49 protein-coding genes (2 of these 49 only partly in view) are annotated in these 56,376 nt (G+C 64.4%); 17 read left to right on the forward strand and 32 right to left on the reverse strand.

The annotated features are described in order from the left end of the window. The 3 genes in view from mpl to MRBLPB4O_RS02795 are tightly spaced (each overlapping or abutting the next) and all read left to right on the forward strand, a layout consistent with a single transcriptional unit that may run on beyond the window. On the forward strand, positions 1–20 hold the 3' end of the coding sequence (gene mpl / locus MRBLPB4O_RS02785) for a UDP-N-acetylmuramate:L-alanyl-gamma-D-glutamyl-meso-diaminopimelate ligase (RefSeq protein ID WP_234229288.1). Its footprint begins 1,330 nt before the window's first position; only the last 20 of its 1,350 coding nucleotides appear in the window; its start codon lies off the left edge, out of view; the stop codon is at positions 18–20. Continuing rightward, positions 17–646: a flavin prenyltransferase UbiX gene (gene ubiX / locus MRBLPB4O_RS02790; protein ID WP_019472370.1), complete on the forward strand. Its 630-nt coding sequence runs from the start codon at positions 17–19 to the stop codon at positions 644–646. The genes mpl and ubiX overlap by 4 nt, the downstream gene beginning before the upstream one ends. Continuing rightward, positions 643–930 carry a YceK/YidQ family lipoprotein gene (locus MRBLPB4O_RS02795; protein WP_049277555.1) on the forward strand — a complete coding sequence of 96 codons (288 nt, stop codon included), beginning with the start codon at positions 643–645 and terminating at the stop codon, positions 928–930. The genes ubiX and MRBLPB4O_RS02795 overlap by 4 nt, the downstream gene beginning before the upstream one ends. A gap of 107 nt (positions 931–1,037) precedes the next feature. Here the strand turns inward: MRBLPB4O_RS02795 and MRBLPB4O_RS02800 are convergent, their stop codons facing one another. The 6 genes from MRBLPB4O_RS02800 to MRBLPB4O_RS02825 all read right to left on the reverse strand — a co-directional run bounded on the left by MRBLPB4O_RS02800 (position 1,038) and on the right by MRBLPB4O_RS02825 (position 8,094). Further along, the gene (locus MRBLPB4O_RS02800; RefSeq protein WP_341797460.1) at positions 1,038–1,682 is read right to left on the reverse strand and encodes an oxidoreductase; all 645 of its coding nucleotides are present in this window, start codon (positions 1,680–1,682) and stop codon (positions 1,038–1,040) included. Between the two features lie 27 nt (positions 1,683–1,709). Next, entirely contained in the window at positions 1,710–3,443 is a 1,734-nt protein-coding gene (locus MRBLPB4O_RS02805; RefSeq protein WP_341797461.1) for a C13 family peptidase, read from the reverse strand. A gap of 436 nt (positions 3,444–3,879) precedes the next feature. Next, positions 3,880–4,986: an acetoin dehydrogenase dihydrolipoyllysine-residue acetyltransferase subunit gene (locus MRBLPB4O_RS02810; protein ID WP_341797462.1), complete on the reverse strand. Its 1,107-nt coding sequence runs from the start codon at positions 4,984–4,986 to the stop codon at positions 3,880–3,882. After that, entirely contained in the window at positions 4,983–6,005 is a 1,023-nt protein-coding gene (locus tag MRBLPB4O_RS02815; RefSeq protein WP_043199305.1) for an alpha-ketoacid dehydrogenase subunit beta, read from the reverse strand. Before MRBLPB4O_RS02815 ends, MRBLPB4O_RS02810 begins: the two co-directional genes overlap by 4 nt. Before the next feature lie 33 nt (positions 6,006–6,038). Beyond that, positions 6,039–7,016, reverse strand: coding sequence for a thiamine pyrophosphate-dependent dehydrogenase E1 component subunit alpha (locus tag MRBLPB4O_RS02820; protein ID WP_016497852.1), 978 nt, complete (start codon positions 7,014–7,016; stop codon positions 6,039–6,041). A 22-nt stretch (positions 7,017–7,038) separates the two neighbouring features. Continuing rightward, positions 7,039–8,094 carry an NAD(+)/NADH kinase gene (locus MRBLPB4O_RS02825; protein WP_341797463.1) on the reverse strand — a complete coding sequence of 352 codons (1,056 nt, stop codon included), beginning with the start codon at positions 8,092–8,094 and terminating at the stop codon, positions 7,039–7,041. 283 nt (positions 8,095–8,377) lie between these two features. On the opposite strand from MRBLPB4O_RS02825, the gene MRBLPB4O_RS02830 reads away from it, so the two are divergent. After that, positions 8,378–10,231 carry a sigma-54-dependent Fis family transcriptional regulator gene (locus MRBLPB4O_RS02830; RefSeq protein WP_341797464.1) on the forward strand — a complete coding sequence of 618 codons (1,854 nt, stop codon included), beginning with the start codon at positions 8,378–8,380 and terminating at the stop codon, positions 10,229–10,231. Positions 10,232–10,415: 184 nt separating this feature from the next. Here the strand turns inward: MRBLPB4O_RS02830 and accC are convergent, their stop codons facing one another. From accC to MRBLPB4O_RS02860, 6 genes are all read right to left on the reverse strand, one after another. Then, positions 10,416–11,771, reverse strand: a complete 1,356-nt coding sequence (accC, locus tag MRBLPB4O_RS02835; protein WP_012270325.1) for an acetyl-CoA carboxylase biotin carboxylase subunit — start codon at positions 11,769–11,771, stop codon at positions 10,416–10,418. A 17-nt stretch (positions 11,772–11,788) separates the two neighbouring features. Next, positions 11,789–12,253 carry an acetyl-CoA carboxylase biotin carboxyl carrier protein gene (gene accB, locus MRBLPB4O_RS02840; protein WP_341797465.1) on the reverse strand — a complete coding sequence of 155 codons (465 nt, stop codon included), beginning with the start codon at positions 12,251–12,253 and terminating at the stop codon, positions 11,789–11,791. 100 nt (positions 12,254–12,353) lie between these two features. Then, positions 12,354–12,809, reverse strand: a complete 456-nt coding sequence (gene aroQ, locus MRBLPB4O_RS02845; RefSeq protein ID WP_003255330.1) for a type II 3-dehydroquinate dehydratase — start codon at positions 12,807–12,809, stop codon at positions 12,354–12,356. A gap of 179 nt (positions 12,810–12,988) precedes the next feature. Further along, positions 12,989–14,761, reverse strand: a complete 1,773-nt coding sequence (locus tag MRBLPB4O_RS02850) for a protein-disulfide reductase DsbD (protein ID WP_341797466.1) — start codon at positions 14,759–14,761, stop codon at positions 12,989–12,991. 138 nt (positions 14,762–14,899) lie between these two features. After that, entirely contained in the window at positions 14,900–16,861 is a 1,962-nt protein-coding gene (locus MRBLPB4O_RS02855) for a methyl-accepting chemotaxis protein (RefSeq protein WP_341797467.1), read from the reverse strand. A gap of 224 nt (positions 16,862–17,085) precedes the next feature. Continuing rightward, complete coding sequence (locus tag MRBLPB4O_RS02860) at positions 17,086–18,441, reverse strand: diguanylate cyclase (protein ID WP_341797468.1); 1,356 nt, start codon at positions 18,439–18,441, stop codon at positions 17,086–17,088. Between the two features lie 248 nt (positions 18,442–18,689). Between MRBLPB4O_RS02860 and MRBLPB4O_RS02865 the strand changes: the two genes are divergently transcribed. From MRBLPB4O_RS02865 to speA, 4 genes are all read left to right on the forward strand, one after another. Then, on the forward strand, positions 18,690–19,757 hold the full coding sequence (locus MRBLPB4O_RS02865) for a DUF2333 family protein (RefSeq protein ID WP_016497859.1): 1,068 nt from the start codon (positions 18,690–18,692) through the stop codon (positions 19,755–19,757). 2 nt (positions 19,758–19,759) lie between these two features. After that, positions 19,760–20,296: an NUDIX hydrolase gene (locus MRBLPB4O_RS02870; protein ID WP_016497860.1), complete on the forward strand. Its 537-nt coding sequence runs from the start codon at positions 19,760–19,762 to the stop codon at positions 20,294–20,296. Between the two features lie 284 nt (positions 20,297–20,580). Beyond that, on the forward strand, positions 20,581–20,952 hold the full coding sequence (locus MRBLPB4O_RS02875; RefSeq protein WP_016497861.1) for a translation initiation factor Sui1: 372 nt from the start codon (positions 20,581–20,583) through the stop codon (positions 20,950–20,952). 151 nt (positions 20,953–21,103) lie between these two features. After that, a complete protein-coding gene (speA, locus tag MRBLPB4O_RS02880; RefSeq protein WP_016497862.1) occupies positions 21,104–23,017 on the forward strand; it encodes an arginine decarboxylase in 1,914 nt (637 codons plus the stop codon). 85 nt (positions 23,018–23,102) lie between these two features. Here the strand turns inward: speA and MRBLPB4O_RS02885 are convergent, their stop codons facing one another. After that, complete coding sequence (locus tag MRBLPB4O_RS02885; RefSeq protein ID WP_341797469.1) at positions 23,103–24,440, reverse strand: MATE family efflux transporter; 1,338 nt, start codon at positions 24,438–24,440, stop codon at positions 23,103–23,105. A 179-nt stretch (positions 24,441–24,619) separates the two neighbouring features. Here MRBLPB4O_RS02885 and MRBLPB4O_RS02890 point away from each other — a divergent pair, with 179 nt between their 5' ends. Continuing rightward, positions 24,620–29,521: an alpha-2-macroglobulin gene (locus MRBLPB4O_RS02890; RefSeq protein WP_341797470.1), complete on the forward strand. Its 4,902-nt coding sequence runs from the start codon at positions 24,620–24,622 to the stop codon at positions 29,519–29,521. Positions 29,522–29,685: 164 nt separating this feature from the next. On the opposite strand, the gene MRBLPB4O_RS02895 is transcribed toward MRBLPB4O_RS02890, so the two are convergent. Continuing rightward, a complete protein-coding gene (locus MRBLPB4O_RS02895; protein ID WP_341797471.1) occupies positions 29,686–29,979 on the reverse strand; it encodes a hypothetical protein in 294 nt (97 codons plus the stop codon). A 77-nt stretch (positions 29,980–30,056) separates the two neighbouring features. On the opposite strand from MRBLPB4O_RS02895, the gene pbpC reads away from it, so the two are divergent. Continuing rightward, complete coding sequence (gene pbpC / locus MRBLPB4O_RS02900; protein ID WP_341797472.1) at positions 30,057–32,399, forward strand: peptidoglycan glycosyltransferase PbpC; 2,343 nt, start codon at positions 30,057–30,059, stop codon at positions 32,397–32,399. 92 nt (positions 32,400–32,491) lie between these two features. After that, complete coding sequence (locus MRBLPB4O_RS02905; protein ID WP_341797473.1) at positions 32,492–34,156, forward strand: POTRA domain-containing protein; 1,665 nt, start codon at positions 32,492–32,494, stop codon at positions 34,154–34,156. A gap of 40 nt (positions 34,157–34,196) precedes the next feature. Here MRBLPB4O_RS02905 and MRBLPB4O_RS02910 read toward each other — a convergent pair whose 3' ends face one another. The 8 genes from MRBLPB4O_RS02910 to MRBLPB4O_RS02945 all read right to left on the reverse strand — a co-directional run bounded on the left by MRBLPB4O_RS02910 (position 34,197) and on the right by MRBLPB4O_RS02945 (position 40,452). Then, a complete protein-coding gene (locus MRBLPB4O_RS02910; protein ID WP_341797474.1) occupies positions 34,197–34,970 on the reverse strand; it encodes a response regulator transcription factor in 774 nt (257 codons plus the stop codon). Positions 34,971–35,096: 126 nt separating this feature from the next. Further along, complete coding sequence (locus MRBLPB4O_RS02915) at positions 35,097–35,567, reverse strand: A24 family peptidase (RefSeq protein ID WP_341797475.1); 471 nt, start codon at positions 35,565–35,567, stop codon at positions 35,097–35,099. Positions 35,568–35,883: 316 nt separating this feature from the next. Continuing rightward, entirely contained in the window at positions 35,884–36,453 is a 570-nt protein-coding gene (locus tag MRBLPB4O_RS02920) for a DUF4136 domain-containing protein (protein WP_341797476.1), read from the reverse strand. A 19-nt stretch (positions 36,454–36,472) separates the two neighbouring features. Beyond that, complete coding sequence (locus MRBLPB4O_RS02925; RefSeq protein WP_341797477.1) at positions 36,473–37,108, reverse strand: DUF4136 domain-containing protein; 636 nt, start codon at positions 37,106–37,108, stop codon at positions 36,473–36,475. A 21-nt stretch (positions 37,109–37,129) separates the two neighbouring features. Beyond that, positions 37,130–37,879, reverse strand: coding sequence for a methyltransferase domain-containing protein (locus MRBLPB4O_RS02930; RefSeq protein ID WP_258654998.1), 750 nt, complete (start codon positions 37,877–37,879; stop codon positions 37,130–37,132). Next, positions 37,876–38,181 carry a MazG-like family protein gene (locus tag MRBLPB4O_RS02935; RefSeq protein WP_019470373.1) on the reverse strand — a complete coding sequence of 102 codons (306 nt, stop codon included), beginning with the start codon at positions 38,179–38,181 and terminating at the stop codon, positions 37,876–37,878. The genes MRBLPB4O_RS02930 and MRBLPB4O_RS02935 overlap by 4 nt, the downstream gene beginning before the upstream one ends. A 64-nt stretch (positions 38,182–38,245) precedes the next feature. Continuing rightward, positions 38,246–39,097 carry a MaoC/PaaZ C-terminal domain-containing protein gene (locus tag MRBLPB4O_RS02940; protein WP_341797478.1) on the reverse strand — a complete coding sequence of 284 codons (852 nt, stop codon included), beginning with the start codon at positions 39,095–39,097 and terminating at the stop codon, positions 38,246–38,248. Positions 39,098–39,099: 2 nt separating this feature from the next. Continuing rightward, positions 39,100–40,452, reverse strand: a complete 1,353-nt coding sequence (locus MRBLPB4O_RS02945) for a 3-oxoacyl-ACP reductase (RefSeq protein ID WP_341797479.1) — start codon at positions 40,450–40,452, stop codon at positions 39,100–39,102. Between the two features lie 119 nt (positions 40,453–40,571). On the opposite strand from MRBLPB4O_RS02945, the gene MRBLPB4O_RS02950 reads away from it, so the two are divergent. Beyond that, positions 40,572–41,849, forward strand: coding sequence for an acetyl-CoA C-acetyltransferase (locus tag MRBLPB4O_RS02950; protein ID WP_341797480.1), 1,278 nt, complete (start codon positions 40,572–40,574; stop codon positions 41,847–41,849). A 120-nt stretch (positions 41,850–41,969) separates the two neighbouring features. After that, on the forward strand, positions 41,970–42,749 hold the full coding sequence (locus MRBLPB4O_RS02955; protein WP_096425548.1) for a helix-turn-helix transcriptional regulator: 780 nt from the start codon (positions 41,970–41,972) through the stop codon (positions 42,747–42,749). A gap of 65 nt (positions 42,750–42,814) precedes the next feature. Here the strand turns inward: MRBLPB4O_RS02955 and MRBLPB4O_RS02960 are convergent, their stop codons facing one another. The 4 genes from MRBLPB4O_RS02960 to MRBLPB4O_RS02975 form a co-directional block, all read right to left on the reverse strand. Continuing rightward, positions 42,815–44,758 carry a methyl-accepting chemotaxis protein gene (locus MRBLPB4O_RS02960; protein WP_341797481.1) on the reverse strand — a complete coding sequence of 648 codons (1,944 nt, stop codon included), beginning with the start codon at positions 44,756–44,758 and terminating at the stop codon, positions 42,815–42,817. Positions 44,759–44,925: 167 nt separating this feature from the next. Beyond that, the gene (gene cueR, locus MRBLPB4O_RS02965) at positions 44,926–45,336 is read right to left on the reverse strand and encodes a Cu(I)-responsive transcriptional regulator (RefSeq protein WP_016497881.1); all 411 of its coding nucleotides are present in this window, start codon (positions 45,334–45,336) and stop codon (positions 44,926–44,928) included. Next, positions 45,333–47,732 (reverse strand): heavy metal translocating P-type ATPase, encoded by a 2,400-nt coding sequence (locus tag MRBLPB4O_RS02970; RefSeq protein WP_341797482.1) that lies wholly within the window; start codon positions 47,730–47,732, stop codon positions 45,333–45,335. Before MRBLPB4O_RS02970 ends, cueR begins: the two co-directional genes overlap by 4 nt. 52 nt (positions 47,733–47,784) lie before the next feature. Further along, positions 47,785–48,171, reverse strand: coding sequence for a hypothetical protein (locus tag MRBLPB4O_RS02975; RefSeq protein WP_049274448.1), 387 nt, complete (start codon positions 48,169–48,171; stop codon positions 47,785–47,787). A gap of 145 nt (positions 48,172–48,316) precedes the next feature. Here MRBLPB4O_RS02975 and MRBLPB4O_RS02980 point away from each other — a divergent pair, with 145 nt between their 5' ends. Beyond that, positions 48,317–48,514, forward strand: coding sequence for a cation transporter (locus MRBLPB4O_RS02980; protein WP_012270354.1), 198 nt, complete (start codon positions 48,317–48,319; stop codon positions 48,512–48,514). A gap of 245 nt (positions 48,515–48,759) precedes the next feature. Continuing rightward, positions 48,760–49,941, forward strand: coding sequence for a multidrug effflux MFS transporter (locus MRBLPB4O_RS02985; RefSeq protein ID WP_341797483.1), 1,182 nt, complete (start codon positions 48,760–48,762; stop codon positions 49,939–49,941). Here the strand turns inward: MRBLPB4O_RS02985 and MRBLPB4O_RS02990 are convergent. Further along, on the reverse strand, positions 49,892–50,089 hold the full coding sequence (locus MRBLPB4O_RS02990) for a hypothetical protein (protein ID WP_080642756.1): 198 nt from the start codon (positions 50,087–50,089) through the stop codon (positions 49,892–49,894). The genes MRBLPB4O_RS02985 and MRBLPB4O_RS02990 overlap by 50 nt on opposite strands. Before the next feature lie 487 nt (positions 50,090–50,576). Between MRBLPB4O_RS02990 and MRBLPB4O_RS02995 the strand changes: the two genes are divergently transcribed. Continuing rightward, positions 50,577–51,290 carry a helix-turn-helix transcriptional regulator gene (locus MRBLPB4O_RS02995; protein ID WP_049273704.1) on the forward strand — a complete coding sequence of 238 codons (714 nt, stop codon included), beginning with the start codon at positions 50,577–50,579 and terminating at the stop codon, positions 51,288–51,290. Between the two features lie 19 nt (positions 51,291–51,309). Here the strand turns inward: MRBLPB4O_RS02995 and MRBLPB4O_RS03000 are convergent, their stop codons facing one another. The 5 genes from MRBLPB4O_RS03000 to MRBLPB4O_RS03020 form a co-directional block, all read right to left on the reverse strand. After that, a complete protein-coding gene (locus MRBLPB4O_RS03000; RefSeq protein WP_049273703.1) occupies positions 51,310–52,257 on the reverse strand; it encodes an adenosine deaminase in 948 nt (315 codons plus the stop codon). 86 nt (positions 52,258–52,343) lie between these two features. Further along, entirely contained in the window at positions 52,344–53,030 is a 687-nt protein-coding gene (locus tag MRBLPB4O_RS03005) for an SDR family oxidoreductase (protein WP_341797484.1), read from the reverse strand. A 366-nt stretch (positions 53,031–53,396) separates the two neighbouring features. Continuing rightward, positions 53,397–53,981 (reverse strand): YigZ family protein, encoded by a 585-nt coding sequence (locus MRBLPB4O_RS03010; RefSeq protein WP_016497889.1) that lies wholly within the window; start codon positions 53,979–53,981, stop codon positions 53,397–53,399. A gap of 9 nt (positions 53,982–53,990) precedes the next feature. Then, positions 53,991–54,653, reverse strand: coding sequence for a TetR/AcrR family transcriptional regulator (locus MRBLPB4O_RS03015; RefSeq protein WP_016497890.1), 663 nt, complete (start codon positions 54,651–54,653; stop codon positions 53,991–53,993). A 90-nt stretch (positions 54,654–54,743) separates the two neighbouring features. Then, positions 54,744–55,664, reverse strand: coding sequence for a LysR family transcriptional regulator (locus MRBLPB4O_RS03020; RefSeq protein WP_341798853.1), 921 nt, complete (start codon positions 55,662–55,664; stop codon positions 54,744–54,746). 115 nt (positions 55,665–55,779) lie between these two features. Between MRBLPB4O_RS03020 and MRBLPB4O_RS03025 the strand changes: the two genes are divergently transcribed. Next, positions 55,780–56,376, forward strand: partial view of an aspartate aminotransferase family protein gene (locus MRBLPB4O_RS03025; protein WP_016497892.1) — the 5' portion only. Its footprint extends 750 nt past the window's final position; 597 of the gene's 1,347 nt are visible here — the first part of the coding sequence; the start codon lies at positions 55,780–55,782; its stop codon lies beyond the right edge, outside the window.

The following is a 56,376-nucleotide window of genomic DNA, read 5'->3' on the forward strand; positions in this document are numbered from 1 at the left end:
TGGCCGAGGCCCTGAAGTGAGCGGGCCGGAACGCATCACCCTGGCCATGACGGGCGCCTCGGGCGCCCAGTATGGCCTGCGCCTGCTCGATTGCCTGGTGCGCGAGGACCGTGAGGTGCATTTCCTGATCTCCAAGGCAGCGCAACTGGTCATGGCCACCGAGACCGACGTGGTGCTGCCGGCCAAGCCCCAGGCGATGCAGGCATTCCTTACCGAATACACCGGCGCCGCCGATGGGCAGATCCGTGTGTACGGCAAGGAAGACTGGATGTCGCCGGTTGCCTCCGGCTCCGGCGCCCCGGCGGCGATGGTAGTGGTGCCCTGTTCCACCGGCACCCTGTCGGCGATTGCCACGGGGGCTTGCAACAACCTGATCGAACGCGCTGCCGACGTTACCCTCAAGGAGCGGCGCCAGCTGATCCTGGTGCCGCGCGAAGCGCCGTTTTCCACCATCCACCTGGAGAACATGCTCAAGCTGTCGCAAATGGGTGCGGTGATCCTGCCGGCGGCGCCCGGCTTCTATCACCAGCCGCAGACCATCGACGACCTGGTCGACTTTGTCGTTGCGCGCATTCTCAACCTGCTGGCCATTCCCCAAGACATGTTGCCGCGTTGGGGCGAGCACCACTTCGGGGTGGATGATTGAAGCGAGCGCTGTTGGGGGTGGCGGCGCTGGTGATGCTGGGTGGCTGCGCCACGGTGCGCACGCTGGATGCTGCAAAACCTGGGGCGCCGGTGGTGTATGCCGGTACCCGGCTGGATTTGTACGTGATCAATGGCGGGTGCTGCCCGCGCGATCATTACGGGGCTGATGCACCGGCGTATCCACGCCTGGACCTGCCTGGCAGCATGCTTCTGGATACCCTGTTGTTGCCGTTGTCATTGCTGACTGCGGCCGGTGTCGGCTTCCAGGCCACCGGCGGCCTGTGATGGCCATTTCGCGGGCTAGCCCGCTCCCACAGGATTGCGTGGTCCTCAGTTGATCACAGTACCTGTGGGAGCGGGCGTGCCCGCGAAGAGGCCCTTTCAGGAAAAGCTTATATCTTGCCCAACCTGCGAAGCTCATCCGACTCCACAATCCGCACCCCGTCTTCTTCCTCCAGCGCCAACCGCCACAAGGCCCGGGCCAAGGTACACGCCTCGATCCCCCGGTACTTGCCAGGTATCAACCTCGAAAACGGCGAAACCAGTTGTTCTGCCAGCCGTGGCTCGATCCGCTCGCCCAGCAGCAATGACGGCCGCACGATGGTCAGTTGCGGCCAGTCCTGGGCCTTGAGCGCCTCTTCCATTTCGCCCTTGACCCGGTTGTAGAAAATCGACGATTTCGGGTCGGCACCCAGCGCACTGACCACCAGCAGATGCCGCGCGCCCATCTCCCGGGCACGCTTGCTGAACGCCACTACCATGTCCAGGTCCACTGCGCGGAAGGCCGATTCGGAGCCGGCCTGTTTCAGCGTGGTGCCCAGGCAGCAGTAAGCGATATCGACCCGCCCGGCCAGCTGTGGAAGGAATACCGCCGGGTCGCCCACCGGGTTTTCCAGGTGCGGGTGCTCGGCCAGCGGCCGGCGGGTAGGCGCCAGTACGCGGGTGATGGTGGGTTCGTTGAGCAGGCGGTCCAGCAGGTGTTCACCGGTGAGGCCGGTAGCACCGGCAAGCAGGACATGCTGAGGCGTCAAATACATGATGTCTCTCCCTTGTTACACACAAGTCTAGTGGCTGCCAGGTGTTTTTGCCTGTGCCCCCACGTTGGCCTGTGCGGCGTTACGCAATGCTTCTTCGGCCTGTTGCCGGCGCAGGTGCTGCCAGTGTTCCAGTACTGCTGGCGGTGCCCACAGCTGCGGCTCCGAGGCCTCGAAGCCTTCCCTTTGTTCTCTTTCGGCAACGCTGGAGCGTGCCAGTTCAAACGCCTGTTTCAGGTCGTCGGTCTGGTTCAGTGCTTCTGCGAACAACGCATCGCCAAAGTAGGTGAAGTCGGCTTCTTCCGAGCACCCGAAGGATACGCGGTCGGCCCGGGCGGCGGTCATGATCACCGTGCGATCGTCCTTGAGCGGGGCGATGTAGCCCCCTGAATAGCAAGCCGAGATGACGATTACCTTGTCGCGGTCCTTCAATGGCGCCAGGGCAGTGGCCAGTTCGTCGGCAGAAAGGTCGGCCAGTTGCAGGCGCGGCTGGTCGAGCACCAACTGATGGTCCTGGCTGCCATGGCTTGTGAGATAGATGAACACCAGGTCTTCGGGGCCGCTGCGTTCGGCCAGGGTACTGGCGGCGCGGGTGAGGTTCTCGCGGGTGGCCATGGGGCGGGTGGCCATGTGGTCACGGTGGTTGACCAGGGTCACCTGGCCGCGGGCGCCAAAGCGCACCTTGAGCATGTTGCTGACGTAGTCGGCTTCGCGCAGGAACACGCTTTGCTGGCCATCGCCGGCCACCACCAGGCTGTACAGCTGGATGGGCGGCGTTGAGCGCGGTACCCGGGCCAGCGCCTCTTCCAGCAGCCGGCCCTGGTTGAGCAGGGCCAGGTCCAGTGGGTCAGGTAGCAGCTTGCCTTTCTGGTCGCGTACGCGCACACCGTTGGCCCAGGTGCCACCTTCGACCTGGCCGCTTGGCAAGGTCAGCTGCCCATGGCCATGGTAGGCATCGTTCAGGAAGCCGCCGACGTAGGTGCTGCCGTCGGCCAGTTGCAGGCTGCCCCGGCCCGACAGGCGCCAGTCGACGAATTCGCCCTTGTAGTGGCTGCCGTCACTGCCCAGCAGTTCGCCTTCACCCATCAGCGCGCCGTCCTTGAATTCGCCGATCCATACATCGCCATCGGCGTTTTCGTAGCGGCCCCGGCCTTCCAGGCGATTGTCCTTGAACTCACCGATGTACTGCTCGCCGTCGACGCTGTCGTACGTGCCGCTGCCTTGCAGCTGGCCGTTGACGAAGCGGCCACTGAACTGGTTGCCGCTGGCATCGCTGCGCACCCCGGCGCCGTTGGGCTTGCCCTTGGCGAACAGGCCCTGGTAGCGGCTGCCGTCGGCCAGTTCCAGCTCGCCTGCGCCATCGTACAGGTCGTCCTTGAACTGGCCGCGGTAGGTCTGGTCGGCTTGCTTGAGCGTGCCTTCGCCGTCGCGGCGGCCGTGCTTGAAGGTGCCGCCATAGTGGCTGCCCGGCGTGGTCAGGTCGCCCAGCCCCTGGAACAGCCCCTCGGCGAACTGGCCACGGTACACCTCGCCGTTCTGGCCATGCCATTCGCCCTGGCCATGCCACTGGCCGTCCTTGAAGCCGCCGGCGTACCAGCTGCCGTTGGGGTAGTCGATACGGCCCTCGCCCTGCAGCAGGCCATCAACCACCTGCCCCCGGTAACGCCCCCCGTCCGGCAGGCGTGCGTCCGGCGCAAGCAGCGATTCGCCATCGCCACAGGCGGCGAGCAGCAGGACCAGGGTAATGGGGAGCAGTGGACGCATGGCGAGGACCGGGCAATAGGTCTGCCGAGTATGACGCAGAATAAGGGGCCGAGACAGATAGGGCATAAGCAGATGAGACAACAGGCCGGCGCGGCGAGATGGCTGCGAGATGGCTGCGAGGTGAATGTCGGGGGATCGAGGGTGGGCAGACAGGCGCATGCCTTGGGTTGTTCATTGCCTGTGAGATCGAGCGCCGCCCGCGCGGCGCTTCGCAGCACAAGGCTGCTCCTACATTTGTTTCGGGCCAGTACTACCTGAACCTTTTCCGCGCGGCCCCAGCTGCTCTTCATCAATCTCCTGTCATACATCCAGGGGGCGCGCGCCTAGGGTGCAGGAGTGACTGGCCCGAAACAAATGTAGGAGCAGCCTTGTGCTGCGAAGCGCCGCGCGGGCGGCGCTCGATCTCACAGACACGCAAGAGCTCAAGTCATACCCTTCAATGCCCCCGCAAAAAATCCGCCATCCTCCGATTCACCTCTTCAGCCGCCTCCATCTGCACCATATGCCCAGCCTCGGGCAGCACCAGTACTTCTGCCTCCAGGCCTTCGGCATGGCTGGCCGGGATGATCGCGTCCTTGCCGCCCCACACCACCAGTGCCGGATGCTGCCCCAGCACCCCGCGCAGGTCGTGGCGCTGGCGGTCGCCGTCGGCAATGGCTGATGCCAGCTGGCGCAAGGCGTCATCAACACCTTCCAGGCGCTTGAACTTGAGCATGTCCTCCAGCATTTGCCGGGTGACCAGCGCCGGGTCGGCAAACAGTTGCACCATCTGCGGTTTGAGGGCGTTGCGGTTGGCGGCGGCGACGAAGCCTTGCAAGTACTGCCCGTTGATCGCTTCGCCCAGGCCGGCACTGGCGACCAGGCTGAGGCTGGCCACCCGCTGCGGCGCCAGGCGTGCCACGTTGAGGCTTACCGCGCCGCCCATGGAATGGCCCGCCAGGTGGGCCTTGGCGATGTCCAGGTGGTCGAGCAGGGTCAGCACGGTTTCGCTCAGTTCATCCAGGTCGCCCCGCTGCAGGGCCTTGGCCGACTCGCCGTGCCCCGGCAGGTCGAGTGCGATCACGCGGCGTTCAGCGGCCAATGCCGGGTGGTTGAACAGCCAGTTGTTGAGGTCGCCGCCAAAACCGTGCACCAGCACCAGCGGCGTGCCACCTTCCCCCAACTCGAACCAGCGCAGCAGGCGGCCGCCAACCTCTGCCTTCTGTGGGGCCGGCCCCTGGGCCTGATCGGCGCCCCCCTCGGCGACGAACTCGGCCTGGAAGCGCTGCACCAGCGCATCGATTTCGGCTTCTTCGGCTTCGCCTTCCACCACCACGGCCAGCAACGCGCCCACTGGCAGGGTTTCATCCGGCTTGGCCACCTGGCGGCGCAACACGCCACTGAACGGGGCTTCGACGCTGCTGCTGATCTTGTCGGTCTCGACGTCCAGCACCTCGTCGCCCTTGTTGATTTCGTCACCCTCCTGCTTGAGCCAGGTATCCACCCGGCCTTCGGTCATCGACAGGCCCCACTTGGGCATGGTCAGGGTATGGATCTGGCTCATGCGGCACTCCTTGCGGCTTCGATCACCTTGCGCACGGCCGCTTCGATCTTCGCCGCGTCAGGGATGTACAGGTCTTCCAGGGCATCGGAGAACGGCACCGGGGTGTGCGGTGCAGTGACCATCTCGATCGGGCCCTTGAGTGCGCCGAAGGCCTTCTGCGCCACCAGCGCGCTGATGTCGGTGGCCATCGAGCAGCGCGGGTTGGCTTCGTCGATCACCACCAGGCGGCCGGTTTTTTCCACACTTTCAAGAATGCTGTCTTCGTCCAGCGGGCTGGTGGTGCGCAGGTCCAGCACTTCGCAGTCGATGCCCTGGCGGGCCAGGTTGTTGGCGGCTTCAAGTGCTACATGGACCATGCGCCCATAGGTGACCAAGGTCACATCGTCGCCATCACGCAGGAAGTTGGCCTCACCGAACGGCACGGTGTACACCTCTTCCGGCACCTCGCCCTGCATGCTGTACAGCAGCTTGTGCTCACAGAAGATCACCGGGTCGTTGTCGCGGATCGCCTGTATCAGCAAGCCCTTGGCATCGTAAGGGGAAGAAGGGCACACCACCTTCAGGCCGGGGATGTGCGTCCACAGCGAGGTGAGCATCTGCGAGTGCTGGGCGGCCGCACGCAGGCCGGCGCCGTACATGGTGCGCATCACCAGCGGGGTGACCGCCTTGCCGCCGAACATGTAGCGAAACTTGGCAGCCTGGTTGAGGATCTGGTCCAGGCAGCAGCCGGCAAAGTCCACGAACATCAGTTCGCACACCGGGCGCAGGCCTTGGGTGGCGGCACCGACGGCAGCGCCGACGTAGCCGATTTCCGATAATGGAGCGTCCAGCACGCGGCCGGGGAACTGGTGATACAGGCCCTTGGTCACGCCCAGCACGCCACCCCAGGCGTCCTCCTCGCCGGGTGCACCGGCACCGCCGGCGACGTCTTCACCAATGATGAACACCGTGTTGTCGCGGCGCATTTCCTGGGCCAGGGCTTCGTTGATGGCCTGCTGGTAGCTGATCTTTCTTGCCATGGTGGTTCTCCTGTTGTTCTTGTAATCCGCGGCTCAGGGGTAGCTGACGTAGACGTCGGTGAGCAGGTCGGCGGGCTGTGGCTTGGGGTCGGACTTGGCGCGGCGCACGGCGTCTTCGATCAGGTCCTCGATGCGCGCGTCTATGGCGTCCAGTTGCTCGGCAGTGAGCAGGCCGGCGCGGGTGGTCTTGTTGCGGAACTGCATCAGGCAGTCGCGGGATTCGCGCAGGTTCTTCACTTCATCCGGCGCGCGGTAGGTTTGCGCATCGCCTTCGAAGTGGCCGTAGTAGCGGCTGAGCTTGACCTCGATCAGTGACGGCCCTTGCCCGGCACGGGCGCGCTCGATGGCGGCGCCGGCGGCCTCGTACACGGCAAAGAAGTCGAAGCCGTCGATGGTGACGCCCGGCATGCCGAAGCCGGCTGCGCGGTCGGCAATGTGGTCGCAGGCGACGGACCAGTTGGAGGCTGTGGCCTCCGCGTAGCCGTTGTTCTCGGCCACGAAGATGCACGGCAGGTTCATGATCGACGCCATGTTCATGGCTTCGAACACGGCGCCTTCGTTGGAAGCGCCATCGCCGAAGAAGGCTACCGACACGTCATCACGGCCCTTGAGTTTGGCTGCCAATGCCGCCCCGGCCACCAGCGGTGCACCGGCGCCGACGATGCCGTTGGCACCGAGCATGCCTTTTTCCAGGTCGGCAATGTGCATCGAGCCGCCTTTGCCGCCGCACACGCCGGTTTTCTTGCCATAGATCTCGGCCATCATGCCGTACACATCCACCCCCTTGGCGATGCAGTGGCCATGGCCGCGGTGGGTCGAGGCGATGCAGTCGCTGTCGCGCAGGTGGGCCATGACCCCGGCGGCGGAGGCTTCTTCGCCGGCGTACAGGTGGACGAAGCCGGGGATCTCGCCAGTGGCGAACTCCACGTGCAGGCGTTCTTCGAAGGCGCGGATGGTGCGCATCACTTCATAGGCATGCAGCAGTTGTTCGGTACTGAGTTGATTGGACATCTTGTTGTTCTCCAGGGTTGTCTCAACGCGGGTTTGCAGGGTGCAGCCGGTGGCCGCGCGGGACGGCCAGCAGGTGATGGCGGGCGGCATGTGCCAGGACGGCCTCGACATCCACGCTCAGCGGGCCTTGGTGGTCGAGGGTGATGGTGGGCGTATCGTGCTCGGCGAATTCGATTTCGCGCTCGCCGTCCAGGGCCAGGGTGCCGCTGGCCAGGCTCAGGCGATGGGCGACGCCGGGCGTCAGCGGGCCGCTGGCGGTGATGCCGCAGCCTTGCAGCAGGCCGGGCGCCAAGGGGGCGAGCAGCGCCTGTTCGGCAGCGGGGTTCAGGCGTACCCAGGCGCCGTGCGGGTCCTGGCGCGACACCGGGCACCACAGCCCGCACAAGGCTGACAGGCCAATGGCATGGGGCTCGGCGAAGCAGGCAAAGACTTCGCTCAAGTCTTCGCTGCGGCTGAGTGCACGGGCACCGATGAAGCGCTGGGGCGATACCGCCACTTCCACCAAGGCCCATTCGGCAAGCTGCTGCTCGGGCACTTTCACCAGCAGGCGCTTGTTGCGGCGCAGGCCGATGCTGGCCGGTACCTGGCCGCTGGCGAGCAGGCCGCCGGCCAGGCCCGCACTGGTAGCTTCACGCAGTTCGGGGAAGGCATTGTTGGTGCCGGTGGACAGCGTCAGTAGCGGTATGTCACCGGCCTCGGCAGCGACTGCCTTGTGGGTGCCGTCGCCACCGAGCACGGCGATCATCGCCACGCCACGCTCGACCATGCGCCGGGTGGCCAGGCGGGTATCGGCAACGGTCTGGGTCAGCGGCAGGTCGAGTATTTCGATGGCCGGCCAGTGCTGGTCACGGGCGCCCGGGCCTTGGCTGGCCTTGAGCACGGCGGCGGCTATGCCGGTCATGTCGCTGGGCAGCAGCACCTGGCCGATGCCCGTGGCACCGAAGGCCGCCAGCAGGCGCTGGATCGCCGAGGCCTTGTCGGTGCTCGAATAGAGCCCGGCATTGGCGGTCAGGCGGCGCAGGTCGCGGCCAGAGGCAGGGTTGGCAATGATCCCGACGGTCAGGGCGGGTAGCTGCATGGCGCACCTCGTATTTTTGTTTGCAAGGGCAGGAGCAAGCGCGGTGCCAGCTTTTCGTGGCGCGGCTGAAATGGCCGTGCCAGAGCGGTTTTGTTGCGCTCAGGCAGGTGCTCATTGCGCTGCTTGCGAGACGCCGGGTGCCAGCGCGGGGCCAGGGTTGGCGAGACGCTGAGACGCAGCGTCTCAAGCCGGCCGGTAATCACACAGTGCTTGTCGGGGCATGCGTGGAAGCGCTTAATGGCCGGACAACGATAAAAACAGCAACGAGAACCGGAGGGCCTGAATGCTTGCCGCGAACTCCCGAGCCCATGTCGACTGCGTCAGCCGGGTGCTGAAGAACGCCGACCGCCTGCCACAGGCGCCGGTGCCAGCGCTGATCCTCGATTCATGGCGCCGTTCCATGGAGCTGTACCGCCTCGACCCCGGGTCCCAGCAGGGGCCGCGCATCCTGTCCCAAAGCCTGCTCAACGAATGCCGCGAACGCGCCGAGCTGTTTCTGCGCATCGCCAGCGATGCCGTGGCACGCCTGCACGAGCGGGTACGCGGCGCCGACTACTGCGTGCTGCTGACCGATGCCCAGGGGCGCACCATCGATTACCGGGTCGAATCGGCCATCCGCAATGACTGCCGCAAGGCCGGGCTGTACCTGGGCACCTGCTGGTCGGAGGGCGAGGAGGGCACCTGCGGTGTAGCGGCGGTGCTGACCAGCAAGGCCCCGGTCACGGTGCACAAGCGCGATCACTTCCGCGCAGCCTTCATCGGCCTGACCTGCACCGCGGCGCCGGTGTTCGACCCGCAGGGCGAGTTGCTGGGGGTGGTGGATGTCTCGGCCTTGCAGTCACCGGACGACCGCCGCAGCCAGCACCTTATCCGCCAGTTGGTCGAGCAGACTGCCCGTGAAATCGAAAACGCCTTCTTCATGCACAGTGCCCAAGGCCACTGGGTAATGCGCGCCCATGGCACCCCGGGTTATGTGGAGAGCCAGCCCGATTACCTGCTGGCCTGGGATGCCGATGGCCGCTTGCAGGCCATCAACAGCCTGGCGCGGCAACGGCTGGTGCAGCACCTGGGGCGCTTGCCCGAGCACATTGGCGAACTGTTCGACATGGGCCAGCTACGGCGCGTCAACACGTCGTCCGCCCAGCGCCTGCCGGGCCTGGGTGGGCTGTATGGCCGGGTCAGCGCTCCGCAGCAACGCCAGCGCGCGCAGCCCTTGCAGCAGGCGCAGGACACCCGCATCGAGCAGCATTTGCGGCTGGCCACGCGGGTCAAGGACTGCAACCTGGCGGTGCTGGTACAAGGCGAAACCGGGGCCGGCAAAGAAGTGTTTGCCCGCCAGCTGCACCAGCAAAGCCAGCGCCGCCACGGGCCATTTGTCACGCTAAACTGCGCCGCCATCCCGGAAAACCTGATCGAGAGCGAACTGTTTGGCTATGTAGCCGGGGCCTTTACCGGGGCTTCCAGCAAAGGTATGCAGGGGCTGTTGCAGCAGGCCGATGGCGGCACCCTGTTCCTTGACGAAATCGGCGACATGCCGCTGAACCTGCAAACCCGCCTGCTGCGTGTACTGGCCGAAGGCGAAGTGGCGCCGCTGGGGGCTGCACGGCGCGAGCGGGTGGATATCCAGGTGATCTGCGCCACCCACCGCGACTTGGCGAAGATGGTGGCGGAGGGCCGTTTTCGCGAGGACCTGTACTTCCGGCTGGCCAATGCCCGGTTCGAGCTGCCGCCGCTGCGAGAGCGCGAGGATCGCTTGGGGCTGATTCACCAATTGCTGGCCGAGGAGGCGCAAGCGTGTTCGGTGGAGGTGGTGTTGGCGGATGCTGCGTTGCAGTCGCTGCTGCTTTACCGCTGGCCGGGGAACCTGCGCCAACTGCGGCAGGTGTTGCGTTATGCCTGTGCGGTGAGTGAAGGCGGGCAGGTGCAGTTGCAGGATTTGCCGCAAGAGGTGCGCGGTGATGCGGTTGTCTCGGCTGAAAGCGGCGTGTCCTGCCCGGCCCGGCAGTTGTTGCTGGATGCACTGATCCGCCATCGCTGGAAACCGGCCGATGCAGCGCGGGCGTTGGGTATTTCGCGGGCTACCTTGTATCGGCGTGTGCACGAGCACCGCATCGAGATGCCGCGGATGAAGGGGTAGGGCCCTGGGGCTGCGCTGGAGCCCAATCGCCGGCAAGCCAGCTCCCACCCCGACCGCATCGGCCTCAAGCCGGCCTCAAGCCATGTGCAGTACCTGTGGGAGCTGGCTTGCCGGCGATGAGGCCCCGACAGGCAATAAAAAACCCCGGAACAAGTCCGGGGTTCTGGTACATCACACTATTCGATCAATGCTCGTTTGCCAGCTTGTGTTCGAGGTAGTGAATGTTGACGCCGCCTTTGCAGAAGCCTTCATCACGCACCAGGTCGCGGTGCAGCGGGATGTTGGTCTTGATGCCGTCGACGACGATCTCGTCCAGGGCGTTGCGCATGCGCGCCATGGCTTCGTCGCGGTCTTTGCCGTAGGTGATCAGCTTGCCGATCAGCGAATCGTAGTTCGGCGGAACCGAATAACCGCTGTACAGGTGCGAATCGACGCGAACGCCGTTGCCGCCTGGGGCGTGGAAGTGCTTGACCTTGCCAGGGCTCGGGATGAATTTCTTCGGGTCTTCGGCGTTGATCCGGCACTCCAGCGAGTGGCCACGGATAACCACGTCTTCCTGGCGGAACGACAGCTTGTTGCCAGCGGCGATGCTCAGCATCTCCTTGACGATGTCGATACCGGTAACCATCTCCGACACCGGGTGCTCAACCTGCACGCGGGTGTTCATCTCGATGAAGTAGAAGCGGCCGTTCTCGTACAGGAACTCGAAAGTACCGGCACCACGGTAGCCGATCTCGATGCACGCATCGACGCAACGCTTGAACACTTCCTGACGGGCTTTCTCATCGATACCCGGGGCTGGTGCTTCTTCCAGTACCTTCTGGTGACGGCGCTGCAGCGAGCAGTCGCGGTCGCCCAGATGGATGGCGTTGCCCTGGCCGTCGGACAGGACCTGCACTTCCACGTGGCGTGGATTGGTCAGGAACTTCTCCAGGTAGACCATCGGGTTGCCGAAGGCGGCACCGGCTTCGGTACGGGTGAGCTTGGCCGAGGAAATCAGGTCCTCTTCCTTGTGCACCACGCGCATGCCGCGACCACCACCGCCACCGGCGGCCTTGATGATCACCGGGTAGCCGACATCACGGGCAATCGCCAGGGCGACTTCTTCGTCTTCCGGCAGCGGGCCATCGGAGCCCGGTACGGTCGGTACGCCCGACTTGATCATCGCGTCCTTGGCCGAAACCTTGTCGCCCATCAGGCGAATGGTGTCGGCTTTCGGGCCGATGAAGGCAAAGCCGGACTTTTCCACCTGCTCGGCGAAGTCGGCGTTTTCCGCCAGGAACCCGTAACCCGGGTGAATGGCGGTAGCGCCTGTCACTTCGGCCGCAGCGATGATCGCCGGGATGTGCAGGTAGGAATCTTTGGACGAAGCAGGACCAATGCAGACCGACTCGTCTGCCAGGCCCAGGTGCATCAGTTCGCGGTCGGCCGTGGAGTGCACGGCGACGGTCTTGATGCCCAGCTCTTTGCAGGCACGCAGGATCCGCAGGGCAATTTCCCCGCGGTTGGCGATCAGGACTTTTTCCAGCTTCCCAGACATCGTTGGCTCTCCGCGAATCAAACGACGGTGAACAGCGGCTGGTCGAACTCAACCGGCTGGCCGTCTTCTACCAGAATGGCGTCGATGACACCGCCAACATCGGCTTCGATGTGGTTCATCATCTTCATGGCTTCAACGATGCACAGGGTGTCGCCTTTCTTCACGGACTGGCCCACTTCAGCGAAGTTCGGCGAGGTCGGCGAAGGCTTGCGGTAGAAGGTACCTACCATTGGCGAGCGGATCACGGTGCCTTTCAGGGCCGGGGCAGCAGCAGCGGCTTCGGCGACTGGAGCAGCAGCGGCAACCGGGGCAGCAGCAGCAGGGGCAGCGGCCATCGGTGCTGGTGCGTAGAACTGCTGGGCAGCTGGGGTCTTGCTGTGACGGCTGATACGGACCGACTCTTCGCCTTCCTTGATCTCCAGTTCGTCGATGCCAGACTCTTCCAGCAGCTCGATCAGTTTCTTGACTTTACGGATATCCATTAATCATCAACTCCCAAAGGTTCGGTCAGGGGGCGAAATACAAAAAAACGTATCGGAAACGTTTCTCTCGAACCCCGGCCCACTTAGGCCAGGGTTTTCATCATTTGGGCTGTGCGTTGGCAGCCAGTTGTTCCAGCGCGGACTCCAGGGCCAGGCGATAACCGCTGGCGCCCAGGCCGCAGATCACCCCTACGGCAACATCGGAAAAGTAGGAGTGGTGACGGAACGGTTCGCGTTTGTGCACGTTGGACAGGTGCACTTCGATGAATGGGATGCTCACCGCAAGCAATGCGTCACGTAATGCGACGCTTGTGTGGGTGAAAGCAGCCGGATTGATCAGGATGAAGTCCACACCCTCGTTGCGTGCGGCGTGAATACGGTCGATCAGTTCGTATTCGGCATTGCTCTGCAGGTACTGCAGATGGTGGCCCGCGGCGCGGGCACGTTGCTCCAGGTCCTGGTTGATCTGGGCCAGGGTCACGGCGCCGTAATGGCCAGGCTCGCGAGTACCGAGCAGGTTGAGGTTTGGGCCGTGGAGCACCAGTAGCGTTGCCATCTGCGGATTCCTTGGATTTGTAGGGCAATTCGACACAGCGCGGCGAGTGTGCCGTAAAGCGACGGCAAGTGTCCAGTTCCCGGCAATAGCCAGCACGATGTCCGAGATTCGCGCGAAGTATGTGACCAAATAATTAAATCTGGTCACCTATTACAGGATTTTTCCCCGCACGCGGGAAGTTATAGACCGACTTTGCCGCGCACGCGTGTCAGAATTTGCGCAAAATCACCGGCGTTTATCTCGCCAATCACCCGATCAGCGGTAATTTCGCCGCCGTTCGCGGCAAAGAACAGTAGGGCAGGTGGGCCGAACAGCTGGTAACGGTCGAGCAGCTTGCGTTGCTCGGCACTGCTCTCGGTGATGTCGAAACGCAGCAGCTTGAAGCCGGCCAGCTGCGTTTGCACCTGCGGCGCATTGAGCACTTCATGCTCGATCACCTTGCAACTGATGCACCAGTCGGCGTACCAGTCCAGCAGCACTGGCTGACCGGCCGCCTTGGCCTGGGCCAGTGCGGCGTCCAGTGCGCTGGGGGTGGTGATGGTCTGCCAGGCATCCGCCTGCGCCGCCTGGCTGCTGCCGGTGGCCGCCACTGTTGCAACGGGCAGCGGGCGAAGCGGGTCGCCCTGGCCGCTCAGGGCGCCGTACCAGCAGGCCAGGGCGTATACCAGCAAGGCCAGGCCAAGCAGTTGGGCCAGGCGTTGGCGAGCGGTCTTGACCACGAACTCCAGGGCGCCGAGGAACAGGGCCACGCCAGCGGCGAGGAAACCGACCAGCAGCAAGGTCACCGGCCCCGGCAGCACGCGGCTGAGCAAGCCGATGGCCAGGCCCAGCAGCAGTACGCCGATGGCGTTTTTCACCGTGTTCATCCACGGGCCGCTTTTCGGCAGCCATGCTGCGCCACCGGTGGCCACCAGCAACAAGGGGGCACCCATGCCCAGGCCCAGGGCGAACAGCTTGAGTGCGCCGCCCAGGGCATCGCCACTGGCACTGATATACAGCAAGGCGCCAGCCAGGGGGGCTGACACACAAGGCGAAACCAGCAGGCTGGAGAGCACGCCCAGCACTGCGGCGCCCAGCAGCGAGCCACCCCGGGTATGGTTGGCGACGTTGTTCAGGCGGTTGCTCAGTGCCTGGGGCAGCTTCAGCTCGAACAGGCCGAACATGGCCAGGGCGAACAGCACGAAAAACAGCGCGAAGGGCACCAGCACCCAGGCCGACTGCAGGCGCGCCTGCAGGTTCAGGCCGGCGCCGAACAGGCCCATCAGCGCGCCGAGCGCCGCGAAACTGGCCGCCATCGGCAGCACGTAGGCCAGCGACAGCGACAGCCCGCGCAGGCCACCGACCTGGCCGCGCAGCACTACGCCAGACAGGATCGGCAGCATCGGCAGTACGCACGGGGTAAAGGTCAGGCCGACCCCGGCGAGGAAGAACAACAGCAGCGATTTCCAGTTCCAGCCGTGTTCGGCGGTTGCGGGGGCGTTGGCGCCGCCTTCGCCATCGATGCTCAGGCGTGCGGTTTCCGGTGGGTAGCACAGGCCTTTGTCGGCACAGCCCTGGTAGCCCACCAGCAGGGTGAAGGCTCGCGGGTCGGTGCGCGGCAGCTCGATGTCGAGCACGCCGTGGTACACCTCGACGTCGCCGAAGAATTCATCGTGCTTGGCCTCGCCCTTGGGGATGTTCGGGGTGCCCAGGGCGATGTCGGCGGGCTCGGTGCGGAACTGGAAGCGGTGGCGGTAGAGGTAGTAGCCCTCGGTGGCAACGAAGCGCAGCTTGACGGTTTGCGCATCGGCCTGGACCAGGCTGAGCTTGAAGGCTTCGTGTACCGGCAGGAAGTCGGCGTTGTTGGCCAGCGAAGCGGCGCCGAGGGTGGCGCTGGGGCGGTTGTCGAGCAGGCCCGTGGCGAACGCAGGGCTGGCCAGCAGCAGGAACAGCAGGAAAAACAGGCGGCGCATGGCGGACTCGCGAGGTGGAACGTGCCGGGCATGATAGCGGAGTTGGTACAGGTTGGGGCCATGCAGGCGGCGTGGGCGACACATGGCCTGCGATATCTTCAAGGCATGCGCCGCTCCCACAGAGACTGCACTGCCCGTTCAGACTCTGAACGCCCGCACCGCCCGGTTCAGCTCACCACCCAGCCCCAGCAACTGCTCGCCTTGCTCGCGCCCTTCGCCAATGCGTTGCAGGTTGTCTTCGCCCAGCTCATGGATGCGCTCGCTGTGGTCACGAATTTCACTCACCGCACCACTCTGCTGGGCCGTGACATCGGCAATGCGCACCGCTGTGTCGGAAATGGTGCGGATGGCACAGACAATCTCGTCCAGCGCGCCATCCGCCGCCTGGGCCTGGTTGGCCGTGGCCTCGGCATGCTCAAGCTGCGCACGCATTCCCGCCACCGAACTTTTCGCAGCTTGCTGCAAGCGGTCGATCAGTGCCTGAATTTCGCCGGTAGCCCCCGTGGTGCGCTGCGCCAACGAGCGCACTTCATCGGCCACCACGGCAAAGCCGCGGCCCATTTCTCCCGCACGGGCTGCTTCGATCGCGGCGTTCAGCGCCAGCAGGTTGGTCTGCTCGGCAATCGAGCGGATCACCGTCAACACCCCGCCGATGGTCGCCGACTCGTCGGCCAGTTGCTCGATCATACGGGCGTTGCCTTGCACTTCATCGACCAGCTCGCGCAAGCCCGACAAGCTCTGGCCAATGACCGCCTGGCCCTGTTCCACTGCGCGCCCGGCATCGCGGCTGGCATCGGCAGCGGCGCTGGCATCGCCCGCCACTTGCTGAATGGTCGCTTCCAGCTCGCCCAAGGCATCGCGGATCTGGCCGGTATCGCCGGCCTGGCGCTCGGCGCCGTCGTGCAGGGCGGCGCTCATGCCGGCCAGGGCGTGGCTGCTGCCAGCCACCTGCTCGGCGTTGTGGCGGATGGTGCCTACCAGCTCCACCAGGTACTGGCGCAGGCGGTTGAGCGACTCCTGGATGTCGTGCAGTTCGCGGTTGGTCTTGCCCAGGGAGATGGCCTGTGCAAAGTCGCCCTCGGCCCAATGTGACAAGGCTGGGGCAAGGCTGACGAGGGTGCGGGTCAGGCGCCGCTGCAAGGTGTCGATCAGCAGGGCGATGAGCAGTATCAAGCCGATCATCAGGCCTTGGATAATGCGCACCTCAGCTGCGATCTTTGCATGCTCGCCGCGTACTTCGGGTTCCAGCGCGGCGATGGCCTGCTGCACCGCCTCCAGGCGCTGATGGGTGCTGGCGGCAAGGGCGGCGCGGCGTTCGATCTGTTCGCGGGTGCGTTGCAGTTCGGCCGGGTAGCGGCTGAGCAGGCTTTGCAGTTCACGCTTCAGGCCCACCGCAATGTCTTCCTGCTGGGCGCTGGCCTGGGTTTCCAGGCCCATCATGGCGGCGAAGTCGTCGGCACCGGATTCGGCTGCGCGGGTCACGCCCAGCAACGGCAAACTGTCGATGGCCTGCGCCTGGGTGCGGATCAGTTGCAGTTCACGCTCCACTTCGTCGGCCAGCTCCGGGCGGCCGCTGCTGACCAACTTGTCCCTTGCCAGCGACAGGCGACCCAGGTGCACGCTGGCGTCGAGCAAGGGCAACAGGTAGCGGTTGGCATCGGCGCTGCCGCTGTCACGGGCGTAGCCGGCCAGTTGTTCGAAGTTGGCCCCCATTTCCCGCTCGGCCTGCAGCAGCAGGGCTTGCGGATCGCCGGCCAGTTTACCGGCGGCCAGCAGTTCGTTGGCAGTGAAGGCCTGCAGATTGTCGAGGCTGGGGCGCAGCTTGCCGGCCAGTTCTGCGGGCCACTCGCTCAGGCTGGCCTGCAATTGCTGGTTGGCCTCCATGGCGGCGGCATGGCGCAGGGCATCGCCGCTGCCAAGGTAAGCCTGGATATTGCGTGCTGCCTGGTTCTGGAACTGCTGGGACAGGCCCAGGTAGCGCTCCATCATCTGGTAGGGGCGCTCCAGGGCACGCTGCGACCACCACAGGGTGACGGCCAGGGCGAGACACACCGTTACCAGCAACAGGGTGTTGAAATTGGTCAGCCACTTCAGGCGCATAGCCGCGAACTTCCTGCGCAGGGGAGAGGTAGGCGCCTGAAGTTATTGCGATTTTGTGACGGGGTGATGACGACAGGGGCTTGGTGCCAGAAAAAAGTGGCACAGTGCTGCTATTGGTGTGGACTGCTCTGGCCTCTTCGCAGCACAAGGCTGCTCCTACATTCAGCGTGCTCCTGTAGGAGCAGCCTTGTGCTGCGAAGAAGCCGGTACAGCCTATAAATAACTCAAGGCTCTACACGCACTACGCAATTACGCCCCGCATGCTTGGCCCGGTACAGCGCCTCGTCCGCCGCACTGGCCATGGTCAGTGCATCCAGCACCTCATCCAGCTGCACCACCCCGGCACTGAAGGTGCACTGCAAATCCTGCGGCTGCGCCGGGTAGAGGATTTCTGCAAAGCGCCGGCGAATCTCGTCCAGCACCTTGTGCGCCGCGTCCAGCGCGGTGTTGGGCATGACGATGGCGAACTCTTCACCCCCATAACGGCCAATGAAATCAGTCTTGCGCAAGCGTTGCTTGAGGAACAGTGCAAGGCTCTTGATCACCCGGTCGCCCATGGGGTGGCCGTGGCGGTCGTTGATCTTCTTGAAATGGTCGATGTCGAGCATGGCAAAGCTCAACGGCTGCTGTTCGCGGCGGGCGCGGAAGCTGCAGTCTTCCAGCAGTTGCAGGATGTGGGTGTGGTTGTAAAGCCCGGTCAGGCTGTCGCGCACCATGCGCGCCTTCAGGTGCCGGGCGCGGGCGGCGCGGTTGCGCACGGTGGTGATCAGGTGGCGTGAGCGAAAGGGCTTGGTCAAAAAATCATCACCGCCTTCGCTCATCGCATCCAGCTGCTTGTCCAGGTCGTCTTCGGCAGACAGGTAGATGATCGGCACGCTCACATAGCGGTCGCTGTGGCGGATCACCTTGGCCAGTTCCGGGCCGGTGCAGGCAGGCATGTACAGGTCGAGGATGATCAGGTCGGGCTGGAAGTCGGCAAGCTCGGCCATGGTGCGGATGGGGTCGGTCAGGCTGCGGGTGACCATGCCGGCGCTGGCCAGCACGCGCTCGGTGTGCAGCGCCTGGGTGCGCGAGTCGTCGATGATCAGCACGCGCAGCGGGTCGTGCGGGGTGGCGTTGGTCAGCAGTTCGACCTTTTCCAGCAGGCTGGAAGCTTCAAGGCTGCCGGTGAGAAAGTCCTGGCCACCCGCGCGTACGGCGGCAAGGCGGGTCGGGGTGTCGGCTTCGTGGTGGCTGAAGAACAGCAGCGGAACAGGTAGCGCCAGCCCCTGCTGCACCTGGGCGGCCAGCAGCAAGCCTTGGCCGGCACCGGTGAAGTCGACATCCATGATGATGGCCGAAGGCGGGTATTCGTTGATCGAGGCGAGAAACGCCGCAGCGCTGGGCAGCGCTTGCACCACCAGGCCAAAGAACTCCAGTTGCTGGGCCAGGCGCTGGGCACGCTCATGGTCCTGCAGCAGGATGTACACCGGCTTGCGCAGGGGCAGCAGCAGCGGGTCGAGCGGGTCGTCCTTGCGCAGGCCGCTACGCGTCACCTGTTGGGTGGGGCACTGCGGGCTCGGCTCAACTGCTTGGCTCATGTCCTGGCTACTTATAGGTTGGGATGTGCAGGGGCAATGATGGCTCTATGCTAGCAGCTCTTTGCAAATACGTGACTGCCCTGTATCAACAAAGCGGCCAGAACGAATATTCAGTTGCTGACTGATTGGTCGCTTATGCGTACGGTGGTGTCTGCTTTATAGTGCTGCCATGCGGGCTTGCCGTGGCACCCTGGCGCAGGCCTGTGGTCAAAGCCCTAGAACCGTCGTGACTGATTAAGGACAAAGCCATGCTGGACTGGAAAAACCGCGAGGCCAAAGCCGAGCCCCGTGAGCGTGTCGACGGCCGCGGCGCTGCCGCCCGTAGCTACCTTGGCGGCCTGTGGAGCCGTGCCCTGGGGACCCTGATCGGGTTGTACCTGCTGGTGTGCATCGGCCTGGGTTGGTACTGGAGCCAGGAGCCGGAACTGTTCCCGGTACAGCAGAATGCCCAGTCTGCCGCTGAGCGCGGCGGCCAGCAGATGGTGGTGGGCTACACCACCATCGAGACCCTCAAGACTGTGGCCGGCACCTTGCTGAACAAGCCGGGCGGCTACATTTCCAACGACCGCTTCCCGCCAGGGCTGTGGATGGACAACATGCCGAGCTGGGAATACGGCGTGCTGGTCCAGGTACGCGACCTGTCCCGCGCCTTGCGCAAGGACTTCGCCCGTTCGCAGTCGCAGTCCACCGAAGACGCCGACCTGGCCAAGGCCGAGCCGCGCTTCAACTTCGACAACAAGAGCTGGATCCTGCCATCGAGCGAGTCGGAGTTCGAAGAGGGCATCAAGTCGCTGAGCCGTTACCAGACCCGTCTGGCTGCCGGCGACAAGGGCGCGATTTTCTACACCCGTGCCGACAACCTGAACAACTGGCTGGGTGACGTGGCCACTCGCCTGGGCTCGCTGTCGCAGCGGCTGTCGGCCAGCGTTGGCCGGGTCAAGCTCAACACCACGCTGAAGACCGAGTCGGTGGTTGCCGGGCAGGCGCCGCAGGTGGACGAGGAGCTGGTGGAAACCCCATGGCTGCAGATCGACAACGTGTTCTACGAAGCCCGCGGCCAGGCTTGGGCGTTGTCGCACCTGCTGCGCGCCATCGAGGTGGACTTCGCCGACGTGCTGGCGAAGAAGAATGCCACGGTCAGCGTGCGCCAGATCATCCGTGAACTGGAGGCCTCGCAAGAGCCGCTGTGGAGCCCGATGGTGCTCAACGGCAGTGGCTTCGGCATGTGGGCCAACCATTCGCTGGTCATGGCCAACTACATTTCGCGGGCCAACGCTGCCGTGATCGACCTGCGTCAGTTGCTGTCGCAGGGTTGAGAATGGCCATCAGCCCGAACGAGGCCGCCCACCGGGCGGCCTCCGACCGCGAACTGGTCAGCTGGGTGGACGAGGCCGATCAGGTACTGGGGGCATTGCCCCGCGCAGAGTTGCGCGAGCGTGGCCTGATCGGCCGTTGCACCTTCATTCTGCTGTTCAACAGTGCCGGTGAGTTGTGTGTGCACCGGCGTACCCTGAGCAAGGCGCTGTACCCGGGGTACTGGGATGTGGCGGCGGGTGGCATGGTGACGGCCGGGGAGGGTTACGCCGACTCGGCGGCGCGTGAGCTGGCCGAGGAACTGGGAATTGAAGGGGTTGAGTTACGCTTTCACGAACGGTTCTATTTCGACCAGCCCGACAACCGGTTGTGGTGTGCGGTGTATTCAGCGGTGTCCGATGCGCCGTTGCGCTTGCAGCCGGAAGAGGTGATCGAGGCGCGGTTCATTGGCTTGGAGCAGGCTGAGCAAGAGAGCCTGAGCAAACCGTATTGCCCGGACTCACTGGCCGCTTTGCAGCGATATAAAGTCAGCCAGGGATAGTTGTTTTCAATACTGGCCCTTTCGCGGGCACGCCCGCTCCCACAGGGATTGTGAAGTGTTCGAGAGCTGCGCTGTACCTGTGGGCCGCGAATAGTCGCAAAACATTCGTAAAATGCCGCAATCCTGTACTTAGCAACAGCCGAATTTATCGTTACACTGCGCGCCCTTTTCGGGCTGTCGCAGGATCTTGCGGCAGTAGCGCCGCCCCTGCCAGAGTGGGGCTTCGCGGTCGGCCTCAACCCCAGGGCACGACCAGTTTTTGTCCTCAGCACAGAGGAACAAAAGTGGCCAAGAAAGCTTCTTCCTTTTCCGCCCTCGGCGGTCTCGTTTACTCCACCGACGCTGGTCGGCACTGCCCCGACTGTGGCCAGCCGGTGGATGCCTGCAGCTGCAAGCAGCAAATCATCCCCGAAGGCGACGGCATTGCCCGTGTGCGCCGTGAGAGCAAAGGCCGTGGTGGCAAGACCGTGACTACCGTCACCGGTGTGCCCCTTCCGCCCGACCAGCTCAAAGACCTGGCGACCACGCTCAAGCGCCGCTGCGGTACTGGCGGCGCACTGAAGGACGGGGTTATCGAGATCCAGGGCGACCATGTCGAGCTGTTGATCGGCGAGCTGACCAAACAGGGTTTCAAGGCGAAAAAGTCCGGCGGCTGAGGCCATCGCACAATTTTTTGCCCAGCGCTTTCTAAACTCGTTCCTGTGGTCAGGGTCTATGCCTGAGCACGGATGAATCGTCATTTACAGCTTTTACACTCGCTCCGCTGCCTGCGGGGCAGTGTCTTCGACTTATCTATAGGGGACTTGAATGTCCGTACGACGCACACGCAAAGACGATGGTAGCCAGTGGACCGTGGCCGACAGCCGCAGTGTTTATGGCATCCGCCATTGGGGCGCTGGTTATTTCGCCATCAATGAAGCCGGGCGCGTCGAAGTGCGCCCCAACGGCCCCGACAGCGCGCCGATCGACCTGTACGAGCAGGTTGACGAATTGCGCCAGAGCGGCCTGTCGCTGCCCTTGCTGGTGCGCTTCCCCGACATTCTGCAGGACCGCGTACGCCAGCTGACCGGTGCGTTCGATGCCAATATCGCGCGCCTGGAGTACCAGAGCCAGTACACCGCGCTGTACCCGATCAAGGTCAACCAGCAGGAAGCGGTGGTGGAAAACATCATCGCCACGCAAAACGTCTCGATTGGCCTGGAAGCCGGCTCCAAGCCCGAGCTGCTGGCCGTGCTGGCGCTGGCGCCGAAGGGCGGTACCATCGTCTGCAACGGTTACAAGGACCGTGAGTTCATTCGCCTGGCGCTGATGGGCCAGAAGCTTGGCCACAACGTGTTCATCGTCATCGAGAAAGAGTCGGAAGTGGCTCTGGTGATCGACGAGGCCGCCGAGCTCAAGGTGAAGCCGCAGGTCGGCCTGCGCGTGCGCCTGTCGTCGCTGGCGTCCAGCAAATGGGCCGACACCGGTGGTGAGAAGTCCAAGTTCGGGTTGTCTGCTGCCCAGCTGATCTCGGTGGTACAGCGCTTCCGCGATGCCGGCCTGGACCAGGGCATCCGCCTGCTGCACTTCCACATGGGCTCGCAGATCGCCAACCTGGCCGACTACCAGCACGGTTTCAAGGAAGCCATCCGTTACTACGGCGAACTGCGTGCGCTGGGCCTGCCGGTCGACCACATCGACGTCGGCGGCGGCCTGGGCGTGGACTACGACGGCACCCACTCGCGCAATGCCAGCTCGATCAACTACGACATGGACGACTACGCCGGCGTGGTGGTGGGCATGCTCAAGGAGTTCTGCGACGCGCAGGGCCTGCCGCACCCGCACATCTTCTCCGAGAGTGGCCGCTCGCTGACCGCGCACCACGCCATGCTGGTGATCCAGGTCACCGACGTCGAGAAGCACAACGACGACGTGCCGACCATCGAGAACAAGGAAGCCCTGCCCGAGACGGTGCAGTGGCTGGCCGACCTGCTTGGCCCGACCGACATCGAGATGGTGACCGAGACTTACTGGCGCGCCACCCACTACATGGGTGACGTGGCCGCGCAGTATGCCGATGGCAAGATCAGCCTGAGCGAGAAGGCCTTGGCCGAGCAGTGCTACTTTGCCGTGTGCCGCCGCCTGCATAACTCGCTGAAAGCCCGCCAGCGCTCGCACCGCCAGGTGCTGGACGAGCTGAACGACAAGCTGGCCGACAAGTACATCTGCAACTTCTCGGTGTTCCAGAGCCTGCCGGATACCTGGGCCATTGGCCAGGTGCTGCCAATCATCCCGCTGCACCGCCTGGACGAAGAGCCGCTGCGCCGCGCCGTACTGCAGGACCTGACCTGCGACTCGGATGGCAAGATCAACCAGTACGTCGACGAGCAGAGCATCGAAACCAGCATGCCGGTGCATGCGCTGAAGGATGGCGAGGACTATCTGCTGGGCGTGTTCCTGGTCGGTGCCTACCAGGAAATCCTGGGTGACATGCACAACCTGTTCGGTGACACCGACTCGGTGAACATCTACCAGAACGCCGACGGCAGCGTGTACCACGCCGGCATCGAGACCCACGACACCATCGAAGACATGCTGCGCTATGTACACCTGTCGCCGGAGGAGTTGATGACCCATTACCGCGACAAGGTCGCCAGCGCCAAGATCACTGCGCGCGAGCGCACGCAGTACCTGGATGCGTTGCGCCTTGGGCTGACCCGGTCTTCGTACCTGTCGTCGTAATTGCCGGGGCCGCTCCTGCAAAAGCCTGTGCTGCCTTTTGTGGGAGCGGCCTTGTGTCGCGATGGGCCGCAAAGCGGCCCCGACATCACTGAATCCACTCACCCCTCTGCTGCAACCGCCACCCTACCCACCCCAGCGTCACCGCCCGCAACCCCATGAACCCGAGAAACGCCAACCACAATCCATGGTTGCCGAACCCGCTCATGGCCACCGCCACCGGCAGTGCAATCAGCACCGACACCAACATCGCATTGCGCATCTCCCGCGCCCGGGTCGCGCCTATGAACAGGCCGTCCAGCAGGTAACTCCACACTGCAATCAACGGCAGCAGCGCCAAATAGGGCAAATATGGGTAGGCCGCCGCCCGCACACTGTCGATGTCGGTCTGCAAGTCGATGAACAGGTGCCCACCCAGCAGGAACAACCCGGCAAAGCCCAGGCTGGTGATCAGCGACCAGCCGCAGGCGACCACCAGCGAGCGGCGCAGGGTGTCGCGGTCGCGGGCACCAATGGCATGGCCACACAGGGCCTCCACCGCATGCGCCAAGCCATCGAGGGCATAGGCAGTCAGCAACAGGCCGTTGAGCAGCAGGGCATTGGCCGCCACCGTGGACTCGCCCAGGCGTGCGCCTTGCACGGTAATCAGCAGAAACACCAGTTGTAGCGCCAGGCTACGCAGAAAAATATCGCGGTTCACCGCCAGCAGCGGGCGCCAGGCCTGCCAGCCTTTGAGCGCCGCCCACGCCACTTGCCCCGGGTAGGCCCGCAGGGCCGGGCGGGTCAGGGCCAGGCCCAGCAGGGCGGCACTCCACTCGGCAATCACCGACGCCCGCGCCGAACCCAGTACACCCCAATCCAGCCCCAGGACGAACCACAGGTTCAGGACGATGTTCAACAGGTTGGTGGTCAGCAGGATGGCCAACGGTGCCCGAGCGTTCTGGGTGCCCAGAAACCAGCCCACCAGCGCGTAGCTGGCCAGTGCTGCGGGCAGACCCAGCAGGCGGGTGTGAAAGAAGTCTTCGGTGGACTGCTGCAAGGCTGTGCTGGGTTGCATGGCATGAAGTGCAAGCTGGCTGAACGGCAGGGCCAGCAGGCCGATCACAACGGCGAAACCGACTGCCAGCAGCAGCCCTTGCACCAGCACCTGGCGCAACGCCGCGCCGTCGCCACGGCCGGCGGCCTGGGCGGCGAAGCCGGTGGACCCCATGCGCAGGAAGCCCATCAGGCCGACCATGAAGGTGAACAGCGTGGCGCCCACCGCCACCGCACCCAGCTGATGGGCGTGGGGCAGGTGGCCGATGACCGTGCTGTCGACCAGCGCCACCAGCGGCACGGAGATATTGGACAGGATCATCGGCGCGGCCAGCGCCCAAACCTTGTTGTGGGTGGGACGGTGGCGCCAGTCGGCAGAGAGTTGGGGCATTTGCATTCCATGAGAGTTGGGGCCGCTGCGCGCCCCTTTAACCAATGCCACAGTGTAACGGCCAGGCAACCATTTAGCGCGACCATGGTCTCACTTGCCGCGCAACGCCCGGGTGCTGCACCTGACGTTGAGCTATAGTTGCTGCCCTCACGAACACGCTGCCTAAGAGTTCCTACTCCATGTTCAACAAAGGATTGTTGCTGGCCTGCGCGCTGGCTTTGCTCAGTGCCTGTGACTCTTCGACGCCGGACAAACCGGCGCCGGTCGAGAAACCCGTAGCTACAGCACCCGCCGAAACCCAGGCGCCCAAGCGCGAAGACCCGGCTGTGCTCGCCAAGCGCTACGAAGGCCGCGAGCTTTCGGTGCTGGATGTTTCGGAAGTGCAGCTCGATGGCGCAGCAACGCTGTCGATCAGCTTCTCAGCACCGCTGGATGCCAAGCAGGACTTCGCCACCAAGGTGCACCTGGTAGACACCGTCAAGGGTAAGCTCGATGGCGCCTGGGAACTCTCCGACAACCAGATGGAGCTGCGCCTGCGCCATCTGGAGCCGCAGCGCAAGCTGGTGCTGACCGTCGACAAGGGCCTGCTCGCGGTCAACGGCAAGCAACTGGACAATGAGTCGGTCTCCCAGCTGGAAACCCGCGACATGCAACCGACCATCGGCTTTGCCAGCCGCGGTTCGTTGTTGCCCACGCGCCTGGCCGAAGGCCTGCCGGTGATTGCCCTGAACGTCGACAAGGTCGATGTCGAGTTCTTCCGGGTGAAGCCGGAAATGCTCTCGACCTTCCTGGCCAGCTGGGGGCGCAACAGCAGCCTGTACTACTACCAGTCCAAGGAAACCCTGGACATGGCCGAGCTGGTCTACAGCGGCCGCTTCGACCTCAACCCCGCCCGCAACACCCGCGAAACCGTGCTGCTGCCCATCGCCGGCATCAAGCCGCTGCAGGACCCGGGCGTGTACCTGGCGGTGATGCGTGCCTCGGGCACCTATGACTACTCGCAGCCAGCGACCCTGTTCACCCTCAGCGACATCGGCGTGTCGGCGCACCGGTACCGGGACCGCATTGACGTGTTCGCCCAAGCGCTGGAAGGCGGCAAGGCGCTGAACGGCGTCAACCTCGAAATCCATGACGAGAAGGGCAAGCTGCTCGCCCAGGCCAGCACCGATGGCAAGGGCCACGCCCAGCTGCCGATCACGCCCAAAGCCGATACCCTGATCGCTACCCAAGGTGTGCACACCACCTTGCTGCGCCTGAACACCGCCGCCCTGGACCTGGCCGAATTCGACATCACCGGGCCCCAGGCCAACCCGTTGCAGTTTTTCATCTTCGGCCCGCGTGACTTGTATCGCCCAGGTGAAACCGTGCTGCTCAACGGCCTGCTGCGCGACCAGGACGGCAAGCCCGTCAAAGCCCAGCCGGTGAGCGTGGAAGTGCGTCGCCCGGATGAACAGGTGAGCCGCAAGTTCGTCTGGGAAGCCGACAGCAATGGCTTGTACCAATACCAGTTGCAACTGGCCACCGAGGCCCCGACTGGCCGCTGGCAATTGCTGCTCGACCTGGGCGGCGGGCGCAAGCAGGTGTATGAATTTTTGGTCGAGGACTTCCTGCCCGAGCGCCTGGCGCTGGAGCTGAAGGGCAGCAGCACGCCGCTGTCGCCGGAGGAGGATGCGCGCATCCAGGTCAATGGCCGTTACCTCTATGGCGCCCCGGCTGCCGGTAATCGCCTGAGTGGCCAGGCCTATGTGCGTCCACTTCGCGAGGCGGTGCCTGCGCTGCCGGGCTACCAGTTTGGCTCGGTCACCGAAACCGAGCTGAACCAGGACCTGGAGCTGGACGAAGTTACCCTCGACCAGGCTGGCAAGGCGGTGGTCGATATCGAAAGCCGCTGGGCCGAAGCCCGCTCGCCGCTGCAACTGACAGTGCAGGCCAGCCTGCAGGAGTCCGGTGGCCGGCCGATTACCCGGCGGCTGGAGCAACCGATCTGGCCAGCCGAGCGCCTGCCGGGCCTGCGTGGCCTGTTCGATGGCGAGGAAACCGATAGCGACGGGCCGGTGGAATTCGAGTTCTTGGTAGCCGACCGCGATGGCAACAAACTGGCGGCCAACGACCTCAAGGTGCGGTTGATCCGCGAGCGCCGTGACTACTACTGGAACTACTCGCAGAGCGACGGCTGGAGCTACGCCTACAACGAGAAATTCCTGACCCAGAGCGAAGAGACAGTCAGCGTCAAGGCGGGCTCCACTGCCAAGCTGAGCTTCCAGGTTGAATGGGGCCCGTACCGCGTCGAGGTGGAAGACCCGCAGACCGGCCTGGTGTCCAGCGAGCGCTTCTGGGCCGGTTACCGCGCCCAGGACAACGCCGAAGGCGGTGCCGTGCGCCCCGACCAGGTCAAGCTGGCGCTGGACAAACCGTCCTACGCCGACGGCGCCACGGCCAAGGTTACCGTCACCCCGCCTGCCGCTGGCAGCGGCTACCTGATGATCGAGTCCAGCGATGGCCCGCTGTGGTGGCAGGAAATCGAAGTGCCCGCCGAGGGCAAGACCTTCGATGTGCAACTGGACAAAGCCTGGGCACGCCACGACCTGTACATCAGCGCGCTGGTGATCCGCCCGGGTGAGCGCAAGGCCAACGCCACGCCCAAGCGTTCAGTCGGCGTGCTGCACCTGCCGCTGGACCGCGCCGAGCGCAAGTTGGCGGTGAGCCTGCAGGCGCCGGAAAAAATGCGCCCGAAACAGCCGCTGACCGTGAAGGTGAAGGCCGCCAATGCTGATGGCAGCGTGCCCAAGCAGGTGCATGTGCTGTTGTCGGCGGTGGATGTGGGCATCCTCAACATTACCGATTTCAAAACCCCCGACCCGTTTGCCAGCCTGTTCGGGCGCAAGGCCTATGGCGCCGACCAACTGGACATCTACGGCCAACTGATCGAAGCCGGGCAGGGTCGCCTTGCCAGCCTGGCGTTTGGTGGCGATGCGGCGATGGCCAAAGGCGGCAAGCGCCCCAACACCACGGTCACCATCGTTGCCCAGCAGAGCCTGCCGGTGACGCTGGACGACAAGGGTGAGGGCCAGGCCACGGTCGATATCCCCGACTTCAACGGCGAGCTGCGCTTGATGGCCCAGGCCTGGACCGACGAGCACTTCGGCATGGCCGAAGGCAAGACGGTGGTCGCCGCCCCGCTGATTGCCGAGCTGTCGGCCCCGCGCTTCCTGGCCGGCGGCGACCGCACCAGCCTGGCACTGGACCTGGCCAACCTGTCGGGCCGCGCCCAGCAACTGAGCGTTGAAATCACCACCGAAGGGCAACTGAGCCTTGCCACCAATGTCATGCAGACCGTCGCCCTGGCCGAGGGGCAGCGTTCGACCCTGATGATTCCTGTGCAGGCCCAGGGTGGTTTGGGGCAGGGCAAGGTGCATGTGCGTGTCACAGGCCTGCAACTGCCGAACGAGCCGACCACCGCGTTCGAACGTGAGTGGACGCTGGGCGTGCGCCCGGCCTACCCGGCAATGCTCAAGCACTACCGCGTGGCCTTGAAGGACCAGCCATGGACCCTGCCCGAAGCAGACCTGGCCGCGTTCGAACCCGCAGGCCTGGAGGCCAGCCTGGCCTTGTCGAGCCGGCCGCCGTTGAACCTGGCCGAGCAGATCCGTGCGCTGGAGGCTTACCCTTACGGTTGCCTGGAGCAAACCACCAGCGGCTTGTATCCGTCGCTGTACGCCGATGCCGACAGCCTCAAGCGCCTGGGCATCAAGGGCGAGCCGGCGGATGTGCGCAAGCGCAAGATTGAAATGGGTATCGAGCACCTGCTGGGCATGCAGCGCTACAACGGCAGCTTTGGCCTGTGGAGTTCGGACAGCGAAGAGGAGTACTGGCTGACCGCCTACGTTACCGACTTCCTCTTGCGTGCCCGTGACCAGGGTTATGGCGTGCCGGCCGAAGCGTTGAAGAAGGCCAGCGAGCGCCTGTTGCGCTACCTGCAGGAGCGCAACCTGATCGAAGTCGATTACAGCGAAAACGCTGACCACACCCGCTTTGCCGTGCAGGCTTACGCGGCGCTGGTGTTGTCGCGCAGCCAGCAGGCGCCGTTGGGCGCGCTGCGCGGCCTGTTCGAGCGCCGCGCCGATGCCCGCTCCGGCCTGCCGTTGGTACAACTGGCGGTGGCGCTGGACAAGATGGGCGACAAACCGCGCGCCGAGCAAGCCTTGCAGGCGGGCCTGGGCATCAGCCGTGGCAAAGGCTGGATGGCCGATTACGGCAGCGCCCTGCGTGACCAGGCGCTGATATTGGCATTGCTGCAGGAGAGCAACCTGGCCAGCAGCCAGGTCGACCAGCGCCTGTTCGCCTTGTCGGATGAACTGGCGGCCAACAGCTGGCTGTCGACCCAGGAGCGCAATGCACTGTTCCTGGCCGGCCGTGGCCTGCTGGGCAAGCCGGAAGGCAAGTGGCAGGCACGCCTGGACAGTGCGGGCGAGGTCCGCGAGTTCAACAACGCCGAAGCCGGCATGAAGCTGGAAGGTCTGTTGCTGGCCTCGCCACTGAGCGTACAGAACGAAGGCAGCGAGACGCTGTACCAGCAACTGACTTTGTCCGGTTACCCACGCCAGGCACCTGCGGCCGGCGGCAACGGTATGCAGATTCGTCGTGAGTACCTGGGCATGAACGGACAGCCGCTGGACCTGCACAACCTGCGCAGTGGCGACCTGGTGTTGGTGCACCTGGCGCTCAAGGCCGAAGACCGTGTGCCGGATGCGCTGGTGGTAGACCTGCTACCGGCCGGCCTGGAGCTGGAAAACCAGAACCTGGCGCAAAGTGCCGCCAGCCTGGACAACGCCAGTAGCGCCGTGAAGGAATGGCGCGAGTCGATGCAGAACGCCAGCGTGGTGCACCAGGAGTACCGTGATGACCGTTATGTTGCCGCGCTCAAGCTCGACAGCTATGGCACCACCCACCTGCTGTACCTGGCGCGGGCGGTGACCCCTGGCACTTACCGCGTGCCGCCGCCGCAGGTCGAGTCGATGTACCGGCCAAACCTGCAGGCCGTGGGGGATGGGCAAGGTGAAATGACCGTAAAAGCCCGCTAAAGACCCGCTCTACACGGACCATGTGGGAGCGGCCTTGCGTCGCGAAAGGGCCGCAAAGCGGCCCCGGCAATTAAAGCGGCGAAGCTGCAATCCTGGGGCTGCTGTGCAGCCCTTTCGCGACGCAAGGCCGCTCCCACAAAAACCGCGCAGATCAGCTGAGTAATTCAGTGAATCACCCAGCTCATCACCCACAACCCCAGCACCAGCCAGATGATCCCGAGGATGATCGAGGCGCGCATGAACGCGCGGATTGCCGAGTACAGCAGCATCAGGCCGATGACCACGGCCAGGATGCTGATCAGCGAGGTGTCCGTGCCCAGGGTGCGCGCCAGGCCGTCGATGAAATTACCACCGGCATTGGCCAGCAGGTTGAACAGCCCGCTCAATGCGTCGACGATGAAGCGGATCACAGACCCCAGTGCCTGGCCCAGCCACTCGAAAAAACCTTCTACATGCATAGTTGCTTCCTGATGAACGAATTGGCGAGGTTGCCGTTCCCAAGCCTTTGGCCATTACCTGGCCAGGTCGGTTCCCGATGCCAAGCTTAGCGCGTGTGGCCAGGCTGTTGCGCGCCACGCTGATTGGCCTGCTGGTGCTGTGCGGCCTGTTGTGGCTGGCCGACCGCCTGTGGCCGCTGCCGCTGCCGGGCGACGACTTGGCGCGGGTAGTGCTGGCCGAAGACGGTACACCCTTGTGGCGCTTTGCCGATGCCGAGGGGGTATGGCGCTACCCGGTCAGCCCGGACCAGGTTTCGCCGTTGTACCTGCAGGCCTTGCTGACGTACGAGGACCGCTGGTTCTACCGCCACCCCGGGGTCAACCCGTTAGCCTTGGCACGTGCGGCCTGGCTGAACCTGCGGGGTGGGCGCGTGGTGTCGGGCGGCAGCACGCTGTCGATGCAGGTGGCACGGTTGCTGGACCCGCATGACCGCACCCTGGCCGGCAAGCTGCGCCAGCTGTGGCGTACGGCGCAGTTGGAGTGGCACCTGTCCAAGCGCGAAATCCTGCAGATCTACCTGGACCGCGCGCCCTTTGGCGGCACCTTGCAGGGCGTGGCCGCCGCCAGCTGGGCGTACCTGGGCAAGTCGCCGATGCACCTGACCCCGGCCGAAGCAGCGCTGCTGGCCGTGCTGCCCCAGGCTCCTAGCCGGCTGCGCCCGGATCGCCACCCCGAGCGTGCCCAGCGTGCCCGCGACAAGGTGTTGCAGCGCCTGGCCGAATACCAGGTGTGGCCTGCGCAACAAATCCGCGAGGCAGCCGAAGAGCCGCTGGTGCTGGCACCACGCCAGGAGCCAGCCTTGGCGCCCTTGCTCGCCCGGCGCCTGAACAGCGCCGACAGCCCGCCGCTGATCCGCACCACGCTGGATGCAGCGTTGCAGCGGCGCCTTGAAGACTTGTTGCTGGGCTGGCGCGCGCGGCTGCCGGAGCGCACCTCTGCCGCCATCCTGGTGGTCGAGGCACAGACCATGGCGGTGCGCGCCTACCTGGGTTCGATCGAGCTGGCCGACGAGCGCCGCTTCGGGCACGTCGACATGGTGCGCTCGCTACGCTCGCCCGGCTCCACCCTCAAACCGTTCCTTTACGGCATGGCGCTGGACGATGGCCTGATCCATTCCGAATCGTTGTTGCAGGATGTGCCGCGCCGCTATGGCGACTACCGCCCCGGCAACTTCTCCATGGGCTTCAGTGGGCCGGTGTCGGCCAGCTCGGCGCTGGCCCTGTCACTCAACCTGCCGGCCGTGCAGTTGCTGGAGGCCTACGGCCCGAAACGCTTTGCCGCGCAACTGCGCATGGCGGGCATGCCACTGGCATTGCCGCCCTTGGCCGAACCCAACCTGTCGCTGATCCTGGGCGGTGCCGGCAGCCGGCTGGAAGACCTGGTGGGTGGCTACGCGGCGCTGGCGCGGGGTGGCAACAGTGCGCGGGTGCGCTTGCAGCCGCAGGACCCGCTGGTGGAGCGCCGGCTGCTGTCACCAGGGGCGGCGTGGATCATCCGGCGCATCCTCAGTGGCCAGGCGCGCCCCGACCGCGACCCGCATGCCGAACTGGTACAGCGCCCGCAACTGGCCTGGAAGACGGGCACCAGCTATGGCTTTCGCGATGCGTGGTCGATTGGCGTGGGGCCGCGCTACCTGATCGGCGTGTGGATCGGTCGCCCCGACGGCACGCCGGTGCCCGGCCAGTTCGGCCTGGCTTCGGCGGCGCCGTTGATGCTGCAGGTGCACGACCTGCTGAGCAACCGCGACAGCCAGCGTGGCATCAGCGTGCCGGTGGAGCGGGTGCCGGCGAATGTCGGTGTGGCGGCGATCTGTTGGCCGCTGGGCCAGCCGATGAGCAAACAGGACCCCAACTGCCGGCGCCAGCGTTTTGCCTGGACCCTGGACGGCACCACGCCGCCGACGCTGCAAGCCGCCGATCAGCCCCTGGGTCTGGGCTTGCGTGAAAGTGTGTGGGTCAACGACCAGGGGCTGCGAGTGGATGGCAGTTGCCCAAGCGCCAAGGCCCGCGACATTGCCTTGTGGCCGGCCCCGCTGGAGCCTTGGCTGCCCCGCGTGGAGCGGCGCGCGGCGCGGCTGCCGGCCATCGACCCGGCCTGCCCACCGCAGGTGCCGGCCAGCGCTCCGCCGCTGTCGATAGTGGGCGTGCGACCGGGTGACAACCTGCGCCGCCCGGCGACCAGCAGCGAGCCGTTGCAGCTGCATGTATCGGCCCTGGGCGGTGGCGGGCGGCGCTGGTGGTTCCTCAATGGCCAGCCGTTGGGCGAAACCCTGGGGCAGGACAGCCTGCTGGTGCGCTTACCGCAGGCCGGGCAGGCCGAGGTCAGTGCGCTGGACGAAAGCGGCGAGACCGCGCGAGTGGCGTTCCAGGTCAGCGAGTAGGCGTTCGACGGCAGCCGGGCCAGCACCTACGCTTGCAAGTGACGGGTGTGACCGGCTGGTGCCCCGCAACCCAAGGGAACATGGAGCGCCCTATGCGTCCTCTGGCCGTGCCCCTGTTGTTGCTGCCTTGGGTGTTTTTGGCCCAGGCCGAGTCGTTGCCGGGTTTTCTCGACAGCCATGAGTACGAACGGCGCCTGCCCGACACCAACCTGCCGGTAGACACCTATCGGCCCGCCAGCCCCAATCTGCGAATGCCCCGGCCAAACGCCGAAAGCCAGGCCTGGGCACCTGCGGATACGCGCATGGTGCTGCACAAGGTGCGTTTCGAAGGCGGTACGGTGTTCCCCTTGAGCGACTTGCGCGAGCACTACCAGCCGTTGATCGGGCACAGCATCACATTAGGCGAGCTGCAGCAGTACACCGAGCGCCTGACCGAGCGCTACCGGCAGGACGGTTACCTGCTTTCCTACGCCTACCTGCCACCTCAGGATGTGGCCGAAGGCCGTGTGAATGTGGTGCTGGTTGAAGGTTACATCCGGGATTACCGCGTGGAGGGCGACATCGGCCCGGCCGGTGGCTATTTGCAGCAGCTGCTGACGCAACTGGAAGCCGAACGGCCGCTGACACGTGAAACCCTGGAGCGCTACCTGGGTCTCGCCGAACGCCTGCCGGGTGTGTCGATTGAGGCTGAGCTGGCGATGGCGCAAACCGCTGACGGTGCCACCCGCTTGACCGTGCATGCGCAGCGCAAGCCGTTCAGCGCCGCTGTTACCCTGGCCGATTCCAGTCGCGACGATGCGCAGGCACTGCTGACGGTCACCAGCAATGCCCAGACCCGCTTTGCCGAACGGTTCAAGGCCAGCCTGCTGCTGCCTCCGGGGGATGACCAGGTGCATTACCAGCGGCTGGACTACAGCCAGTACCTGGACGCTGCCGGCAGCCAGTTGCTGCTGTCGGCTTCGCGCTACCGCAGTGATCCGGGCACGCGCATACGCCTGGATGATGGCCGTGACATGACCCGCGAGCGGGACAGTGAACGCTATGCAGTGGGCCTGCGTCAGCCAGTGGTTGTCAGGCCGAACGAATGGATGGCCGTGCAGGGGCACCTGTATGCGGTCAGCGAGCACGTCGAAGACCAACTGGACGGGGTGCCTTCACTACGGGACTACGACACTTCCGTGCGCGCGCTGTCCTTCGAGGGCGACTGGCGCAAAGTGGAAGGTGGCCGCCTGCGTATTGTCAGTGCCGGGGTTTACCAGGGGCTGGATTACCTGGGCGCGCGTAGCGATGCTGACTACGATCTGGATTTCCTGCGGTTGCGGCTTTCCGGACTGCAGAGTGACACGCTGGCTGGCAACTGGCAGGGGGTGGCGTCGGGCGCGTTGTACTGGAGTGATGACCGGCTGCCCGACAGCGAGCGGGCGGGCTTTGGTGGGCAGCATTTTGGCCGTGGCTACCCGCGTGATCAGGCGGACGGGGACAAGGGATGGGGTGTGGCTTACGAACTGAACTACAGCCTGCGAGGTAACGGGCTGGCACTGGTTCAGCCCTATGCGGCAGTGGATGTGGCGCAGGCCTGGCATAACCGGGGGCCGGTGGACGATGCCCACCTGGCTTCGGCGGCACTTGGCGTACGGTTGGGGGATGGGCGCTACTTCAACGTTGCGCTGGAGGTGGCGAAGCCTTTGGCGGATGTGGCGTTGGATAGCCTGGACCGTGGCCCCCGGCTAATCCTGAGTTTGGGTTTTCAAATGTAGGGGGCTGCAAAGCAGCCCCGGCAATCTCCAGGCAAACCCCTCAATGGGTAGTAAACCTCAGATGCACCGGCGACGAGCTGGGCGTCAGCGCCAATGCCAGCTGGGTACGGTTGTGCATGTGGGTCAAACGCAACACTTGCGACACATACAGCTTGACGGTGTTTTCGGTAATGCCCAGCTCACAGGCGATCTGGTAATTGGTCTTGCCCTTGCTCACCAGCCGCGCCACTTCCAGTTGGCGTGGGGACAGCTTCTCGAAGGCAGCTGGCAGCTCGCTTTCGCTCTCTTCCACATCGGTGGCACGGCGGTGGGTACCTTGGCCACGGGCTTTTTCCAGGTCCTGGTACAGTTCGTCCACCGAATCGGCCAGGTCCTGCAAGCGCTGGTTCAACCCGCCCAGGGCGCGGAAGTTGCGCTGGCGTTCTTGCAGGGCCTGTTCCTGGCGGCGCACGCCCTCCAGCAGTTCGTCGAGGTTCATGGGCTTCTGGTAATAATCGGCAAACCCTTCGCGCAGGGCGCGGATCACGTCCTGTTTGTCCGCACGCCCGGTCAGCATGATGGCTTCAAACATACGTGGCCCGGTGACTTCCTTGAGGGCGCGAACCAGTTCGATGCCATCACGCTCAGGCATGTGCAGGTCGCAGATGATCAGGCCGATGGCCTCGTCGGCCAGGTAGCGCTGGATGGCTTCGTCGGTCGAATGGGCTGGCAGGCAGTGGTAGCCCTGGGTTTCGAGAAATTCACACAACTGTTCGACGATGACTGGTTGGTCATCGACCACCAATAGCTTCATTTCACTGAATGGTCTGGACACGATCAACTCCCTGTTCGTATGCGGCCCTGCTCCCGTGCCAGACACGCTGGCAGCTTAAAAATAGTCGCACTTTCTGGATATGTACAAGTTATAAGTTATGTACAACTCATAGGACCACAGGAAGGATTATTGGATCCATACCGCCGTTAGAAGAAAACCTGCTAACACGTAGGGTACGAATGCCTGTTTCTCGCCCATTTCATCGGTCAGAGCCTGCAAACGCTTCTTCACCTTGGGGTTGAGCAGGGTCCACAGGCGCCGACGGGTGAGCAGCCACACCAGCACACTGACACCGGCGCCAATGAAGGTGCCGAGCACGTATTGCGGGCTGGTGGCCAGGGCCAGTGCGCCCATCAGCTTGACGTCGTCGGCACCGAAGCGGCCGAGCATGTAGCCGGGCAGTGTAAGCAGCATGACGATGGCCAGTGCCCAGCCGGCATCACTGGCATCGGCGCCGATCCAGCTGTGGCCGGTGGCGAACAGCCAGAACAGGGCGCCGGCAGCCACGCCCAGGGTCAGCAGATCGGATATCTGGCGTTGACGCACATCCTGTTCGGAGCACAAGGCAAGCCACAGCAGGAGAACAATGCTTTGCATTGGCAGGTCGCCTTTCCCAAATGTTGAACACATCTACCCGGTCAGTCAGGTTTCCTTAAGTGAAGATAGACAAGAACCTGCGCACGAGTGGCGCTGGAAAGGCAAAAAGGCGGTGTCGAAATGGATTTTGTCGCTCCTGACACCGCTCAGGTGGGTGCTACTGCCTTGCTCAACATTCAAAGGTGGCACGGTCACTGTGGGAGCGGGCGCGCCCGCGAACACGGGCGAAGCCCGTGCCATGCACCGCGGTGTCTGCTTCGCGGGCATGCCCGCTCCCACAGGGGGGGTCGGTGCACGCAAAAGCCGCATTACAACCTTATTTCTTGCTACCCGGCGGGTAGTTGGCCAGCACCTTGCTCACGGTGTTGTGAATGGCGCTGTTGCGTTCTTCCGGGCTTGGCGGGTAGTTGTTCATGATTTGCTCGGCACTGCCGCGCCACACCAGCTTGCCGTCACGCCCGTCGAACATATCAACCTGAATGGTGGCGACCTTGTAGTCGACACTGCGGGTTTCGTTATACATCGGGCCGCCCCAGTAGCCGCCCCAGTAGCCACCCCAACCACCGCCATAGTTGGTGGTGATCTGTTGCTGGCGCTGTTCCACGATCAGGTAGGTGCGCACCGTCAGGTCAGGCCGCGCGCCGCCTTGTACCGGGCGCAGGCCGCGCTGGTCGAGCTGGTCTGCCACTGCCTGGCGAATCCGCTGCTCGGTGAGGTCACTCTTGATCCGCGGGTCATCCGGGCGGTACTGCAGGCCCGGCTCTTGCCACGCCCAGCTGCGATAGGCGGCAAAATCACGGCTGGCATCAAAATCCTGTTGCACGTTATTGCTGGAGCAGGCGGCAAGCAGTAGCGCGAATGACAGTAGAACGAGACGGCGCAACATGATGGTTCTCCGTTAGCTATTAACTGGGAGGATAGCCGCTGAGCGCCTTGTGCACAGAATCGCGCAGGGCGCTTTCGCGTTCACGCGGCGAGTTCTTGTCGCTGCCGCTTTCGGCGCTGGCGCTCCACACCGGCTGGCCGCTGCGGGCGTCGTACAGGTCGATGCGCACCACCATCACTTCGACCTCGTAGGTGCGCACGATGGGCACGCTGGCATAGCCCCCGTAGCCATGGCGATAGCCGCCATAACCGACACCACCGTAGGGATAGGGGCCGTAGTAGGGGTCGTAGGTGTCGTAGTCACGCACTTGGCGCAAGCGTTTTTCCAGACGCATGTCGGCGCTGACCAGCAAATCGCCGGAAGCCCCCCGGGCAGGGCGTAGGCCATGCTGGTCGAGTGCGCCGCTGACGGCATCGGCCAGTTGCGCCGGGTCGGCATTGGCCGAGCCGCTGGGCAACTGGCCGTTGCGCCAGCTCCAGCTGCGGTAGTGCCCGTAATCCCGGGCGGGCGCGGGGTAGGCACTGGCGTCGAAGGTGGTGGCCGCCTGGGCGGGGGCCGGTGGCAGCGGGCGGCTGCTGGCCACATACGGGTTGCTGCCCTGGCAGGCAGCCAAGGCAAGCGGCAGCAGGGCCAGGCACAACAAACGGTACGGCATGTATTCCTCCCGGCGGGCGAGTCAACGGGGGCGGCAGACCCAGTGCAGGTAGCGGCCAAGCCCGGCGAAGCCGGGGTGGCGGCGGTAGGCCAGTTCCATTTCCAGCAGGTCGAGCAGCTCGGCCTTGGCTTGGAACTCTTTGGGCATGTAATCGTGGAACACCCGCACCCCGCTCTCGGTTTCAACCTGCCACATAGGATCAAGTTGCGCCTTGAGCTCGCGTGGATCAAGCGGTTTCTGTGGGGTCAGGCTCTGCTTTTCACCTTCCAGCCGGTTGCTGCGCAATTTGCGGAAATGGCCCTTGAGCAGGTTGCGATAGACCAGCGCGTCGCGGTTGTAGAAGGCCAGTGACAGCCACCCGGAAGGGGCCGTGAGCTGGTGCAGCACGGGCAGGATGCTTTCGGGCTCTGCCAGCCATTCGAGCACGGCATGGCACAGCACCAGGTCGTAGGGCTCGGTCAGTTGGCCGAGCAGGTCTTGCCAGGGTGCCTGGATGAACGTGGCGGTCTGGCCGGCCTCGGCAAAGCGCGCCCGGGCGCCTTCGAGCATGGGGGCGGCAGGCTCGGCTAGGGTCAGGTGGTGGCCACGCTGGGCCAGCCACAAGGCCATGTGCCCCAGCCCGGCGCCGATGTCGAGGATGCGCAGCGGGCGATCGGGCAGCGCCTCGGCCAGGTCGGCCTGCAGTACGGCCAGGCGGATCGCGCCCTTGGCGCCGCCGTAGATCTTCTCGGCAAAGCGGGTGGCCAGCTCATCGAAGTGACGGTCGTTCATCGGGCGAAGCGCCTCTCGCTGTCGGCCAGCTTGGCCCGCACCACCTGGTCCATGTCCAGGCCCAGCTCGCTGCACAGCAGCAGCAGGTAGAGCACCACATCACCGACTTCCTGGCCGGCGTGGGCGAGTTTGTCGGCAGGTAGCTGGCGCGATTGGTCTTCGCTTAGCCACTGGAAGATTTCCACCAGCTCGGCCATTTCGACGCTGGCGGCCATGGCCAGGTTCTTCGGGCTGTGGAAGCCGCGCCAGTCATTGTTGTCGCGAATCTGGTGCAGGCGTTGGGTGAGTTCTTGCAGGTTCATCGGGGGTCTCCTAATGCTGCATAGCTTCGGCCCAGGCCCGATGCAAAGCAAGCGTATACCGGCTCTACAGCGGAGCCCAGCGCCCGACCATATGCAGCACCCCGCCATGCCCATCCAGCCGCAACGCACCCTCAGGCCCCGCCTCACTGGCACTGAGTACCACCTCTGACGGCAACCGCACCGGTTTGCGGAAATCCACTTCAAAGGCGTAGCCGCTGTGCGGCAGGTGCCCACGCAGTGCCGCCAGGGCCATGGCCTTGCTCCACATGCCATGGGCAATGGCCGTGGGGAAGCCGAACAGCCGCGCGCTGGTGGCACTGAGGTGGATAGGGTTGTAGTCCCCGCACACCTTGGCATAACGCCGGCCGATATCACTGTCGGCGTACCAGCGGGTGGCCTCGGGCAATGGCTCCGGTTCATCGTCGGCGGGCTCGCCTGCCTGGCCCTCCAGCTTCAGCCCGCGCACCAGCATGCGGCTGGTCTCCCGCCAGAGCAGGCCAATCCCGTCGTCTGCCTCGGTAACCAGGTCGAAGGTGCCGCCCTTGGCATGTGCCTGAAGGTTTTGCGCATACACCGCAAAGCGCAGCCCTTCGATACCACCAAGCGGGCGCAGCACCTCGATGCGGTTGTGCAGGTGCACCAGGCCGAGCAGCGGGAAAGGGAAGTTTGGGGCGGTCATCAACTGCAGCTGCAGCGTGAACGCCATGACGTGGGGATAAGTGCCTGGCAGGCGGCCATCGTCGGTAAAGTGGCAAAGCCGTCTATAGGCTGCCAGGTTGCCCGGCTTAACCGGGATGAAGCAGCGCAGGCCATCGTCCGGCAAGCGGTCACCGCTGATGCTGCGCTTGCTGGCTGCACGCAGGTACAGGCTGGCGCGGGCAGCCGGGCTTTGCAGGTCGTGCCAGTTTCTGCTCATGTTCACGCTCCCATCAATGCTTGGCCGCACACACGCAGCACCTGGCCGTTGACTGCCCCGGAGCCTGGCTGGCTGAGCCAGGCGATGGCCTCGGCGACGTCCTGCGGGCGGCCGCCCTGGCCCAGTGAGCTCAAGCGCCGCCCGGCCTCGCGCAGGCCCATGGGCATGGCCGCGGTCATGTGGGTTTCGATGAACCCGGGGGCGACAGCGTTGATGCTGCCGCCGTGTTCGGCGAGCCGGGGCGCCCAGGCCTGGGCCAGGCCGATCAGCCCGGCCTTGCTCGCGGCGTAGTTGGCCTGCCCGCGGTTGCCGGCGATGCCACTGACCGAGGCCAGCAGGGTGATGCGCGCGTTTTCGCCCAGTGCGCCGTTGTCGTACAGCGCCTGGGTCAGTACTTGCGGTGCCTTGAGGTTGACCGCCATGACCGCGTCCCAGTATTCCGGGGTCATGTTGGCCAAGGTCTTGTCGCGGGTGATGCCGGCGTTATGCACCACGATGTCGATGCCGTCGGGCAGGGCTGCTAGCAGTTGCGTTGCCGCATCGCTGGCACAGATATCCAGTGGCAGCGCTTTGCCACCCAAGCGTGCGGCGAGGGCGTCGAGGTCCTGGCTGGCCTGTGGCACATCCAGCAGCAGCACATCGGCGCCGTCCCGCGCCAGGGTTTCGGCAATGGCGGCGCCGATGCCGCGGGCCGCACCCGTGACCAGGGCGCGGCGGCCAGCCAGCGGGCGGGTCCAGTCGCCTACCTGATTGGCGCAGGCTTCCAGGCGCAGCACCTGGCCGGAAATGAACGCACTCTTGGGCGAGAGGAAGAAACGCAAGGCGCCTTCCAGCTCGTCTTCGGCGCCGGGCGCGACATACAGCAGTTGGGCGGTCGCGCCATTGAGCAATTCTTTGGCCAGGGAGCGGCTGAAGCCTTCAAGGGCCCGTTGGGCAACGCTGGCCAACGGGTCGTCGAGGCTTTCCGGCGCGCGCCCCAGCACCACGACATGGGCGCTCGGGGCCAGGCTGCGCAGCAGTGGCTGGAAAAATTCGCGCAACTGCTTCAGCGCATCGCTGTCGGACAGATGACTGGCATCGAACACCACGGCTTTGATTTTCGGCCCCAAGCCGGCCACCCAGGCTTCGGCCTGCAGGTGGTCGGCATTGAAGCTGTAAAGCGCGTCGGTCAGGCGCGGGGCGATGGCTTCGACCTGGCCTGCCAGCGGCCCGCCCCCCAGTACCAGGGCCCCTTCGACCGGGCGCAGGCGGCCGGCTTCCCAGCGCTCCAGCGGCGCCGGGCGTGGCAGGCCGAGGGCATCCACGAGGCGGCGGCCGAGGTTGGAGTTGGCAAAACCGAGGTAGCGATCGCTCATGAGTGGGTCTCCGCAAAAGGCAAGCTTGAAAGTGTGGACCAACTTTGTGGCAAGGTCGTTCGAATGCGGTAAAAACACCTAGGCTGTACGGATCAAATTGTTTCAGGAGGAACAAGCACATGCGTTCACCTCGCCGGGTCGCGATCCTGGGCGGCAACCGAATCCCCTTTGCCCGCTCCAATGGCGCCTACTCCACGGCCAGCAACCAGGCGATGCTCACGGTCGCCCTCGAGGGCCTGATCGAACGTTATCGCCTGCATGGGTTACGGCTGGGGGAGGTGGTGGCTGGCGCGGTGCTCAAGCACTCACGTGACATGAACCTTACCCGCGAATGTGTACTGGGTTCGCGCCTGTCGCCGCAGACCCCGGCCTACGACATCCAGCAAGCCTGCGGCACCGGGCTTGAGGCCGCGCTGCTGGTGGCCAACAAGATTGCCCTGGGGCAGATCGACTGCGGTATTGCCGGCGGCGTGGATACCACTTCCGATGCACCGATTGCCGTCAACGAAGGGCTGCGCCACATCCTGTTGCAGGCCAACCGTGGCAAAAGCCTGGGGGAGCGGCTGAAGCCTTTGCTCAAGTTGCGGCCTCACCACCTGAAACCCGAGTTCCCACGCAATGGCGAACCACGCACGGGGTTGTCGATGGGCGAGCATTGCGAGCGCATGGCCCAGGCTTGGCGGGTTGGCCGTGCAGAGCAGGACGAGCTGGCGTTGCTCAGCCACCAGAAGCTGGCCGCCGCGTATGTCGAGGGTTGGCAGGACGACTTGCTGACGCCGTTTCTGTCGCTGACACGGGACAACAACCTGCGCCCGGACCTGAGCCTCGAGCAGTTGGCCAGGCTCAAGCCCGCCTTCGACCGCAGCGGCCAGGGCACGCTGACGGCGGGTAATTCCACACCACTCACCGACGGGGCCTCGGTGGTGTTGCTGGGCACTGAAGAATGGGCTGCGCAGCAGGGGCTTCAGGTGCTGGCTTACCTGGTCGATGGCGAAACAGCTGCAGTGGATTTCGTCACCGGTCGCGAAGGGCTGTTGATGGCCCCGGTGTATGCCGTGCCACGCTTGCTGGCGCGCAATGGCCTGACCCTGCAGGACTTCGACTATTACGAGATCCACGAAGCCTTTGCCGCCCAGGTGCTGTGCACGCTGAAGGCCTGGGAGGATGCCGACTATTGCCGCGAACAGTTGGGGCTGGAGGCGCCGCTAGGGGCGATTGACCGCAGCAAGCTCAACGTCAAGGGCAGCTCGCTGGCGGCCGGGCACCCGTTCGCGGCGACCGGGGGGCGGATATTGGCCAACCTGGCCAAGCTGCTGGCCACGGCGGGGAAGGGGCGTGGGTTGATTTCGATTTGTGCGGCGGGTGGGCAGGGGGTGACCGTTATCGTCGAGCGTTGATTTTTTGCAATACCGCGTCGCCTGCTGCGCGGGTAAACCCGCTCCCACAGGACAGCGCAGATGTCCCCGTGATGTCCACCAGCTGTTAGGCTTGTCTGCTCAGAACTACAAGAAACCGCCATGCCGATCATCGGACATCCTCGCGCTATTCCTGCGCTGGACCACTTGCCCAGGCCCCTCTATGCCCGTGCCGAAAGCCTCGGTGCCGGCTCCTGGACCACCCGCCACCAGCACGACTGGGTGCAGTTTTCCTACGCCATCAGCGGCGTACTGGCCGTGTACACCCGGGACGGCAGTTACTTTGCCCCACCCCAGTGGGGTGTGTGGATCCCTGCCGATGCCGAACACGAAGTGCTGACCTCGATGCAGGCCGAGATGCGCAGCCTGTATGTGCGCCGCGATGCCTGCCCATGGGCACCGGAGCAATGCCGGGTGCTGGAGGTGACGCCACTGGCACGCGAGCTGATCAAGCAGTTCTGCCTGTTCCCGGCGGACTACCCGGAATATGACAGTGCCGAGGCGCGTCTGGTGGCGGTGCTGCTCGACCAGTTGCGCACGTTGCCGGAAGTCGGGTTTTCGCTGCCGTTGCCACGTCACCCTGGGTTGCTGGCGCTGTGCAACGGTTTGATCGCCGCGCCGGACCAGCCGCAGACTTTGCAGCAATGGGCGCGGGAGCTGGGGTGTTCGGAGAAGACGCTGATGCGGATGTTCCAGCGCGAGACCGGGTTGAGCTTTCGCAACTGGCGGCAGCGCATGCGGCTGTTGTCGTCGCTGGCGTTGCTGGAGGCGGGGGAGAATGTGACCGAGGCGGCGTTGGGGTGTGGGTATGACTCCACCTCGGCTTACATTGCCGCATTCAAGCAGCTGTTTGGGGCGACGCCGGGGGAGTTGAAGCTGTAGTGCCTGGTTGCCTGAACCGGCCTCTTCGCGGGTAAACCCGCGAAGAGGCCGGTTCAGGCCACACATCAGGTACGGAACCTGCGCACCAGCGAATCCAGCTCATTGGACAGCCCCGCCAGGCTCTCCGAGTCCTGCCGCGCCGCCTGGGCCAGTTCGGCCACCAGCTGCGCATCCCCGTGAATCTGGCTGATATGCCGGTTGATGTCCTCGGCCACCTGGTGCTGTTCCTCGGCCGCCGTGGCGATCTGCGTGTTCATGTCGCGGATCACATCCACCGACTCACGGATTTGGCCGAAGCTGTCGCGGGCCAGGCCGATGCGGCTTACCGACTGCTGCGACACTTCCAGGCTGGCATGCATCTGCTCGGCCACTTCGGCCGTGCGGCTGGCCAGGTTGCCCAGCAGGCCGTCGATTTCGGCAGTGGAGTCGGCTGTGCGCTTGGCCAGGGCCCGCACTTCGTCGGCCACCACGGCAAAACCACGGCCCTGCTCACCGGCACGGGCTGCTTCGATGGCCGCGTTGAGGGCCAGCAGGTTGGTCTGTTCGGCAATCGAGCGGATGGTGCCGAGGATCGACTGGATAGCGTTGCTGTCACGCTCCAGCTGCTGGATCGACTGCGCGGACTGTTCGATCTCGTGGCTCAGGCGGTCGACGCTTTGTACGGCGGCGTCGATCTGCTGCTGGCCCTCGCGTGCTTGCTGCTGACCGCTGTCGGCCGACTGGGCCGCCTGGCTACAGGAACGGGCCACTTCGTTGGCGGTGGCGACCATTTCGTGGAAGGCGGTGGACACCATGTCCACGGCTTCGCGCTGGCGGCCAGCGGCTTCGGCCATGTCGCTGGAAACGCGGGTCGAGCTGCTGGAAGTGCTGAGGATTTTGCCGGCAGCAGCGCCGATGTGCTGGATCAGGCTGCGAATGGCGCCGAGGAACTGGTTGAACCAGCTGGCCAGTTGCGCGGTTTCGTCGCGGCCACGGATTTCCAGGTTGCGGGTCAGGTCACCCTCGCCCTGGGCAATGTCTTCCAGGCCGCTGGTGACGCTATTGATCGGGCGCACGATCAGCTTGGCGAAGCCTGCACCGACCACTGCGAACAGCGCGGCCAGCACCACGGCGATGCCGCCGATCAGCCAGGTCAGCCGGGTGGTGGTCTGCATCACTTCGCTTTGTTCGATCAGGCCGATGAAGGTCCAGCCCAGTTGCTCATCGGGGTAGACGTTGGCCATATAGCGCACGCCATTAAGCTCGACCTCGACCAGGCCTTTGCCGGCCTTGGCCAGCGCGGCATAGCCGTCGCCAAAGCTGGCCAGCTGCTTGAAGTTGTGAGCGGCGTCGCGTGGGTCGACCATGACGTTGCCGTTGCTTTCCACCAGCATCAGGTAGCCGCTTTCACCCAGCTTGATCTGTTTGACGATCTCGGTCAGGCCTTTGAGCGACACGTCGATGTTGACCACGCCGCCGGGGTTGCCCAACTGGTTGGCCACGGCGCGCACGGTGCTGACCAGTACCGCGTCGTCGGCCGCCCAGTAGTAGGCGCCGGTACGCACGGTCTTGCCCGGGTTGGCCATGGCCAGTTGGTACCAGGGGCGGGTGCGTGGGTCGTAATTGACGAACTTTTGCCCGGCCGGCCAGCCCGTGTAGCCGCCGTCGTTCACCCCGTAGGACAGGTAGGCATAGGACGGATGCGCGTTGGCCAGGCGGGTCATGAAGTCGAGGAGCTTGCCGGCCTGCTCGCCCAGTTCGTAGGACGGCGCGGCGCTCATGTACTTGTTCAGCTCGCTGCCGGTGGCGGCGACCATTGGCTGCGAAGCCATGTACTCGACGTTCTGGTTGATGCCCTGGAAGAAGATGTTCATCGCGTTGCTGACCTGGCGGATTTCCCGGCTGCTACCGTCGAGGAATCCGTCACGGGCTTCGCCGCGCAGGTTGAGGACCACCAGGGTGGCCACGAGGACGATGGGCAAGCCGGCGATGACCGCGAATGCCCAGGTCAGTTTCTGTTTGATGCTCATCGACGCTCCCGGAATTTTTAATTGTCGACCCACGAGGCAGGTAGCCAGTGCATCGGCAGCATCCGGGTTTTATGTAGGAAAACGCCCGTATTTATTGGATAAAGTCGCGGCTGGTGACTATTCGGTCGCGTTTGGACGCTTATGGCATACCAAAGGCTGATGACCGATCAGTGACAGCAACTTCCAGCAGCACCGTTGGCCAGGTCCTTGAGGATCGGGCAGTCCGGGCGGTCGTCCCCTTGGCAATGCGAAACCAGCTCGCCAAGAGTGTCGCGCAGGCTCACCAGCTCCTCGATACGCCGGTTCAGTTCATCGATGTGCTGCATCGCCAGCGCCTTCACATCGGCGCTGGCACGCTGGCGGTCTTGCCACAGGGTCAGCAGCTTGCCGACCTCTTCCAGGGAAAAGCCCAGGTCGCGGGAGCGCTTGATGAAGGCCAGGCTGTGCAAGTCTTCTGCCTGGTACAGGCGGTAGCCGCTGTCGCTGCGCGTGGCAGGTTTGAGCAGGCCGATGGATTCGTAATAACGGATCATCTTGGTGCTAAGCCCGCTGCGGCGGGCGGCCTGGCCGATGTTCATGGCGCTTCCTCGTTGGTGCTGGTGGGTTTCCACGCCTTGAGCCACAGCGCGTTGCTGACCACGCTGACGCTGGACAGGGCCATGGCGGCGCCGGCCAGTACCGGGTTGAGGTAACCCAGCGCGGCCAGCGGGATGCCGATCAGGTTATAGATGAACGCCCAGAACAGGTTCTGGCGGATTTTGGCGTAGGTCTTGCGGCTGATTTCCAGGGCGGCCGGCACCAGGCGCGGGTCGCCACGCATCAGGGTGATGCCGGCGGCCTGCATGGCCACGTCGGTGCCGCCACCCATGGCAATGCCGATATCGGCGGCCGCCAGGGCCGGGGCGTCGTTGATGCCATCGCCAACCATGGCGACCACGCCATCCAGCTTGAGCGCGGCCACGGTGGCGGCCTTGTCGGCCGGCAGCACTTCGGCATGCACATCGTCGATGCCCAGGGCGTCGGCCACCACTTTGGCGCTGCCGCGGTTGTCGCCGGTCAGCAGGTGGCTGCTGATGTGCTGTGCGTGCAGGGTATTTATGGCTTGCGCGGCGCCGGGCTTGAGGCTGTCACCAAAGGCGAACAGGCCCAGCACACGGGGTTGCGTGCCGCGTTCGATCAGCCACGACAGGGTGCGCCCCTCGGCTTCCCAGGCCTGGGCCTTGGCGTCCAGGTCACCAGGTTGCAGTGCGCTTTCGTCGAGCAGGCGGCGGTTGCCCAAGGCCAACTCGCGGCCCTCTACACATCCGGCGATGCCGCGCCCGGTCAGCGACTGGCTGTCGGTAACGCTTGGCACGTCCAGCTTCTGTTCGGCGCAGGCATCCAGCACCGCCTTGGCCAGTGGGTGCTCACTGCCGCGCTGCAGGGCGCCGGCCAGGCGGTGCAGGTCGGCGCTGCTGCCCACTTGCGCCTGGCTGTGGACAACCCGCGGGCTGCCAGAGGTAAGCGTGCCGGTCTTGTCGAAGACCACGCGGTTGACCGCATGGGCACGCTCCAAGGCTTCGGCATCCTTGATCAGGATACCGTGGCGGGCGGCAACCCCGGTGCCGGCCATGATTGCTGCAGGCGTGGCCAGGCCGAGGGCACAGGGGCAGGCGATGACCAACACAGCAACGGCGTTGATCAGTGCGGTTTCCAACGGTGCGCCGGCCAGCCACCAGCCGATCAGGGTGATCAGGGCCAGTACCAGCACGGCCGGGACGAACACTTGGCTGACCCGGTCGACCAGCTTCTGGATCGGCGCCTTGGCGGCCTGGGCGTCTTCCACCAGGCGGATGATACGGGCCAGCACGGTTTCGGTGCCCAGCGCCTGGGTGCGCACCAGCAACCGGCCTTCGCCATTGATGGCACCACCGGTGACACTGTCGCCGGGTTGCTTGGGCACCGGCAGGCTCTCGCCGCTGATCAGGGCTTCATCGGCATGGCTGCTGCCGTCTTCGACCACACCGTCTACCGGGAAACGCTCGCCGGGCTTGACCAGCACCAGGTCGCCCAGGCGCAACTGCGCGATGGCCACGTCTTGCTCCTGGCCGTCTACTACACGCAGGGCGCGTTCCGGGCGCAGTGCCTCAAGGGCGCGAATGGCGCTGGCGGTCTGGCGCTTGGCACGGCTTTCCAGGTACTTGCCCAGCAACACCAGGGCAATCACCACGGCCGAGGCTTCAAAGTACAGGTGTGGGGCCATGCCGGCAGGGGCCTGCGCCCACTGGTACAGGCTCAAGCCGTAGCCAGCGCTGGTGCCTAGCGCCACCAGCAGGTCCATGTTGCCGGCACCGGCGCGCACGGCCTTCCAGGCGGCTACGTAGAAGCGGGCGCCAAGAATGAACTGCACCGGCGTGGCCAGCAGGAACTGCGCCCATGCAGGCAACATCCAGTGCAGGCCGAATGGCTGCACCAGCATCGGCAATACCAGTGGCAGGGCCAACAGCAAGGCTGCGCCGACTGCCAGGCGCTCGTTGCGCAGGCGGCGCTGGGCAGCGCTTTGGTCGACGTTGGCCGTTTGCGGCAGGCTGGCGCTGTAGCCGGCCTTGTGCACGGTGTCGATCAGCAGGTTGTCATCAACGGCCGCCAGCACTTCAAGGTGCGCGCGTTCGCTGGCAAGGTTGACGCTGACCTGCTCGACCCCGGGCAGCTTGCCCAAGGCGCGCTCTACGCGGCCGACGCAGCTGGCGCAGGTCATGCCGCCAATCTGCAGTTCGATGGTACGGGTGGGCACGCCGTAGCCGGCTTCGCGCACGGCATCGACCAGGGCGGGCAGGCTGTCGGCCGGGGCCTGGACCCGGGCCTGTTCGGTGGCGAGGTTGACGCTGACCTGTTCAGCGCCGGTGACCTTGCGCAGGGCGCGCTCGACCCGGCCGGCACAGCTGGCGCAGGTCATGCCGGAGATCGGCAGGTCATACGTGGTGGATGCGGGCATGGCTCTCCTCCTTGGACAGGCCTCCAGCATCAACCTTGCCATGCAGGTAAGGTCAATAGCCCAGGCCGGCTCGCTTCAACTCAAGCCCATAATGCCCCATGGCGATGCGGTATTTGTTGATCTGGCCCGCCTGCAGGTTCAAGCGTGTGCTGCGTTGGTCTTCGATGCCCGCTGCGCAGCCTGGCATCTGCCCTGGCAAAAGGCGCAGGCGCACATCTACCGGGCCGGGCGGCAGGTTGAACGAGGTGGATTGCTCCTGGAACACACGCCCGGAAAGCTGATCGTTGAGGTAGACGCCGATTTCGCAGTTGGTGGCCACTTCCAGGCGTTCCCGGGAAATGATCAGTACGCTGTAGTCCGAATTGCCCTCGGCACTGGCCGGTGGCACCGCAGCCAGCGCGCTCAATAGCCCGACGACGCCCAATGCTGCCCTGAACATGAAGAATCTCCTGCTTGCCTGATCGTCAAACGCGAAGCTTGGCCGACGCGGGCGCGGATTTCCACCCCAGGTGTTGCTGGCAGGGCTTGACCTTGCCCCGATGGCAAGCTTGAGACTCGTTGAAAACCTGAAGGAGGAAACCCCCATGCAAGTGTTCAATGTACAAGGCATGACCTGCGGCCATTGCGTGAAAGCCGTGACCCGCGCGGTGCAGGAGCAGGATGCAGCGGCCAAGGTCGAGATCGACCTGGCAGCCAAGCAGGTACGGGTGCAGAGTGAACTGGCGCAGGAGCAGATCCTTACCGCCATTCGTGATGAAGGTTATCAGGCCGAACTCGCCTGAAGACTTGCCAGTGGGAGACTCACCTGTGGGAGCGGGCGTGCCCGCGAATACCGGCATAGCCGGTGCCATCCACCGCGTTGCCTGATTCGCGGGCACGCCCGCTCCCCACAGGGACCACGGCAATTTTCAGGTTTCGAGCCAGACAGTTGTCCCCGCAAGGCCCAGGTTTGTTGCAAATGTTTTCATACCGATAGGGTCCACAGCAGGTAGAATCAATCACTTGCTTAGCCTGCTATGGATTCCTGATGAACCTGCGAATGGTGCTCATCCTGGGCGCACTCAGTGCGTTCGGGCCCTTGGCGATCGACTTCTACCTGCCCGCCTTCCCGGCCATGGCGCAGGCGTTCGCCACCGATGAAAAACACATCCAGGCCACTTTGGCCGCCTACTTCCTCGGCCTGTCCATCGGCCAGTTGGCCTATGGCCCGGTAGCTGATCGCTTTGGCCGGCGCATACCGCTGATGTTCGGGGTGACCCTGTTCACCCTGGCGTCGCTGGCCTGTGCCTATGCCCCCAACCTCGACACCCTGGTGCTGGCGCGCTTCGTCCAGGCACTGGGCGGTTGTGCTGGCATGGTGCTGTCGCGGGCCATCGTCAGCGACAAGTGCGACCCGGTGGCCTCGGCCAAGGTGTTTTCGCAACTGATGCTGGTCATGGGCCTGGCGCCGATCCTGGCACCGATGCTGGGCGGGGTGCTGGTGAACCTGGCGGGCTGGCAGTCGATCTTCCTGGTCTTGAGCCTGTTCAGTGCCGGCTGCCTGCTGGCGGTCAGCCTTGGCCTGCCGGAAAGCCTGCCTGAGCACATGCCGCGTCAGCCGCTGTCTGGCGCTTTGCGCCAATACCTGCGTTTGATTGCAGACCGGGTGTTCCTTGGCCATGCCTTGACCGGTGGTATCGCCATTGCCGGCATGTTTGCCTACATCGCTGGTTCCCCTTTCGTGTTCATCAAGCTCTATGACGTGCCGGCCGAGCACTACGGCTGGCTGTTCGGCACCAACGCCGCCGGCTTCATCCTGGTGGCACAGGTGAATGCACGTCTACTGGCCAAGCGTGGCCCGGCGTTCCTGCTGGCGCGCGGGGTGTGGGTTTACCTGGCGGCAGGCCTCGCGCTGTTGGGCGTGGCAGCGTTGCAGCCGGCACAGTTGTGGCCGCTGCTGGTACCGCTGTTCATCTGCATCGCCAGCCTGGGCTGCATCATCCCCAACGCCTCTGCCTGCGCCATGAGCGGGCAGGGCGCACGGGCTGGCAGCGCCTCGGCACTGATGGGCTGCCTGCAGTTCAGCGTCGCCGCAGGGGCGGCGGCACTGGTCGGCCTGCTGCATGATGGCAGTGCGGTGCCGATGGCGACGGTGATCAGCTTGTGCGGTGCACTGGCGGTCAGTGTCGCGCTGCTGACCCGACGCTTGCAGGCCAGGCGTCCCGCATAAGCGGGTGAGGTGCCTGCAGGCGGGTTTCGAGCGTGGCGACGAAGGCCCGCGCCTCGGCCTCGCTGCGGAAACTGACCACGTGTTGATCGAGCTGGACCTGCCAGGGGCAGGCAGGATTTCGGCTCGATGCACTGACGACAATTTTCATCGCGGCAAACCTCCAGAAGGGGTAGCCGCTCAAGTGTAGCGCCGCCCTTCGTGGCTGCCACGGGCTGGATCAGTGTCCTGACTGACGGTCGACAGGCGCATTTACTCTCCCTGTTTCCCGCTTTGGGCGTAATGCCCGCAAACCCGCAGAACCTTCGCTTCGTTGCGCGCTATTTGCGGAACATGGCTGTGGGCCATATCTGAAATTGCAGCCGGTCTTTTTTCATCAAGATGTTTCTACGCCGCTGTACGCGTATATCGGACCTTTGGTTGACCGGGTTCCGGGCAGTTTTCCGAGGCTGTTTCACTGTTTGCCAAGGGTAGGCATACCCAGTGGTTTTTCGCCGCAGGTATATCGGCAGGTGAGCGTCTGAACGGCGTTTGCTGCGGCCTATACTGGCGACCCAGGCCAGTGACAGCGAGAGGTGCTTCCCCGCCAGGGTTGGCCATCGCATCCACACCGTGAACTTGCAGGGAGTTACAGGGATATGAACGCAGCCAGCAGTATCAGCCAGATTGCCAGCCTGATGGCCGACCCGAAGCGCAGTGCCATGTTGTGGGCATTGATCGACGGCACGCCACGGCTGGCCAATGAGCTCGCGATAATGACCGGCCTGACTTCGTCATCGGCATGCGCGCACCTTTCGTTGCTGTCGTCGGCCGGGTTGCTCAGGCATGAAGCACGTGGCCGCAAGCGCTATTTCCGCCTGGCGACACCGCAGGTCGGGGCCGCCGTGGAGGCCTTGGCCAGCGTTCAACTGGAGGGCGCCAGGGGGGAGCAGGCCAAGGCGCCGGTATCACCGTTGCCCATGTCGATGCGCCGCGCTCGCCGTTGTGGCGATCACCTGGGTGGGGAGCTGGCCAGTGAGCTGTACCATCGCGTGGTGGTGGCCGGCTGGCTGGAAGGCAGCGGCCGACAGTTGATGGTAAGTGACGAGGGGCGGGCGCAATTGGCGCTTGTCGGGGTCTACATCGATGCCCTGGCGCCACACCAGCAACGTGGTTGCGTGATCTGTCGTTGCACCGAGTGGAACGACCAGGCCCCGCACCTGGGTGGCGTGCTGGGCCAGGCCTTGTTCAGGCTGTTTCTGCAATCTGGCTGGATGCGCGAGGCCGAGGACACGCGGGCATTGCATATCTCGGCGCTGGGTATCCAGCAGATCAATCGCATAGCCCGCGTGGCGACGTTGCAGGTCGGCTGAGCGCAACGGCGTCGGTCAATCAGACCAGCCGGGCATCCAGGCTGTTCTGCGCCAGCCGACGGGCCTGGTCTTCGGTCATGCCCAGGTGGGTGTGCAGGGCGTGGAAGTTTTCCGTCACGTAGCCGCCGAAGTAGGCCGGGTCGTCCGAGTTGACCGTAACCTTCACGCCGCGTTCGAGCATGTCCAGGATGTTGTGCTGGCTCATGTGGTCGAACACGCAGAGCTTGGTGTTGGACAGCGGGCACACGGTGAGCGGGATCTGCTCATCGATGATGCGTTGCATCAGGCGCTCGTCCTCGATGGCGCGAACACCGTGGTCGATACGCTTGATCTGCAACAGGTCGAGCGCTTCCCAGATGTACTCGGGCGGGCCTTCTTCGCCGGCATGGGCAACGGCAACAAAGCCTTCGCTGCGGGCCCGGTCGAACACGCGTTTGAACTTGCTTGGCGGGTGACCCATTTCCGAGCTGTCCAGGCCGACGGCGATGAACGCGTCGCGGAACGGCAGGGCCTGGTCGAGGGTTTTTTGCGCTTCCTCTTCACTGAGGTGGCGCAGGAAGCTGAGGATCAGGCCACTGCTGATGCCCAGTTGCTTGCGGCCATCGTTCAGCGCCTGGTTGATGCCATTGAGCACCACTTCGAAAGGGATGCCGCGGTCGGTGTGGGTTTGCGGGTCAAAGAACGGTTCGGTGTGGATCACGTTCTGGGCTTTGCAGCGTTGCAGGTAGGCCCAGGTCAGGTCGTAGAAGTCCTGCTCGGTACGCAGCACATCCGCGCCTTGGTAATACAGGTCGAGAAACTCCTGCAGGTTGTTGAAGGCATAGGCACCGCGCAGGGTCTCCACATCGGCCCAGGGCAGGGCGATCTTGTTGCGCTCGGCCAGGGCGAACAGCAGCTCGGGCTCCAGCGAGCCTTCCAGGTGCAGGTGCAGTTCGGCCTTGGGCAGGGCGTTCAACCAGTCATACATAGTGGGGCATCTCAATCAGGTACGGTTGCCGCCATTCTACAGGGCCTGGCCGGGCATTGCGCCCGGCCAGGCTGCGACCCGGTGAATCACCAGACCAAGGGTTCGCCCTTGTAGTTGATGAAACGCAGGCCGCCGTTGCCGCTTTGTGCGTTGATCTGGTCGAGCATGCCGCGGGTGCTGGTGAACACGTCGATTTCGGCGTTTTCGCCGCCCATGTCGGTTTTCACCCAGCCCGGGTGCATGGCCAGCACGCACAGGTCGGGGCGCTGTTGTTCAACCACGAAGCTGTTGATCATCGAGTTAAGCGCTGCCTTGCTGGCCTTGTACAGGCAGATTTCGCCACCGTCGGGGATGGTTACGCTGCCCAGGATCGAACTCATGAAGGCCAGCACCCCGCTGCCCTCGCGCACCTGGCCGACCAGGCGGCGGGCCACGCGGATGGGCGACACGGCATTGGTCATGAACAGGTCGCCGATGTCTTTGTTCTGAACCGTCTCCAGGTCTTGCGGCAGGGCGCCCATGACGCCCGCATTGACGAATACCAGGTCGAACACCTGGCCTTGCAGGCGTTGTCTCAGCCCATCGAGTTGGGCGGTGTCGTTCATTTCCAGCTGTTCGATGTGCACGCCGGTCACGTCCGCCAGGGCGCCGGGTTGCTGCGGGTTGCGCACGGTGGCAGTGATGCTCCAGCCGTCTTCGTTCAGGCGTTGCACCAGGCCTAGGCCAAGCCCGCGCGAGGCGCCGATGATGAGGGCAGTTCTTGAAGTAGCCATAGGAACATTCCTTTATCGGTGTGGGAAAAGGAATTGAGCATACGTCACGGCGAATACGCGTGCCTGGTTTGCGTCTGGTTAAAAAATGGTCAGTTTCGTCTGGGCCTTGCGGGGCCGGGCGCTTCGCCCGTTGGCGCACGGGTTATCCACAGGCTGGTCCACAGTTATTGTGTGCAAGGTGAGCAAGGGGGGGCGGCTTGGATGGGCGGTTCGCTGGGGATAAGTCGCGGACATTCAGCAGTTTACGACTGTCATCAAATAGTGATCAAAATATGATCAAAGCTCTGGGGGCCTCGAAATCACTAGCCTGCAAGAGAGTGCCCCAAGCTTATCCACAGGCAGGCCCACAGTTGTTGTGGGCAATGTTCAGCATGCTTCGAGCAGGATGCGCCCGCGGCTCAGGTCGGCCAGTTGCTGCTGCAGTGGCGCCCTGTGGGCATCACCAAGCGCGATCAGCAGGTCTACGCCATTGGCGGTGAACTGTTCATCCAGTACCAGGCCGTCCACCTCCGCCAGGCGCAGTTTCACCAACGCAAGTTCGCTGAAACTGCAACTGCAGGTGAATTCGCTGCGCTGCACCAGCAGCCGCTTGGGTGCCTGTTGCAGGCACTTGTTGGCGCCGCCGCCATAGGCCCTCGCCAGGCCGCCGGTACCCAGCTGGATACCGCCGTACCAGCGGATCACCAGCACCACGACCTGGTCGCAGTCCTGCGCTTCGATGGCTGCCAGGATCGGCCGGCCTGCGGTGCCGCCGGGTTCGCCGTCATCGTTGCTGCGGTACTGCCCGCCGAGCTTCCAGGCCCAGCAGTTGTGGGTGGCGGCCAGGTCGCTGTGGCGTTCGATAAAGCTCATCGCATCGGCGGCACTGCTGATCGGCCCGGCGAGGGTGATGAAGCGGCTTTTGCGGATGTCCTCGCGGTATTCGCAGAGGTCGAGCAGGGTAGAAGGCATAAATGACGGTTACACAGCGGGCTTGATGCCGCAGCCTTTCAGAATGATGTGGATAAGGTTGTTGCTTGCGTCTTCCATGTCCTGCTTGGTCAGGCGACTGCGGCCGGTAACCTGGCAGATCTGGGTAGCGAAGTCGGCGTAGTGCTGGGTGCTGCCCCAAAGCAGGAAGATCAGGTGCACCGGGTCGACCGGGTCCATCTTGCCGGCTTCGATCCAGGCCTGGAACACGGCAGCCCGGCCGCGGAACCACTCGCGGTAGTCGGCACTGAAATATTCGGTCAGGCAGGTGCCACCGCTGATTACCTCCATGGCGAAAATCCGCGAGGCCTGCGGGTTGCGGCGCGAGAACTCCATCTTGGTGCGGATGTACTGGCTCAGGGCTTCCCCGGGGTCGTCCTCGACGCTCAAGGCGTTGAAGGTACTGTCCCACAACTCGATGATGTTGCTGAGCACGGCAATGTACAGGCCCAGCTTGTTGGTGAAGTAGTAGTGCAGGTTGGCCTTGGGCAATTCCGCCTTGAGGGCGATGGTGTTCATGCTGGTGCCCTTGAAACCATGGCGGGCGAACTCGTCTTCGGCGGCCTGGATAATGGCCTGTTCGTTTTTCTGGCGGATGCGGCCCGCGGGCTTGCCCGAGGCGGAGAGGCGGTGCGCAGGGACTTCTAGGGTCATGGACGATTCCGTACGGGTCAGTGGCTGCGGCTGTCGGACAAGATTACCTGCCTGCGCCGAAGTGACAAGCGTTTGCGGCACAGACTGGCATCAACGTGTCGCAGCCAGGCTGTCGAGGAAGCTTTCCAGTACCAGGTTGGGCCGCCGGCCCTTGCGCGTTACCCAGCTCAGGCTCAGGTCATAGAAGCGCTGTTGGGGCTTGAGGGCGCGCAAGCGGCCTTGCTGCACCCAGAATGTGGCGTAGTGGTCGGGCAGGTAGCCAATGTAGCGCCCGGTGAGGATGAGAAACGCCATGCCTTCGCGGTCTGAAGCACTGGCCGTGCAGTTCAGCGCCTGGTAATGGGCCTGGATGTCGGCGGGCAGGCGGAAGGTGGGGGTGATGGCTTCCTGGCTGTTGAGGCGGTCGTCGTCGATCTGTTGGTCGTCGGCATAGAACAGCGGGTGGCCGACCGCGCAGTACAACAGCGAGCGTTCGCTGTACAACGGCTGGTACTCAAGGCCCGACAGCGGGCTGGTCTGAGGTACCACACCAACATGCAGGCTGCCGTCGAGCACGCCGTGTTCGACCTGGCTGGGTGCGATCATCCGGATCTGGATACGTACATCGGGCCCGCGGTCCTTGAGTTCGGCCAGGGCATGGGTGATGCGCATGTGCGGCAGGGTGACCAGGTTGTCTGTCAGGCCAATGTTCAACTCGCCACGCAAGTGCTGGTGCAGGCCGTTGACCTCGGTGCGGAAACTTTCCAGGGCGCTGAGCAGTTGCAGTGCCGAATGGTAGACCTCGCGGCCTTCCTCGGTCAGCGAGAAACCGGCGCGGCCGCGCTGACACAGGCGCAGGCCAAGGCGTTGCTCCAGGTCGTTCATTTGCTGGCTGATGGCCGAGCGGCCAATGCCCAGCACGTTCTCGGCGGCCGAAAAGCCACCGCACTCGACCACGCTGCGGTAGATCTTCAGCAGGCGGATGTCGAAATCGCTGACTTGGGCGAGTGGATCGGGGCGTCGGCTCATCAGTTTAGTCACGGCCTGTCTGAAGATTAGAAATGTTGGCTTTTTCAGACTTTATCGCCGTGCCAATTTAGCTGCAACAACATACATCGTTGCCTAATCGTCTTTCGAGGAACCGCCGATGAACATGCCCGAAACCGCTCCCGCCGGTATCGCTAGCCAGCTCAAGCTGGATGCCCACTGGATGCCTTACACCGCCAACCGCAACTTCCACCGCGACCCACGGTTGATCGTGGCGGCCGAAGGCAACTACCTGGTCGATGACCAAGGGCGCAAGATCTTTGATGCGCTGTCTGGCCTGTGGACCTGCGGCGCCGGGCACACCCGCAAGGAAATTACCGACGCGGTCACCCGTCAGCTGAGTACCCTGGACTATTCCCCGGCGTTCCAGTTTGGCCATCCGCTGTCGTTCCAGCTGGCGGAAAAGATTGCTGATCTGGTTCCAGGCGATCTGAACCACGTCTTCTATACCAACTCCGGTTCCGAGTGCGCCGACACCGCGCTGAAGATGGTGCGTGCCTATTGGCGCCTGAAAGGCCAGGCGACCAAGACCAAGATCATCGGCCGTGCCCGCGGCTACCATGGCGTGAACATCGCCGGTACCAGCCTGGGTGGCGTGAACGGTAACCGCAAGATGTTCGGCCAGTTGCTGGATGTCGACCACCTGCCTCACACCGTGCTGCCGGTGAACGCCTTCTCCAAGGGCATGCCGGAGGAG

Source organism: Pseudomonas sp. LPB4.O, assembly GCF_038383825.1.
Classification (GTDB): domain Bacteria; phylum Pseudomonadota; class Gammaproteobacteria; order Pseudomonadales; family Pseudomonadaceae; genus Aquipseudomonas; species Aquipseudomonas putida.

Bases quoted from the DNA above. Each gene is read 5' to 3' on its own strand.
- MRBLPB4O_RS02800 (WP_341797460.1), bottom strand. From the start codon at position 1,682: ATGTATTTGACGCCTCAGCATGTCCTGCTTGCCGGTGCTACCGGCCTC.
- MRBLPB4O_RS02805 (WP_341797461.1), bottom strand. From the start codon at position 3,443: ATGCGTCCACTGCTCCCCATTACCCTGGTCCTGCTGCTCGCCGCCTGT.
- MRBLPB4O_RS02810 (WP_341797462.1), bottom strand. From the start codon at position 4,986: ATGAGCCAGATCCATACCCTGACCATGCCCAAGTGGGGCCTGTCGATG.
- MRBLPB4O_RS02815 (WP_043199305.1), bottom strand. From the start codon at position 6,005: ATGGCAAGAAAGATCAGCTACCAGCAGGCCATCAACGAAGCCCTGGCC.
- MRBLPB4O_RS02820 (WP_016497852.1), bottom strand. From the start codon at position 7,016: ATGTCCAATCAACTCAGTACCGAACAACTGCTGCATGCCTATGAAGTG.
- MRBLPB4O_RS02825 (WP_341797463.1), bottom strand. From the start codon at position 8,094: ATGCAGCTACCCGCCCTGACCGTCGGGATCATTGCCAACCCTGCCTCT.
- MRBLPB4O_RS02830 (WP_341797464.1), top strand. From the start codon at position 8,378: ATGCTTGCCGCGAACTCCCGAGCCCATGTCGACTGCGTCAGCCGGGTG.
- accC (WP_012270325.1), bottom strand. From the start codon at position 11,771: ATGTCTGGGAAGCTGGAAAAAGTCCTGATCGCCAACCGCGGGGAAATT.
- accB (WP_341797465.1), bottom strand. From the start codon at position 12,253: ATGGATATCCGTAAAGTCAAGAAACTGATCGAGCTGCTGGAAGAGTCT.
- aroQ (WP_003255330.1), bottom strand. From the start codon at position 12,809: ATGGCAACGCTACTGGTGCTCCACGGCCCAAACCTCAACCTGCTCGGT.
- MRBLPB4O_RS02850 (WP_341797466.1), bottom strand. From the start codon at position 14,761: ATGCGCCGCCTGTTTTTCCTGCTGTTCCTGCTGCTGGCCAGCCCTGCG.
- MRBLPB4O_RS02855 (WP_341797467.1), bottom strand. From the start codon at position 16,861: ATGCGCCTGAAGTGGCTGACCAATTTCAACACCCTGTTGCTGGTAACG.
- MRBLPB4O_RS02860 (WP_341797468.1), bottom strand. From the start codon at position 18,441: ATGAGCCAAGCAGTTGAGCCGAGCCCGCAGTGCCCCACCCAACAGGTG.
- MRBLPB4O_RS02865 (WP_016497859.1), top strand. From the start codon at position 18,690: ATGCTGGACTGGAAAAACCGCGAGGCCAAAGCCGAGCCCCGTGAGCGT.
- MRBLPB4O_RS02870 (WP_016497860.1), top strand. From the start codon at position 19,760: ATGGCCATCAGCCCGAACGAGGCCGCCCACCGGGCGGCCTCCGACCGC.
- speA (WP_016497862.1), top strand. From the start codon at position 21,104: ATGTCCGTACGACGCACACGCAAAGACGATGGTAGCCAGTGGACCGTG.
- MRBLPB4O_RS02885 (WP_341797469.1), bottom strand. From the start codon at position 24,440: ATGCCCCAACTCTCTGCCGACTGGCGCCACCGTCCCACCCACAACAAG.
- MRBLPB4O_RS02890 (WP_341797470.1), top strand. From the start codon at position 24,620: ATGTTCAACAAAGGATTGTTGCTGGCCTGCGCGCTGGCTTTGCTCAGT.
- MRBLPB4O_RS02895 (WP_341797471.1), bottom strand. From the start codon at position 29,979: ATGCATGTAGAAGGTTTTTTCGAGTGGCTGGGCCAGGCACTGGGGTCT.
- pbpC (WP_341797472.1), top strand. From the start codon at position 30,057: ATGCCAAGCTTAGCGCGTGTGGCCAGGCTGTTGCGCGCCACGCTGATT.
- MRBLPB4O_RS02905 (WP_341797473.1), top strand. From the start codon at position 32,492: ATGCGTCCTCTGGCCGTGCCCCTGTTGTTGCTGCCTTGGGTGTTTTTG.
- MRBLPB4O_RS02915 (WP_341797475.1), bottom strand. From the start codon at position 35,567: ATGCAAAGCATTGTTCTCCTGCTGTGGCTTGCCTTGTGCTCCGAACAG.
- MRBLPB4O_RS02920 (WP_341797476.1), bottom strand. From the start codon at position 36,453: ATGTTGCGCCGTCTCGTTCTACTGTCATTCGCGCTACTGCTTGCCGCC.
- MRBLPB4O_RS02925 (WP_341797477.1), bottom strand. From the start codon at position 37,108: ATGCCGTACCGTTTGTTGTGCCTGGCCCTGCTGCCGCTTGCCTTGGCT.
- MRBLPB4O_RS02930 (WP_258654998.1), bottom strand. From the start codon at position 37,879: ATGAACGACCGTCACTTCGATGAGCTGGCCACCCGCTTTGCCGAGAAG.
- MRBLPB4O_RS02935 (WP_019470373.1), bottom strand. From the start codon at position 38,181: ATGAACCTGCAAGAACTCACCCAACGCCTGCACCAGATTCGCGACAAC.
- MRBLPB4O_RS02940 (WP_341797478.1), bottom strand. From the start codon at position 39,097: ATGAGCAGAAACTGGCACGACCTGCAAAGCCCGGCTGCCCGCGCCAGC.
- MRBLPB4O_RS02945 (WP_341797479.1), bottom strand. From the start codon at position 40,452: ATGAGCGATCGCTACCTCGGTTTTGCCAACTCCAACCTCGGCCGCCGC.
- MRBLPB4O_RS02950 (WP_341797480.1), top strand. From the start codon at position 40,572: ATGCGTTCACCTCGCCGGGTCGCGATCCTGGGCGGCAACCGAATCCCC.
- MRBLPB4O_RS02955 (WP_096425548.1), top strand. From the start codon at position 41,970: ATGCCGATCATCGGACATCCTCGCGCTATTCCTGCGCTGGACCACTTG.
- MRBLPB4O_RS02960 (WP_341797481.1), bottom strand. From the start codon at position 44,758: ATGAGCATCAAACAGAAACTGACCTGGGCATTCGCGGTCATCGCCGGC.
- cueR (WP_016497881.1), bottom strand. From the start codon at position 45,336: ATGAACATCGGCCAGGCCGCCCGCCGCAGCGGGCTTAGCACCAAGATG.
- MRBLPB4O_RS02970 (WP_341797482.1), bottom strand. From the start codon at position 47,732: ATGCCCGCATCCACCACGTATGACCTGCCGATCTCCGGCATGACCTGC.
- MRBLPB4O_RS02975 (WP_049274448.1), bottom strand. From the start codon at position 48,171: ATGTTCAGGGCAGCATTGGGCGTCGTCGGGCTATTGAGCGCGCTGGCT.
- MRBLPB4O_RS02980 (WP_012270354.1), top strand. From the start codon at position 48,317: ATGCAAGTGTTCAATGTACAAGGCATGACCTGCGGCCATTGCGTGAAA.
- MRBLPB4O_RS02985 (WP_341797483.1), top strand. From the start codon at position 48,760: ATGAACCTGCGAATGGTGCTCATCCTGGGCGCACTCAGTGCGTTCGGG.
- MRBLPB4O_RS02990 (WP_080642756.1), bottom strand. From the start codon at position 50,089: ATGAAAATTGTCGTCAGTGCATCGAGCCGAAATCCTGCCTGCCCCTGG.
- MRBLPB4O_RS02995 (WP_049273704.1), top strand. From the start codon at position 50,577: ATGAACGCAGCCAGCAGTATCAGCCAGATTGCCAGCCTGATGGCCGAC.
- MRBLPB4O_RS03000 (WP_049273703.1), bottom strand. From the start codon at position 52,257: ATGTATGACTGGTTGAACGCCCTGCCCAAGGCCGAACTGCACCTGCAC.
- MRBLPB4O_RS03005 (WP_341797484.1), bottom strand. From the start codon at position 53,030: ATGGCTACTTCAAGAACTGCCCTCATCATCGGCGCCTCGCGCGGGCTT.
- MRBLPB4O_RS03010 (WP_016497889.1), bottom strand. From the start codon at position 53,981: ATGCCTTCTACCCTGCTCGACCTCTGCGAATACCGCGAGGACATCCGC.
- MRBLPB4O_RS03015 (WP_016497890.1), bottom strand. From the start codon at position 54,653: ATGACCCTAGAAGTCCCTGCGCACCGCCTCTCCGCCTCGGGCAAGCCC.